Origin of the sequence: Nonomuraea ferruginea, assembly GCF_039540635.1 — a bacterium.
GTDB lineage: Bacteria > Actinomycetota > Actinomycetes > Streptosporangiales > Streptosporangiaceae > Nonomuraea > Nonomuraea ferruginea.
Window position 1 is genome coordinate 1 of sequence record NZ_BAABFD010000008.1, and the last position, 57,521, is coordinate 57,521.

General features: G+C 72.3%; 53 protein-coding genes and 1 riboswitch (1 of these 54 running past the window's edge). Of the genes, 9 read left to right on the top strand and 44 right to left on the bottom strand.

Annotation, left to right across the window (positions count from 1 at the left end; all coding sequences use genetic code 11):
- The 3 genes from ABD999_RS16420 to mraZ all read right to left on the bottom strand — a co-directional run.
- Positions 1 to 229, bottom strand: a 229-nt coding sequence (locus ABD999_RS16420; protein WP_345482783.1) for a hypothetical protein, incomplete at its 3' end; no start/stop codon positions are given.
- Positions 213 to 1,196 carry a 16S rRNA (cytosine(1402)-N(4))-methyltransferase RsmH gene (rsmH, locus tag ABD999_RS16425; protein WP_271279774.1) on the bottom strand — a complete coding sequence of 328 codons (984 nt, stop codon included), beginning with the start codon at positions 1,194 to 1,196 and terminating at the stop codon, positions 213 to 215. The genes ABD999_RS16420 and rsmH, both read right to left, overlap by 17 nt.
- A gap of 217 nt (positions 1,197 to 1,413) precedes the next feature.
- Positions 1,414 to 1,845: a division/cell wall cluster transcriptional repressor MraZ gene (gene mraZ / locus ABD999_RS16430; RefSeq protein ID WP_148032682.1), complete on the bottom strand. Its 432-nt coding sequence runs from the start codon at positions 1,843 to 1,845 to the stop codon at positions 1,414 to 1,416.
- 425 nt (positions 1,846 to 2,270) lie between these two features.
- Between mraZ and ABD999_RS16435 the strand changes: the two genes are divergently transcribed.
- Genes ABD999_RS16435 through ABD999_RS16445 form a run of 3 tightly spaced genes read left to right on the top strand, consistent with a single transcriptional unit; the run spans position 2,271 to position 6,981 of the window.
- Complete coding sequence (locus ABD999_RS16435) at positions 2,271 to 3,296, top strand: AAA family ATPase (RefSeq protein WP_372452399.1); 1,026 nt, start codon at positions 2,271 to 2,273, stop codon at positions 3,294 to 3,296.
- On the top strand, positions 3,293 to 4,546 hold the full coding sequence (locus tag ABD999_RS16440) for a DUF58 domain-containing protein (protein ID WP_148032684.1): 1,254 nt from the start codon (positions 3,293 to 3,295) through the stop codon (positions 4,544 to 4,546). The genes ABD999_RS16435 and ABD999_RS16440 overlap by 4 nt, the downstream gene beginning before the upstream one ends.
- Entirely contained in the window at positions 4,543 to 6,981 is a 2,439-nt protein-coding gene (locus tag ABD999_RS16445; protein ID WP_271279773.1) for a transglutaminase TgpA family protein, read from the top strand. The genes ABD999_RS16440 and ABD999_RS16445 overlap by 4 nt, the downstream gene beginning before the upstream one ends.
- An 84-nt stretch (positions 6,982 to 7,065) precedes the next feature.
- On the opposite strand, the gene ABD999_RS16450 is transcribed toward ABD999_RS16445, so the two are convergent.
- From ABD999_RS16450 to ABD999_RS16495, 10 genes are all read right to left on the bottom strand, one after another.
- Positions 7,066 to 7,461 carry a DUF3040 domain-containing protein gene (locus ABD999_RS16450; RefSeq protein WP_148032686.1) on the bottom strand — a complete coding sequence of 132 codons (396 nt, stop codon included), beginning with the start codon at positions 7,459 to 7,461 and terminating at the stop codon, positions 7,066 to 7,068.
- Between the two features lie 202 nt (positions 7,462 to 7,663).
- Positions 7,664 to 8,905, bottom strand: coding sequence for a DNA polymerase IV (gene dinB / locus ABD999_RS16455; protein ID WP_271279772.1), 1,242 nt, complete (start codon positions 8,903 to 8,905; stop codon positions 7,664 to 7,666).
- Positions 8,906 to 8,932: 27 nt separating this feature from the next.
- Positions 8,933 to 9,658, bottom strand: a complete 726-nt coding sequence (locus tag ABD999_RS16460) for a methyltransferase domain-containing protein (protein ID WP_308248785.1) — start codon at positions 9,656 to 9,658, stop codon at positions 8,933 to 8,935.
- 130 nt (positions 9,659 to 9,788) lie between these two features.
- Positions 9,789 to 10,127: an MmcQ/YjbR family DNA-binding protein gene (locus tag ABD999_RS16465; RefSeq protein ID WP_271279771.1), complete on the bottom strand. Its 339-nt coding sequence runs from the start codon at positions 10,125 to 10,127 to the stop codon at positions 9,789 to 9,791.
- A gap of 40 nt (positions 10,128 to 10,167) precedes the next feature.
- On the bottom strand, positions 10,168 to 11,376 hold the full coding sequence (locus ABD999_RS16470; protein ID WP_271279770.1) for an MFS transporter: 1,209 nt from the start codon (positions 11,374 to 11,376) through the stop codon (positions 10,168 to 10,170).
- 242 nt (positions 11,377 to 11,618) lie between these two features.
- Complete coding sequence (gene nusB / locus ABD999_RS16475; protein WP_271279769.1) at positions 11,619 to 12,029, bottom strand: transcription antitermination factor NusB; 411 nt, start codon at positions 12,027 to 12,029, stop codon at positions 11,619 to 11,621.
- Between the two features lies 1 nt (position 12,030).
- The gene (gene efp, locus ABD999_RS16480; RefSeq protein ID WP_148032692.1) at positions 12,031 to 12,591 is read right to left on the bottom strand and encodes an elongation factor P; all 561 of its coding nucleotides are present in this window, start codon (positions 12,589 to 12,591) and stop codon (positions 12,031 to 12,033) included.
- Positions 12,592 to 12,616: 25 nt separating this feature from the next.
- Positions 12,617 to 13,654, bottom strand: coding sequence for a M24 family metallopeptidase (locus ABD999_RS16485; protein WP_148032693.1), 1,038 nt, complete (start codon positions 13,652 to 13,654; stop codon positions 12,617 to 12,619).
- 40 nt (positions 13,655 to 13,694) lie between these two features.
- The gene (locus ABD999_RS16490) at positions 13,695 to 15,086 is read right to left on the bottom strand and encodes a serine/threonine-protein kinase (RefSeq protein WP_345482785.1); all 1,392 of its coding nucleotides are present in this window, start codon (positions 15,084 to 15,086) and stop codon (positions 13,695 to 13,697) included.
- Positions 15,087 to 15,205: 119 nt separating this feature from the next.
- Positions 15,206 to 16,246, bottom strand: coding sequence for an LLM class F420-dependent oxidoreductase (locus ABD999_RS16495; RefSeq protein WP_148032695.1), 1,041 nt, complete (start codon positions 16,244 to 16,246; stop codon positions 15,206 to 15,208).
- A gap of 90 nt (positions 16,247 to 16,336) precedes the next feature.
- Here ABD999_RS16495 and ABD999_RS16500 point away from each other — a divergent pair, with 90 nt between their 5' ends.
- Positions 16,337 to 17,224, top strand: coding sequence for an endonuclease/exonuclease/phosphatase family protein (locus ABD999_RS16500; RefSeq protein WP_148032696.1), 888 nt, complete (start codon positions 16,337 to 16,339; stop codon positions 17,222 to 17,224).
- A 21-nt stretch (positions 17,225 to 17,245) separates the two neighbouring features.
- On the opposite strand, the gene ABD999_RS16505 is transcribed toward ABD999_RS16500, so the two are convergent.
- The 11 genes from ABD999_RS16505 to ABD999_RS16555 form a co-directional block, all read right to left on the bottom strand.
- Positions 17,246 to 17,821 (bottom strand): nucleotidyltransferase family protein, encoded by a 576-nt coding sequence (locus ABD999_RS16505; protein ID WP_219543402.1) that lies wholly within the window; start codon positions 17,819 to 17,821, stop codon positions 17,246 to 17,248.
- Positions 17,822 to 17,830: 9 nt separating this feature from the next.
- Entirely contained in the window at positions 17,831 to 18,919 is a 1,089-nt protein-coding gene (locus tag ABD999_RS16510) for an XdhC family protein (RefSeq protein ID WP_271275315.1), read from the bottom strand.
- A complete protein-coding gene (locus tag ABD999_RS16515; protein ID WP_271275316.1) occupies positions 18,912 to 19,982 on the bottom strand; it encodes a vWA domain-containing protein in 1,071 nt (356 codons plus the stop codon). Before ABD999_RS16515 ends, ABD999_RS16510 begins: the two co-directional genes overlap by 8 nt.
- Positions 19,975 to 20,841, bottom strand: a complete 867-nt coding sequence (locus ABD999_RS16520) for an AAA family ATPase (protein ID WP_219543399.1) — start codon at positions 20,839 to 20,841, stop codon at positions 19,975 to 19,977. The genes ABD999_RS16515 and ABD999_RS16520 overlap by 8 nt, the downstream gene beginning before the upstream one ends.
- Before the next feature lie 95 nt (positions 20,842 to 20,936).
- Positions 20,937 to 21,389 carry a PH domain-containing protein gene (locus ABD999_RS16525; protein WP_271275317.1) on the bottom strand — a complete coding sequence of 151 codons (453 nt, stop codon included), beginning with the start codon at positions 21,387 to 21,389 and terminating at the stop codon, positions 20,937 to 20,939.
- A 20-nt stretch (positions 21,390 to 21,409) separates the two neighbouring features.
- On the bottom strand, positions 21,410 to 21,880 hold the full coding sequence (ribH, locus tag ABD999_RS16530) for a 6,7-dimethyl-8-ribityllumazine synthase (protein ID WP_219543398.1): 471 nt from the start codon (positions 21,878 to 21,880) through the stop codon (positions 21,410 to 21,412).
- Positions 21,877 to 23,118 carry a bifunctional 3,4-dihydroxy-2-butanone-4-phosphate synthase/GTP cyclohydrolase II gene (locus tag ABD999_RS16535; RefSeq protein WP_271275318.1) on the bottom strand — a complete coding sequence of 414 codons (1,242 nt, stop codon included), beginning with the start codon at positions 23,116 to 23,118 and terminating at the stop codon, positions 21,877 to 21,879. The genes ribH and ABD999_RS16535 overlap by 4 nt, the downstream gene beginning before the upstream one ends.
- Entirely contained in the window at positions 23,115 to 23,759 is a 645-nt protein-coding gene (pnuC, locus tag ABD999_RS16540) for a nicotinamide riboside transporter PnuC (protein ID WP_148032703.1), read from the bottom strand. Before pnuC ends, ABD999_RS16535 begins: the two co-directional genes overlap by 4 nt.
- Positions 23,756 to 24,346 (bottom strand): riboflavin synthase, encoded by a 591-nt coding sequence (locus tag ABD999_RS16545; protein WP_271275319.1) that lies wholly within the window; start codon positions 24,344 to 24,346, stop codon positions 23,756 to 23,758. The genes pnuC and ABD999_RS16545 overlap by 4 nt, the downstream gene beginning before the upstream one ends.
- The gene (gene ribD / locus ABD999_RS16550) at positions 24,347 to 25,441 is read right to left on the bottom strand and encodes a bifunctional diaminohydroxyphosphoribosylaminopyrimidine deaminase/5-amino-6-(5-phosphoribosylamino)uracil reductase RibD (protein WP_261808672.1); all 1,095 of its coding nucleotides are present in this window, start codon (positions 25,439 to 25,441) and stop codon (positions 24,347 to 24,349) included. It abuts the gene before it with no gap.
- Positions 25,442 to 25,544: 103 nt separating this feature from the next.
- Positions 25,545 to 25,675, bottom strand: a riboswitch (FMN riboswitch).
- Between the two features lie 65 nt (positions 25,676 to 25,740).
- The gene (locus tag ABD999_RS16555) at positions 25,741 to 26,550 is read right to left on the bottom strand and encodes an oxygenase MpaB family protein (protein WP_148032705.1); all 810 of its coding nucleotides are present in this window, start codon (positions 26,548 to 26,550) and stop codon (positions 25,741 to 25,743) included.
- Between the two features lie 270 nt (positions 26,551 to 26,820).
- Here ABD999_RS16555 and ABD999_RS16560 point away from each other — a divergent pair, with 270 nt between their 5' ends.
- From ABD999_RS16560 to ABD999_RS16580, 5 genes are read left to right on the top strand one after another with little or no spacing between them, the layout of a single operon-like run.
- A complete protein-coding gene (locus ABD999_RS16560; RefSeq protein WP_271275320.1) occupies positions 26,821 to 27,822 on the top strand; it encodes an ABC transporter permease in 1,002 nt (333 codons plus the stop codon).
- A gap of 9 nt (positions 27,823 to 27,831) precedes the next feature.
- Positions 27,832 to 29,613 carry an ABC transporter substrate-binding protein gene (locus ABD999_RS16565; RefSeq protein WP_271275321.1) on the top strand — a complete coding sequence of 594 codons (1,782 nt, stop codon included), beginning with the start codon at positions 27,832 to 27,834 and terminating at the stop codon, positions 29,611 to 29,613.
- A gap of 54 nt (positions 29,614 to 29,667) precedes the next feature.
- Complete coding sequence (locus ABD999_RS16570; protein WP_148032708.1) at positions 29,668 to 30,648, top strand: ABC transporter permease; 981 nt, start codon at positions 29,668 to 29,670, stop codon at positions 30,646 to 30,648.
- Entirely contained in the window at positions 30,648 to 31,664 is a 1,017-nt protein-coding gene (locus ABD999_RS16575) for an ABC transporter ATP-binding protein (protein WP_271275322.1), read from the top strand. The genes ABD999_RS16570 and ABD999_RS16575 overlap by 1 nt, the downstream gene beginning before the upstream one ends.
- Positions 31,661 to 32,695 carry an ABC transporter ATP-binding protein gene (locus ABD999_RS16580; protein WP_271275323.1) on the top strand — a complete coding sequence of 345 codons (1,035 nt, stop codon included), beginning with the start codon at positions 31,661 to 31,663 and terminating at the stop codon, positions 32,693 to 32,695. Before ABD999_RS16575 ends, ABD999_RS16580 begins: the two co-directional genes overlap by 4 nt.
- Before the next feature lie 31 nt (positions 32,696 to 32,726).
- Here the strand turns inward: ABD999_RS16580 and rpe are convergent, their stop codons facing one another.
- From rpe to ABD999_RS16680, 20 genes are all read right to left on the bottom strand, one after another.
- Complete coding sequence (gene rpe, locus ABD999_RS16585) at positions 32,727 to 33,386, bottom strand: ribulose-phosphate 3-epimerase (protein ID WP_148032711.1); 660 nt, start codon at positions 33,384 to 33,386, stop codon at positions 32,727 to 32,729.
- An 82-nt stretch (positions 33,387 to 33,468) separates the two neighbouring features.
- On the bottom strand, positions 33,469 to 34,929 hold the full coding sequence (locus tag ABD999_RS16590) for an RsmB/NOP family class I SAM-dependent RNA methyltransferase (RefSeq protein WP_271275324.1): 1,461 nt from the start codon (positions 34,927 to 34,929) through the stop codon (positions 33,469 to 33,471).
- 151 nt (positions 34,930 to 35,080) lie between these two features.
- Complete coding sequence (gene fmt / locus ABD999_RS16595) at positions 35,081 to 36,010, bottom strand: methionyl-tRNA formyltransferase (protein ID WP_271275325.1); 930 nt, start codon at positions 36,008 to 36,010, stop codon at positions 35,081 to 35,083.
- Positions 36,011 to 36,012: 2 nt separating this feature from the next.
- Positions 36,013 to 36,561: a peptide deformylase gene (gene def, locus ABD999_RS16600; RefSeq protein ID WP_148032714.1), complete on the bottom strand. Its 549-nt coding sequence runs from the start codon at positions 36,559 to 36,561 to the stop codon at positions 36,013 to 36,015.
- 34 nt (positions 36,562 to 36,595) lie between these two features.
- Entirely contained in the window at positions 36,596 to 37,915 is a 1,320-nt protein-coding gene (locus tag ABD999_RS16605) for a hypothetical protein (protein ID WP_148032715.1), read from the bottom strand.
- A gap of 37 nt (positions 37,916 to 37,952) precedes the next feature.
- Positions 37,953 to 39,446 carry a serine/threonine-protein kinase gene (locus ABD999_RS16610; RefSeq protein WP_345482787.1) on the bottom strand — a complete coding sequence of 498 codons (1,494 nt, stop codon included), beginning with the start codon at positions 39,444 to 39,446 and terminating at the stop codon, positions 37,953 to 37,955.
- Positions 39,447 to 39,495: 49 nt separating this feature from the next.
- A complete protein-coding gene (locus tag ABD999_RS16615; protein WP_271275327.1) occupies positions 39,496 to 41,871 on the bottom strand; it encodes a primosomal protein N' in 2,376 nt (791 codons plus the stop codon).
- A gap of 1,096 nt (positions 41,872 to 42,967) precedes the next feature.
- Complete coding sequence (gene metK / locus ABD999_RS16620) at positions 42,968 to 44,155, bottom strand: methionine adenosyltransferase (protein ID WP_148032718.1); 1,188 nt, start codon at positions 44,153 to 44,155, stop codon at positions 42,968 to 42,970.
- Positions 44,156 to 44,540: 385 nt separating this feature from the next.
- Positions 44,541 to 44,867: a hypothetical protein gene (locus ABD999_RS16625; RefSeq protein ID WP_246639248.1), complete on the bottom strand. Its 327-nt coding sequence runs from the start codon at positions 44,865 to 44,867 to the stop codon at positions 44,541 to 44,543.
- A 184-nt stretch (positions 44,868 to 45,051) separates the two neighbouring features.
- On the bottom strand, positions 45,052 to 46,248 hold the full coding sequence (coaBC, locus tag ABD999_RS16630; protein WP_148032720.1) for a bifunctional phosphopantothenoylcysteine decarboxylase/phosphopantothenate--cysteine ligase CoaBC: 1,197 nt from the start codon (positions 46,246 to 46,248) through the stop codon (positions 45,052 to 45,054).
- Positions 46,249 to 46,256: 8 nt separating this feature from the next.
- Positions 46,257 to 46,526 carry a DNA-directed RNA polymerase subunit omega gene (gene rpoZ / locus ABD999_RS16635; protein ID WP_049577463.1) on the bottom strand — a complete coding sequence of 90 codons (270 nt, stop codon included), beginning with the start codon at positions 46,524 to 46,526 and terminating at the stop codon, positions 46,257 to 46,259.
- Positions 46,527 to 46,532: 6 nt separating this feature from the next.
- Positions 46,533 to 47,174, bottom strand: coding sequence for a guanylate kinase (gmk, locus tag ABD999_RS16640; protein ID WP_148034746.1), 642 nt, complete (start codon positions 47,172 to 47,174; stop codon positions 46,533 to 46,535).
- A 69-nt stretch (positions 47,175 to 47,243) separates the two neighbouring features.
- The gene (mihF, locus tag ABD999_RS16645; protein ID WP_148032721.1) at positions 47,244 to 47,567 is read right to left on the bottom strand and encodes an integration host factor, actinobacterial type; all 324 of its coding nucleotides are present in this window, start codon (positions 47,565 to 47,567) and stop codon (positions 47,244 to 47,246) included.
- Between the two features lie 1,632 nt (positions 47,568 to 49,199).
- On the bottom strand, positions 49,200 to 49,898 hold the full coding sequence (gene pyrF / locus ABD999_RS16650) for an orotidine-5'-phosphate decarboxylase (protein ID WP_148032722.1): 699 nt from the start codon (positions 49,896 to 49,898) through the stop codon (positions 49,200 to 49,202).
- Positions 49,895 to 50,878: a dihydroorotate dehydrogenase gene (locus ABD999_RS16655; RefSeq protein WP_148032723.1), complete on the bottom strand. Its 984-nt coding sequence runs from the start codon at positions 50,876 to 50,878 to the stop codon at positions 49,895 to 49,897. The genes pyrF and ABD999_RS16655 overlap by 4 nt, the downstream gene beginning before the upstream one ends.
- A 6-nt stretch (positions 50,879 to 50,884) precedes the next feature.
- Positions 50,885 to 51,751: a dihydroorotate dehydrogenase electron transfer subunit gene (locus ABD999_RS16660; RefSeq protein WP_148032724.1), complete on the bottom strand. Its 867-nt coding sequence runs from the start codon at positions 51,749 to 51,751 to the stop codon at positions 50,885 to 50,887.
- Between the two features lie 22 nt (positions 51,752 to 51,773).
- A complete protein-coding gene (carB, locus tag ABD999_RS16665; protein ID WP_271275328.1) occupies positions 51,774 to 55,061 on the bottom strand; it encodes a carbamoyl-phosphate synthase large subunit in 3,288 nt (1,095 codons plus the stop codon).
- Positions 55,048 to 56,154: a glutamine-hydrolyzing carbamoyl-phosphate synthase small subunit gene (gene carA / locus ABD999_RS16670; RefSeq protein WP_271275329.1), complete on the bottom strand. Its 1,107-nt coding sequence runs from the start codon at positions 56,152 to 56,154 to the stop codon at positions 55,048 to 55,050. Before carA ends, carB begins: the two co-directional genes overlap by 14 nt.
- Positions 56,151 to 57,443, bottom strand: coding sequence for a dihydroorotase (locus tag ABD999_RS16675; RefSeq protein WP_271275330.1), 1,293 nt, complete (start codon positions 57,441 to 57,443; stop codon positions 56,151 to 56,153). Before ABD999_RS16675 ends, carA begins: the two co-directional genes overlap by 4 nt.
- 64 nt (positions 57,444 to 57,507) lie before the next feature.
- On the bottom strand, positions 57,508 to 57,521 hold the 3' end of the coding sequence (locus ABD999_RS16680) for an aspartate carbamoyltransferase catalytic subunit (RefSeq protein WP_148032728.1). The gene runs 904 nt beyond the window's last position; the window shows 14 of its 918 coding nt (coding positions 905-918); its start codon lies off the right edge, out of view; it ends in the stop codon at positions 57,508 to 57,510.

The window sequence follows — 57,521 nt, forward strand, 5'->3', positions numbered from 1 at the left end:
AGAAGAGCAGCAGCTCGTCCGGGCACCGCTCCGCCGACTCGTACACCTCCGACCACGGCTCGTCGTCGGCGCGCGGGCGGCGCCTGGCCGCGTCGGGCCGCGGCTGCGGGACGGGCTTGGCCGGGTGCGGCGGCTCGGGCCTGCGCTGGCCGGTCTTGGCCCCAGTCGTGGGCACAGCGCCGCGGACGGGCGCGCCCCGCCTGGTCTCCTGCTCAGTCCTGGTCGTCAACACGGATCCTCTCTGCGGCCCTGAGCCGGGCCGAAGCCGCCCGCGGGTTGCGGGCCAGCTCTTCTTCGCTCGGGAGCTCGGCTCCCCTCGTCAGGGTGCGGAACCGCGGCTGGTGGGCCGGCAGCGGGACGGGCAGCCCCGGCGGGCTGGTGTCCCTGGTCCGCGCGGTGAGGACCTGCTTGGTGAGCCGGTCCTCCAGCGAGTGGTAGGAGAGCACGACGACCCTCCCGCCCAGTGCCAGCGCGTCGAGCGCGGCGGGCAGCGCCACCTCCAGGGCGGCGAGCTCCGCGTTGACCTCGATGCGCAGCGCCTGGAAAGTCCTTTTGGCGGGGTTTCCCCCGGTGCGCCGGGTAGCGGCGGGGATCGCGTCCCTCACGAGGTCCGCGAGCCGCTTCGTCGACGTGATGGGGTCCTTGGCGCGTTCCTTGACGATGAGGTGCGCGACCCGTGCCGCGAACCGCTCCTCGCCGTAGTCGCGCAGGATCCGGATCAGCTCGGCCGCGGAGTAGGTGTTGACCACCGTCTCCGCCGTGAGCTCCTGCTCGGTGTCCATCCGCATGTCCAGCGGGGCGTCATAGGAGTAGGCGAACCCGCGCGCCGCCTCGTCGAGCTGCGGCGAGGAGACGCCGAGGTCGAACAGCGCCCCGTCGACAGTGGTGCGCCCCGCCCTGGCCAGCACGGCGTCCAGCTCGTCGGACGAGGCGTGGACCAGTGTGGTGCGCCCGGCGTACGGCGCGAGCCTGCGCGTGGCGTACTCGATCGCGAAAGGGTCGCGGTCGATGCCGATCACGTGGAGTGAGGGGTGTGCGGCGAGCAGGGCCTCGGTGTGGCCGCCGAGCCCCAGATTGGCGTCGACGACGACGGGGGCGGGGCTGGAGGCGGACGCGGTGATCGCGGGCTCCAGCAGCTCCAGAACGCGTTCGAGCATGACCGGAACGTGACCGGTCGTGTCGGCGTCGTCGTGCATCTCCACCCCCCTTTCGCGTCCTGGCTCGCGGATGACGCGGCCGGTCGATGTGTCGGTTGTCCTGGGTCCCCACCCCGGCGCCGCCCGGCCAGGTCCCCATCCGCACCCTCTTCGTGGACGCCTGCCATCTGACACCGGGGAAGGTGCATCAGCTGGCCGGCAGTGGTTGCGGGTGGAGACCTCGCCGAACGACATCTCCGACGGCTCGACCGTTTGTTTACAAGATCCCTGGCAACACCTCCTCGGAGAGGTCGGCGAACGCCTGTTCCTGCTCGTTGAGATAGGTGTCCCAGGCCTGTGCGTCCCAGATCTCCAGACGGGTGTTGGCCCCGATGACGACGCAGTCACGCTCCAGGCCGGCGTACTGGCGCAGGCCCTGCGGAATGGTGACGCGCCCCTGTTTGTCTGGCTTCTCGTCGGACGCGCTGGCGAAGAAGACGCGGCTGTAGTCACGCACCGCTTTGGCGGTAACCGGGGCGGTCCTGAGAGCCTCGGTGATGCGCTGGAACTCCTCCACAGGAAAGACGTAGAGGCATCGCTCCTGGCCTTTGGTGATCACAAGACCCTCCGCCAGCTCCTCACGGTACTTAGCCGGCAGGAACAGCCGTCCCTTGTCGTCCAGACGCGGGTGATGGGTGCCGAGGAACATCGGCGCCACCTCCCGTGCCTCGTGAAGCGCTCGGCGCTGGTGCACCGCGCTCTCCACTGCGCACCACCATACTCCACTTCTCCCCACCGTCAACTGATTCGAACCTTGTCCGCCGCTCAACTGGGAGGCGTTGTCGCAGGTCATAGCGGGTGGTGCGGAGTGGGGCCGGGGAAGCGCCCGCGGACCGGTGGCGGGCGTGTCGGGGCGCGCGAAAGCCGGGCCAATAAGGAGGCCCTGTGACGGGCGGGGCGGAGGTGGGGGAAAGTGGCGCGGCGCGCGGCCCGGTGTGTTACGGCATTCGCACCGCTATGCGACAAGAACGCGAACAGGAGCAGGCTTCTCTGGAATATCCACAAAAGTCGCCCAAGAACGCACAGAGTCGTAGGGTCGTACAGATAATGGAAAACAATGGCATGCCTCCCGCAATGCGAAGCCTCGCGCGAGGTGGCCGTCGCACTTCGCATGGAGGCCTGGTGGCAGTAACCCATGACGTCCCTCACCAGCTCGGGGAGCTGGTCACCACCGCTCACCGCATCCGCGAGGCCATCGAATCGGTGATCGAGGGAAAGGGCGACGCCGTCCGTCTCACACTGACCGTGTTGCTCGCCGAGGGCCATCTGCTGATCGAGGACGTTCCAGGGGTCGGCAAGACGATGCTGGCCAAGGCGCTGGCGCGGTCGATCGACTGCCCGGTGCGCCGCGTGCAGTTCACCCCCGACCTGCTGCCCAGTGACATCACCGGAGTGAGCGCCTACAACCAGCAGACGCGCGAGTTCGAGTTCAAGCCGGGGCCGGTGTTCGCCAACATCGTGGTGGGCGACGAGATCAACCGCGCCTCCCCCAAGACCCAGTCGGCGTTGCTGGAGTGCATGGAGGAGCGGCAGGTCACCGTCGACGGGCACACCTATCAGCTGGACGCGCCGTTCATGGTGATCGCGACGCAGAACCCGATCGAGATGGAAGGCACCTACCCGCTGCCCGAGGCGCAGCGCGACCGGTTCACGGCCAGGGTGGCGATGGGCTACCCGGAGCCGACGGCCGAGCTGGAGATGCTGGACGTGCACGGCGGCACCTCGCCGCTGGACAAGCTGGAGCCGGTGGCCACCACGTCGGAGGTGCGCGCGCTGATCGAGGCGGTGCGCGGCGTGTACGTGTCGCAGCCGGTCAAGAAGTACGCCATCGACCTGGCGGTGGCCACCCGCCACTCGCCCGACCTGCGCCTGGGCGCCTCGCCGCGGTCCACGCTGCAGCTGGTGCGGGCGGCGCGGGCGCACGCGGCGCTGTCGGGCCGCGACTACGTCATCCCTGACGACCTGCAGGACCTCGCGGTCCCCGTGCTGGCGCACCGGCTGCTGCCCAGCGTGGAGGCGCAGGGGCAGCGGCGGCTGCCCGAGCAGGTGGTGATGGAGCTCGTCAGGCGCGTCCCGGTGCCGGAGACCCGGGCGTCGTGAGAGCGGGACTGCGAGCGCTCACCTCCAGGGGACGGTCCTTCCTGGCGTCGGGCGTCGCGGCGCTGCTGATGGCGTTCCTGCTCGGCGAGAACGACCTGTTCAGGATCGGGGTGCTGGTGGCGGCGCTGCCGCTGCTGGCCGCGATGGTGGTGGCGCGCACCCGCTACCGGCTGAGCTGCGCCAGGCGGCTGGACCCGGCCAGGGCCGAGGCGGGCGGCGAGGCCACGGTGACGCTGCGGCTGGAGAACGTGACCAGGCTGCCCACCGGCCTGCTGCTGATCGAGGACACGGTCCCGTACGCGCTGGGCGTGCGGCCGAGGTTCGTGCTGGACCGGGTGGAGGCGCGGGGCATCCGGGAGATCGACTACAAGGTGCGCTCGGATCTGCGCGGCCGGTACCCCATCGGGCCGCTGTCGGTGCGCATCGCGGACCCGTTCGGGCTCGTGGAGCTGACCCGTGCGTTCACGATCACCGACACGCTCGTGGTGACTCCGCAGGTGGTGGCGCTGCCGCACGTGCGGCTGTCGGGCGAGTGGACGGGCGGCGGCGACAGCCGCACCAGGAGCGTGGCGGCGGCCGGCGACGACGACGTGGCCCCACGCGAGTACCGGCAGGGCGACGACCTGCGCCGGGTGCACTGGCGCTCGACGGCCCGGCGCGGCGAGCTGATGGTACGGCGCGAGGAACAGCAGTGGCAGAGCCGCGGCGCCCTCCTGCTCGACACCCGTAAGTACGCGCACCGCGGCGAGGGCCCGCGCTCGTCGTTCGAGGTGGCGGTCTCGGCCGCGGCCTCCATCGGCGTCCACCTCGCCCGCGAGGGCCTGGGCCTGCGGCTGGTGACCGACCAGGGGCCCGAGCACCTGACCGACACCGGGCTGAGCTGGTCGCTGCTGGACACGCTGGCGATGGTGCGCGGCTCGTCGGCGCGCTCGCTGGAGATGGGCGTCTCCGCGCTGCGCGCGGGCGGCGGAGACGGACTGATCGTGGCCGTGCTCGGCTCGCTCGACCCGGAGGAGGCCAGAGACCTGGCCAGGCTGAGACACAGCGGCATCACCGGCGTGGCGGTGCTGCTGGACGTGGAGACGTGGAACGGCCGCGAGGCCGACGAGGACTACCAGGCGGTGCAGACCGTGCTGGCCGGATACGGATGGCGGATCGTCCGGCTGCCCGCCGGGGTGTCGATCGCGTCGGTGTGGCAGGACGCGGGCAGCCGCGGCCGGTTCGCCGTGAGCGGAGGTACGGCTTCATGAGGCTCTCGATCGCCGCCGCGGTGGCGACGTTCACGGCCGCGATCCTGCTCTATCCGCTGTTCGAGGGCGGGGCCTGGTTCTGGGGCTCGCTCGGCGCGGTCCTCTCGGTCATGCTGGCGAGCCTGGTCAGCGGGCGGCTGTCGCTGCCGTCGTGGGCGGCGCCGCTGCTCGGCGTGGGCGTGCTGTTCGTCTATCTGACCGTGTCGTTCGCGGCGGAGGAGGCCTGGGCGCTGTTCGTGCCGACCGAGGACTCCGTGGTGGAGGTGGCGCGCCTGCTGGCCACCGGCTGGGCCGACATCCAGCGGTACGCGGCGCCGGTCCCGGCCAACGAGGCCATCACGCTGCTCACCACGGGCGGCGTGGGCCTGATCGCGATCGTCGTCGACCTGTTCGCGACCAGGCTGCGCAAGGCGGCGCTGGCCGGGCTGCCGCTGCTGGCGCTGGCCACGGTGCCGGCCACGATCCTGTCCGACCCGATCAGCTGGCCGGCGTTCATCGTGGCCGCGTTCGGGTTCACCGGCCTGCTCCTCGCGGACGGCCGCGAGCGGGTCGGCCAGTGGGGCCGGGCGGTGCTGGTGCGCCGGACCCGGACGACGGCGGCGGAGCTGCGGCCGGACAGGCGGGGCCCCGGCGCGTCCGCCGACACGAGCGGGCTGCGCCTGTCGGGCAAGCGCATCGGGTTCGCCGCCATCGCGCTGGCCGTGCTGGTGCCGGCCATGCTGCCGGCCATGGAGCCGGTCTCGTTCTTCACCTTCGGCGTGGGGGGCGGCGGGCCCGGCCGGGGCAACTCGATCAGCATCCCGAACCCGATCGCGAACCTGAAGGGCCAGCTGGAGCTGCCGGAGCAGCGGACCGTGCTGACCTACTCCAACTCCGACAACCAGCCCCGGTACCTGCGCATCTACTCCCTCGACACCTTCGACGGCGACCAGTTCGGCATGACGCAGCCGGAGGGCGCGCCGGAGAACAGGACGGACAACGGCCCGCTCCCGCCGCCGCCCGGCCTGGGCGGGGGCGTGAAGCTGAAGAACGTCACGTCCACGATCACCATCAGCGACGAGATCGCCAAGCTGTCGTTCCTGCCGCTGCCGTACCCGCCGCGGGAGATCCGCGTCGAGGGCGACTGGCGGGCTGACGTCCGCACGCTGATGGTCTTCTCCACCCGCGACGAGGCGGCGGGCCTGGAGTACCAGGTCGCGACCAGCGACCCGGAACCCACGGCCGAGGTGCTGGAGTCGGCGCCGTCGTCCCGGCAGAGCATCGACGAGCGCTACCTGGAACTCCCCGACGACCTGCCGGAGGAGATCAGGGAGCTCGCGCGGGAGCAGGCGGGCGACGCCAAGACCGCCTACCAGGCGGCCGTGCGGCTGCAGAGGTTCTTCACCGACACCGGCGGCTTCGCCTACAGCCTGCGCACCCAGGGGCACGGCAACTCGGCGCTGGCCGACTTCCTGCTGCACAGCCGGGCCGGCTACTGCGAGCAGTTCGCCGCCTCGATGGCGATCCTGGCCAGGGTCGTCGGCATCCCGTCGCGGGTGGCGATCGGCTACACGGGCGGCACGCAGCTCGGCGGCCAGTGGACGGTGGCCACGAACGACTCCCACTCGTGGCCGGAGCTGTACTTCGAGGGCGTGGGCTGGCTGCCGTTCGAGCCGACGCCCTCGGGCACGCTGGGCCAGGGCAGCGCCCGGGTGCCGGAGTACACCCAGCCGCGGCCCGAGGCCACGGCCGACCCCTCCTCCCCGACGCCGGACCGGACCTCCAGCGGCAGCGCGGAGGAGGAGCTGGGCCCGCAGAACCGGGGCAACGTGCGCGAGCTGGACCGGGAGGCGCTGCTGGCCAACGGCGGGCTGCCGCCGGAGGAGTCGACGCCGCTCGCCGCGCAGATCGGCATCGGCGCCGCGGTGCTGCTGCTGGTGCTGCTGATCCCGGCCGCGGCCAGGCTGATCACCAGGAGCAGGCGGGTCCGGGCGCTGGGCTGGAAGGTGTCGGAGCCGTCGGACGAGATGACGGCCAGGGTCGTGGCGGGCCGCCATCCGGCGGTGGCGGCGGCCTGGGCGGAGCTGGACGACGCGCTCTACGACTACGGGATGGCCCGCGAGCCCAGCGAGACGCCGCGCCAGCTGGCGCGGCGGCTGACCGAGCAGTACGAGTTCGGGGCCGAACCGGCGGCGGCCGTCACGGCGATCGCCTCGGCGGTGGAGCGGGTGCTCTACTCGCGGGAGCCCGGCGAGATCCCGCCGATGGGCGGGGACCTGCGCCGGGTGCGCAAGGCCCTGGCGGCGACCGTGTCACGTGCCAGGAGGGTGCGGGCGGTGCTGCTGCCGCCGTCGACGGTGCGGCGGCTGCGGCTCGTGGGCGAGCGGCTGCTGGACGGCTTCGACCGCCTGGAGAACATCAGGCTGCGGAGGACTGCGACGCAGAAGGGGACGTGAGAATCTGACCGAAGGTGCGGTCGTCTCCCGCGAGGGGGACGGCCGCACCTTCGTCTAGGGGACGCCTTGATCGGGGGATGCGTGTCAGCGCTCGTCGTGACGACGACGCCAGCGTTCCTCCATGCGCTCCATGAAGGTGCCCCGGTTGCCCCGGCGGACCTGCTTGCCCTGCGGTGGAGCCCCCTGAGCCGAGGAGTCACCACCGAACCCATTCATTCGTTTCCAGCTGGACAGGCCCCACAGACACGCAGCGAGCATGACCACGAAACCGCCGACGCCGAGCGGGATCAAGTTGATCACCACGCCGACCATCAACAGGACGACGCCGAGGACAAAGCCGATCGTGGCTTTGACCAGGCGCCGCTTGTAATGGCTGCGTGGGTCACTGATCCTTACGGTGTTGGCCCACTTCGGGTCCTCGGCGTAGAGGGCCTGCTCGATCTGGTCGAGCAAGCGCTGCTCGTGCTCAGAGAGCGGCACGGCGCCTCCCAAGGACGGCCCCAGGACGGGGAAGACGGCAACGGACGACACGGGGTGTCCGGACCTCGCGGTCGGTTATCCCCAGAATACGAGGCTGTAGACGTAGGCGAAAGCAAACGTCCAAGGCAGACCAAACCGGAGGTGACGTCATGGCTTCATTCTGGGCCATCTTGGTCTCCTCCCCCGAAGTCGTGACATCGCCTCACGCCTCCATTTCATCAAGTTTGCCCCGAACTAGCGAAGCCGGGAGCACGGCATCGGGACCGAATCTCCGGATCGCCCGGTCCATCGCCTGCTCGGCCTCACGCCAGCCGGTCTCGCGCTCACCGAGAGTGAGCTGACGGGAGGCGGAATCGGCGGGCCGGAGGTTCTCCATCCTGACGCCGACCAGGCGCAGGCGCACCCGTTCGAGCCCGGCGGCGTGGTAGAGCTCGCAGGCTGTGGCGAAAATCTCCTGCGCGACATCGGTGGGCTCCGGAAGGGTCCGGGACCGGGTGATGGTGGAGAAGTCAGCGCGGCGCAGCTTCACACTTACAGTCCTGCCCACGTGACCGCCCTTACGCATCCTCGCGGCGACCCGTTCGGACAGGCGGAGCAGCTCGCGCTTGATGATCTCGGGATCGTCGACGTCGGCGGCGAACGTCTCCTCGTTGCCGATGCTCTTGTCGGGGACGTGCGGGCTCACCTGCCGCTCGTCGCGGCCCCACGCCAGCGCCGCCAGGTGGCCGCCCGCGGACGGGCCCAGCTCGCGCTGGAGCGTGGCGACGGGCACCCGGGCCAGGTCGCCGACGGTGCGGATGCCGAGGCGCACGAGGGCCTGCTCGGTGCGCTCGCCGACGCCCCACAGGGCGGAGACGGGCAGCGGGTGGAGGAACGCCACCACCTCCTCCTGCGGCACCACCAGCAGGCCGTCGGGCTTGCACTGCTTGGAGGCGAGCTTGGCGACGAACTTGCTGCCGGCCACGCCCACCGAGCACGTGATGCCGAAGCGCTCCAGCACCTCCGCCCTGATCGCGGCGGCGATCGCGGCGGGCGGCCCCAGCCGGCGCAGGGCGCCGCCGACGTCGAGGAACGCCTCGTCGGACGCGATGGGCTCGACCATCGGGGTGATCGAATGGAAGATCTCCATGACGCCTCTGGAGACCTCGGAGTATTTTCCGTGGCTGGGCGGGATGACCGTCGCCTGAGGGCAGAGCCGGCGGGCCCGGCTCATCGGCATGGCGGAGTGGACACCGAACGCCCTGGCCTCGTAGGTGGCGCTGAGCACGACGCCGCGCCCGGCGGGCGAGCCCACGATCACCGGTCGGCCGCGCAGCTCGGGCCGCTCCAGCAGCTCGACGCTGGCGAAGAAGGCGTCCATGTCGACGTGCAGGATCGGGCAGCCGGTGTCGTCGGCCCCGGTCCGCGGAGCGGGGCCGATGCCCGTGATCTGCTTGCGTGCCACGCCGCCGATTCTATCCGAACAGGCGTTCTAGGCCGATGGCCTGCGGCCGACGACGTGCAGCTGGGTCGCGATGTCGCGCAGCACCGGATGGGCCGAGGCGGCCTTCTCCAGGGCCACCAGCGCCTCCGCCGCGCCCGGCTCCCCGTCGACGAGCCGGCTGGGCACCAGGTCGGCGAAGACCCGCACGCCGTGGACCGGCCCGGCCCCGAGCCCGGCCGCCGACAGCAGGCCGGTGAGGGTCTCTCCGGTGAAGCGGCGGGGCGTGGGGTCGCGGTCGCCCCAGCTGCCGAGCGGGTCGGCGAGCGCGGCCCTGGACTCGTCGAACTGCCCGGCCAGCGCGCGGTGGATGGCGGCGGCCACCGGGTTGGCAGCCAGCACGCTGACCGCACCGCCGGGACGCAGCAGCCCGGCCATCTCGGTCAGGGCGCCGACGGGATCCTCCACGTACTCCAGCACGCTGTGGCAGAGCACCAGGTCGGCGCAGCCCGGGCTGAGCAGCTCGCCCAGGTCGGCGGTGTCGCCCTGGAGGCCGCGCACCTCCACGCCCGCCTCCTTGGCCCGGCGTTCGAGCGCGGCCAGCGAGTCGGGGCTGGGATCGACCACGGTCACGGTGTGGCCCAGCGCCGCGAGCGGCACGGCGAACCCTCCGGTGCCGCCGCCCGCGTCGACGATGTCGAGCGCGTCGCGCCCGGTGGCGCCGGCCAGCTCCGCCAGCACCTCGCGCAGCGCGTCCCAGACGACGGCGGTCCGCACCGCCGGGGTCCTCGTGACGCCTTCAGCTCGCAACGTCGGCTCGCCTCCCTCTCCTCGTGGGTCCGCCCCAGCCTACGCCGTACGGGTGCCGCCCGCTCCCCTGCGATCTGGACCGCTCCCGTACGGGTCGTCAGGCGTCGAAGGCGGCCACCAGCCGCTTGGGGGCGCGCAGCCGCCACGCGTCGGTGAGCAGTTCGCCCAGCTCCTCCTCGTCCACCTCCGGCAGCCGGACCAGCACGGCGGCGTACCCGTCGAAGTGCGGCGTGGTGAAGAACGCCCCGGGCCGGGCGGCGGTGAGCTCCAGCTTCTCCTCCTCGCTGGGCACCGGCACCGCGAGCACGTCCCGTTCCTCCCGCATCCTGGCGAACCACTTGCCGCGGACGTAGAACGCGGGCGTGCCGTACATGGTCTTCTCGCCGGTCCCGGGCAGCGCGAGCGCCAGCCTGCGGACGTCGTCTTCGGTGGCCATGTCCCGATCCTCGCCCCGCCCGTCCCGCCGGGGCAACCGGTCACGGCGGGTCCCGGAATCGCGGCATGCCCCTGACCAGGAGCAGCGCCGGCGGCACGAGGAGGATGACGGCCGCCGCCGACGCGAGCACCGCCGCCGGCCCGGCGAGGGCGGCCAGCGGCCCGGTCAGCGCCTGCCCGAACGGCATCAGGCCGAAGCCGCACAGCCAGGCGAACGAGCTGATCCGCCCGATCAGGTGCTCGGGGATCTCGCGCTGCAGGGCGACCTCCCAGTGGATCGCGTACGTCTCCACCCCCGCCCCGGCGATCGCGAACGCCAGGAAGATCACGGCCGGCGAGGGAGCGAGGACCAGAGAGAGGGGCGCCGCGGCGTAGAGGGCGATCGCGGTCAGCGCCACGGCCCCGGGGGCGCGCGGCCGCCACGCCATCGTGACCAGGCCGCCTGCCAGGCCGCCGGCCCCGTAGCAGGTGAGCGCCAGCCCGTACACGGCGGGCGAGCCGAACGCGGCGGTGGTCACGACCGGCAGCAGGACCTGCGTCGGCGCGATGACGAACATGAGGTTGACCGCGGAGAAGATCAGAATGGCGCGCACCCACGGGAGCCGCCGCGCCTCGGCGACGCCGGCGCGGACGTCCTGGACGAACGAGGCCCTGCGGGCGGGCTCCCGCCGGGGTTCCCCGGCCCGCCAGAGGGTCAGGACCGCGACAGCGAAGGTCATCGCGGTGATCCCGTACGCGGCCCCGGTGCCGGACAGGGTGATCACCCCGGCGCCCGCCGCTGGCCCGGCCATGACGCCGGTACGGATCGCGACGCTGACCAGCGACCTGCCGGAGACGCGCTCGTGGTCGCCGAGCACGCCCTGCAGCAGAGCGTTGAAGGCGGGGCGGACGAACGCCTCGGCCAGCCCCGACAGCAGCACGGCCCCGGCCGCCGCCCAGATCGGGAACGTGCCGGTCACGGCGAGAGCCGCCGCCAGGAGGGCCTGGAGTCCGTAGGCGGCCATCAGGACCCGTTGCCGCGGCAGCCGGTCGGCCCACACGCCGCCGACCGGCAGGAACACCACGAGCGTGACCCCGCGCGCGGCGAGGACCAGGCCGAGCGCGACCGCGTCACCACCCACCTGGAGTACGGAGACGGTGATCGCGACGGCGAACATCTGCTCGCCCGCGACCGCGGCCACCTGGCCGGGCAGCAGCAGGCGGAACCGGGGGTTGCCGAGCGCGGCTGGACGGAACACCCGATCAGCCACGTGGCTCTGGCACGGGAGGCACGCCGCCCATGCTGGCACCGGCGGGGCCCGCGCGGGGCCGGGCGGGTTACGCCCAGCGCGTGACCGGCGCGGCGGCCGGCTCACACCCAGCGCGAGCACGGCGCTAACACGGCGCGGACGCCGCGGTGCGGGTTACGCCCGGTGTGAAACGTGGATGTGGCGGCGGGCTCGCCGTGCGGAGGAGCCGGTCAGGGGGACGCCGTGACCGGCCCGTACGGGAGCTAGAGCGTCAGGCTGGGCTTGAGCTGCTTGAAACGCGCCAGCAGCCCGTTGACGAACTGGGGGGACTCGTCCGTGGACAGCTCGCCGGCCAGGTGGACCCACTCGCTGATGACCACGCCCTCGGGGACGTCGGGCATCCACAGCAGCTCGTAGGTGCCGCCGCGCAGGAGGTTGCGGTCGACGGCGGGCATGCGTTCGAGGGTCCAGCCCTCGGAGTAGGTGGTGATCAGCTCGTCGATGCGGGCGAGATGGCGGGTGACCCCCTCGACGAGGGTGGAGGTGTACTCGTTGACCGGGGGCTCCTGGCGCTCGACCCGCTCGGCCAGGATCTTCAGCGGATCCTCACTGCGGAGTTCGGCCTCGAAGAGGATGTCGAGCGCACGCCGGCGTGCTTTGCCCCGTGCCGACACCTCAGGCCCGGCCGAGGTATTCGCCGGTGCGGGTGTCGACCTTGACCCGCTCGCCGGTGGTGATGAAGAGCGGCACCTTGATCTCGGCGTCGGTCTCCAGCGTGGCGGGCTTGGTGCCGCCGGTGGAGCGGTCGCCCTGCAGGCCGGGCTCGGTGCTGGCGATGGTGAGCTCGACCGCGGCGGGCAGGTCGACGTAGAGCGCGGAGCCCTCGTGGAAGGCCACGGTGGCCAGGGTGTTCTCCAGCATGTAGTTGGCGGCGTCGCCGACGGTGGAGGAGGGCACGTTGACCATGTCGTAGGTCTCGGTGTCCATGAACACGAAGTCGTCGCCGTCGCGGTAGGAGTATTGCATCTCGCGCTTGTCGACGTTGGCCACCTCGACCTTGACGCCGGCGTTGAAGGTCTTGTCGAGGACCTTGCCGGAGAGCACGTTCTTGAGCTTGGTGCGCACGAACGCGCCGCCCTTGCCCGGCTTGACGTGCTGGAACTCGACAACGGACCACAGCTCGCCACCGTCGAGCTTCAGCACCATGCCGTTCTTGAGGTCGTTGGTTGTCGCCACTCGTTCTCTCCCGCGTGTGGCCGCTCTAAAGGACGAGCAGCTCCTTGGTCGTCTTGGTGAAAAGTTCCGGCTCGCCCTGTCGTGTGACGAGGGTGTCCTCGATGCGAACACCGCCCCGGCCCGGGAGGTAGATCCCCGGCTCCACGGTGATCGGAACTCGATCCTCAAGTCTACCGGTACGTGCGGGGCCCAGGAACGGCTCCTCATGGATCTCGAGCCCGACGCCGTGGCCGAGGCCGTGCCGGAAATGGTCGCCGTGGCCGGCGGCGGCGATGAGGGAGCGGGCGGCGGCGTCGACCTCCTTGGCGGTGGCGCCGGGGGTGACGGCGTGCCGGCCGGCCCGCTGGGCCTCGGCGACCAGGTCGTAGACCTCGCTCTGCCAGTCGGCGGGCGGGCCCAGGCAGACGGTGCGGGTCATGTCGGCGTGGTACCCCTGGTAGGCGGCGCCGAAGTCGATGGTGACCAGCTCGCCGGAGCGCAGCTCGCGGTCGGTGGGGGCGTGGTGCGGGATGGCGCCGTTCGGGCCCGCGGCGACGATGGTGTCGAAGGCGGGCTTGGCGGCGCCGAGCTCGATCATGCGGGCTTCGAGGAGCCGGGCCACGTCGCGCTCGGTGACGCCGGGGCGGATGGTGTGCAGCACGTCGGCGAAGGCCTGGTCGGTGATGGCGCAGGCGGTACGGAGGAGCTCCAGCTCGTCGTCGTCCTTGACCGCGCGCAGCCCTTCGACGAGGGGCCCGAGCGGCACGAGCCCGGGCCCGAGCCGCTCGTAGGTGGCCACGCTCATGTGGGCGGCCTCGATGCCGACGCCGGGGGCGGCGAGCTCCCCGGCCACGTCGGCGGCCTCGACCGCCTGCACGTCGAGGCCGTGCGTCTTCTCGATGTAGCGGTTGTCCGTCACCAGCAGCGCCGAGCCGTCGGCCTTGATCAGGGCGGCGGCGTTGGAACTGACGAGCCCCGTGAGATAGCGGACGTTGACGGTCGAGGTGACCAGCATGGCGTCGACCTCGTGGGCGGGCAGCAGGGCCGCGAGCCGAGCTCGCCGCTGTGCGTAGTTGACGGTCACGCGCTTAATGTACGCGGATCTCCGGTTGGTCCACTATCCGCTAGATCTGCCAGTCGTTGAGCCAGTCGGACAGCGGGCCGGCCGGGGCGATCTCGCCCTTGTCCCTGGCCTTGCGCAGATCGCGGATGACGTGGGAGACCTCCCTGACGCCGGCCCGCTCGTCGCCCTCGGCGAACTTCCGCCCGGCCTTCCTGAGCTTGTCCTGGGCCTTCTCGGCCACCTTCGGGTGCATCCCGTTCACGGCCATCTGGCTGGTGACCGCCTCGTCGAACCTCCTCACCCAGGTCTCCCAGCCGCCCGGCGGGACCGACTGGCCGACGGTGCCCTTGGGGATGGGCAGGGCGTCGGTGCCGCGGAGCTCGGTGGGCTCCGGCTCGGCCGTGAAAGTGGGCGTGGGGGTCGGGGTCGGCGTGGGGGTCGGTGAGGGCGGCGCCTCGCCGGTGACCTGCGTGGTGGGGGCGGCCTCGGGCGGGTCCTCGTCACCGCTCGCCAGGAAGATCATGACTACGGTGACCGCCACGATGGCCGCGAGGGCCACGCCGGCCTGGACGAACAGGCGGCGGTTCTCGCGGCCGGACGGCGGAGGCGGCGCCAGCTCGGACGCGTCGTAGATCGCGGTGTCCCCGGCCCGCGCGGCCGGGGTCGCGGCGGGGGCAGGCTGCGCGGGCGCGGCGGCCCGTGGCCTGGCGATGGCGGCCAGCGCGCGGCGCACCGCCTCGCCGCTGGCGGGCCGCTTGGCGGGCTCGGGGTCGAGCATGGCGAGCAGTAACCGGTCCAGCTCGGCGGGCACGCCCTGGCGCAGGGTACTGGGCGGCGCGATCGCGCCCTCCCTGGCGGGCGCCTGGCCGGTGAGCAGCTCGTAGCAGACCGCGCCGAGCCCGTACAGGTCGGCCGACGCCTGCCCGTCGCCTCCGGCGAGCCGCTCGGGCGCCTGGTAGCGGGGGTCGCCGCCGGGCCGGCCCGTCAGGCCGAACCCGACGACCTTGAGCACGCCGCTGCCGGCCATCCGGAAGCTGTCGGGCCCGACCTTGCCGTGCACCAGGCCCGCGCGGTGCGCCGCGTCCAGGCCGGCCGCGGCCTGCCCGGCCAGGTCGCACACCTCCACCACCTTGAGCGGCCCGCGCCCGGCGAGCTCCTCGCCGAGGCTCGGCCCGGTGAGGAACTCCGTCACCAGGAACGGGGACCCTTCGTGCTCCCCCACGTCCAGCACCATGGCGACGTTGGGATGGATCACCCGGGCCACGGCCTGGGCGTGCTGGCGCAGCACCTCCCTGGTGGCCGCCCCCACCGCCTTGGCTCCCAGCATCTTCACGGCCACGGTCCAGTCGGCGCGGGTGTCGTACCCCCGCCACACCTCGCCCATCGAACCGCTGCCGATGCGCTCATCAAGCCGGTACCGCCCGGCGACCAGGGACGGCGTCGCGTCGGACATATCTCCGCCAATGCTCAAACTTCAGTTTTCGACCAACCTTAGGCCCCAACGGAAACGCCCGCCTCCTCCAGCACGGGGAAGGCGGGCGTTTCGACGGGTGTGTACCGGTGCGGCGGTGATCAGGAGGCGATGTCCTTGATGGTCTCGATCAGGCGGACGCGCTCCTCGTGGGTGCGGCCGAGCGGGGTGACGTTCAGCGTGGTGACGCCGGACTCCTTCATCGCCCGCATCCGGTCGCGGACGTAGGCCTCGTCGCCGATCAGCGACATCTTCTCCAGCAGCTCGCGCGGCACCAGCGCCGCCGCCTCGTCCTTCTTGCCGTCGAGGTAGAGCTCCTGGATCTGCTCGGCCTCCTTCTCGTAGCCGTAGCGCCTGGCGAGGTTGTTGTAGAAGTTCTTGCCCTTGGCGCCCATGCCGCCGATGTAGAGGGCGGCCATCGGCCGGCCGAGGTCCAGCAGGCCGTCTGCGTCGTCGCCGATGTAGAGGGACGCCTGGGCGACCACGTCCAGCTCGCCCAGCTCGGGGTCGCGTTTGGCCTTGCCGGCGGCCAGGGCGGCGCCCCACACGTCGGCGGCCTTCTCCGGCACGTAGAAGATCGGCTCCCAGCCTTCGGCCAGCTCGGCGGCCAGCTCGACGTTCTTGGGGCCGATGGCGGCGAGCACGATCGGGATGCGGGAACGTACCGGGTGGTTGATGATCTTGAGGGGCTTGCCCAGGCCGGTGCCCTGGTCGGGCGGCAGCGGCAGGGTGTAGTGGCGGCCGTCGTACTGCAGGCGCTCGCGCCGCCACACCTTGCGGCAGATCTCGATGACCTCGCGGGTGCGGCCGATCGGGGCGGTGTAGGGCACGCCGTGGAAGCCCTCGATGACCTGCGGGCCGGAGGAGCCGAGGCCGAGGGTGAAGCGGCCGTCGGAGATGTAGTCGAGGCCCGCGGCCGTCATGGCCATCAGGGCGGGCGTGCGCGAGTAGATCGGCAGGATGCCTGAGGCGATCTGCAGCCGCTCGGTGACGGCCGCGATGTATCCCATCTGGCTGACCGCGTCGAAGCTGTAGGCCTCCGCGACGAAGACGATGTCGAGCCCGGCCTTCTCGTAGTCGGCGAGCTCTCCCACCGTCTCCTTGAATCCCCCGGAGTAGCCCAGTGTCATTCCGATCCGCATGCCCGCTCCCACCACAGAATGATGTTCCGTTCCGATGCCGTCAGGTTAGCGTGTCCGCGCTGGAGCCAGCGAGGGGCTACCTTGGTCAGAGTGCTGAAGCGCGTCGTCGTCGTCGTGTCCGCCGTCCTCGCCGTGGTCCTGGCCGGACACCGCTACGTGCCGGCCCTGGGCGGTTTCACGACGGTCATGGAGAGCCTGCTGCCGTGGCTGGGCCTGGCCGTGCCGGTCCTGCTGCTGGGCGCGGCCCTGGCCCGCTCCACCGCGGCCGTCGGCGCCGTGCTGGCTCCGGCGGCCGTGTGGGGCGTCATGTTCGGTCCCGCGCTGCTGCGCACCCCGCCAGGCGGGCCGAGTGACCTGGCGGTCGGCACGGTGAACGTGGGCGTGCGCAACGACGCCTCGGGCGAGGCCGTACGCGCCGTCGCCGAGGACCTCGACCTGCTGGCGGCGCAGGAGCTCACCCCGGGCGGCCCGGCGGCCAAGCAGCTCAACCGGATGTTCGAGCACCGTTACGCGGTGAGCACCGTCGGCCTGTGGAGCCGCTACCCGATCAGCCGCGAGCGCCCGCTGGACGTCGGCATGGGCTGGGTGCGCGCCCTGCGTGCGACCGTGCGGACCCCCAAGGGCGACGTGACCGTGTACGTGATGCACCTCGCCTCGGCGCGGCCGGGCGAGACCACCTCCAGGGACGCCTCGCTGGCGCAGGCGCGCAAGCTGATCGACCGCGACGGCAGCAAGCGGATCCTGCTGCTGGGCGACCTCAACACGGCCACCACCGACCGGGGCATGCGCGGGCTGACGCCGCCGCTGACCGACGCGCAGGAGGTCGCGGGCGACGGGTTCGGGTTCACCTGGCCGGCCGGGTTCCCCGTGACGCGGCCGGACCACATCCTGTTCCGCGGGATGACCGCCACGCGGGCCGAGGTGGCCCCGGCCACCGGCAGCGACCACCGGGCCGCCGTCGCCTCGTTCCGTCTCTGACGACGACGCGACCGCGGCCGCTCACTCAGGTTCCAGCAGCCGAGGCTCCAGCCTGGCCAGATCGCCGGGGGTGTCGATGTCGGCGGGGTCGCCGGCGCACGGCACCTCGGTCACCAGCTCCGGATGGGCGGCCAGGAAGGGGCGGGCGCCCACGTCGCCGCGGGCCAGGGCGGCGACCTCGGCGAAGTGGCGGCGCTCGATCAGCACCGGGTTCCTGCGCCGGCCGCCGTACGTGGCGACGGCCACCCCGGCGCCGGAGGCGATCAGCGCGCGCACCGCCTCGGCCCGCACCAGCGGCTGGTCCACCAGCGCGATCACCACGGCCCGCGACTCGGCGGGCAGCGCCGCCAGCCCGGCCCGCAGGGAGGACCCCATGCCGGACCGCCAGTCCGGGTTGCGCACGGCCACCGCCCCCCGCACCTGCACGGTCGCCGCCCCGAGCACCACCACGACCGGGTGGCAGCCGCCCTCCTCCAGCAGCCGCACCCCCCGGTCGACCAGCCGCTCCCCGGCCAGCTCCAGCAGCGCCTTCGGCCTGCCCAGCCGGGAGCCCTCGCCGGCCGCGAGCAGCAGCCCCGCCACCCCGCTCCCCTTCATGGCCGTCCCCTACCCGTCGTGGTGGATGCGGCCCCGGGTGGTCGACAGCGGCCGGCCGGACCCGCCCCAGCGGAGCTGGATCAGCTCGGCGGCGATGGACACGGCCGTCTCCTCCGGAGTGCGCGCCCCCAGGTCCAGCCCGATGGGCGAGCGCAGCCGGGCCAGCTCCTCCTCGGTCAGCCCGGCCTCGCGCAGCCGGTCCATCCGGTCCTCGTGGGTGCGCCGCGAACCCATGGCGCCCACGTACCCGGCGGGGGTGCGCAGCGCCACCTCCAGCAGCGGCACGTCGAACTTGGGATCGTGGGTGAGCACGCAGATCACGGTGCGCTCGTCCACCGAGACGGAGGCCAGATAGTCGTGCGGCCACTTGACCACGACCTCGTCGGCGTCGGGGAAGCGCTTGGGGGTGGCGAAGACGGGCCGGGCGTCGCACACGGTGACGTGGTAGCCGAGGAACTTGCCGACCCGGGCGACGGCCGCGGCGAAGTCGATCGCGCCGAACACCAGCATGCGCGGCGGCGGCGCGAACGAGTGCACGAACACGGCCAGGTCGTCCAGCCGCCGCTCGCCCTCGCCGCCGTAGTGGCGGATGCCGGTCAGCCCCTGGGCGAGCATGCCGCGGGCGTCGTCGTCCACCGCGTCGTCGAGGCGGCCGGGGCCGAGCGAGCCGGAGGAGCGGCCGGGCCAGATGATCCGGCGGGCGCCGACCTCGCCGGGGCCGGAGAGGACGGTGGCGACGGCGACCGGCTCGTGCTCCTCGATCGAGGCGGCCACGTCGCCCAGCTCGGGGAAGGTGTCGCGGGAGATCGGCTCGACGAAGATGTCGATGATGCCGCCGCAGGTGAGCCCGACGGCGAACGCGTCGTCGTCGCTGACCCCGTACCGCTGCAGCACCGGGCGGCGGGTCTCGGTGGCGAGCTCGAACACGGCGCCCTCGACGCATCCGCCGGACACGCTGCCGACCACCTCGTCGCCGCGCACGGCCATGGCGGCGCCCGGTGGCCTGGGCGCGCTGTTGAACGTGCCGACCACCGTCGCGAGCCCGAACTCGAGCCCCGACCTCCACCAGCGCATGATCTCCGGGAGCACGTCACGCATGGGCGAGCCTTTCGGTGAGTTCCTCGTAGGCGGCCAGGCTGTGCCCGGCCACCAGGGCGTCGAGGTAGGGCAGGGCGGCCCGCATGCCGCCGGTGAGCGGCTGGTAGTCCTCGTACCCCTTGTGCGGGTTGACCCAGATCACCCGGTGCGCCTGCCGGGCCAGCCGGGCCATCTGGGCGCGCAGCAGTTCGGGGTCGCCCCGTTCCCAGCCGTCGGAGGCGATGACCACGGTCGCGCCGCGCGCGCTGTGCTGGGACAGGAACTGCTTCAGCTCCTCCCCCAGCCGGGTGCCGCCGCTCCAGTCGGGGATGGCCCGCGACACCGCGTCGAGCGCGGTGCCGGGGTCGCGGTGGCGCAGCTCGGCGGTGACGGCGGTGAGCCGGGTGCCGACCGAGAACACGCGGGTGGCCCGCGGCTCGCTGCGCACCAGCGCGTGCGCGAACCGCAGCAGCGTCTCGGCGTACGGCGACATGGAGCCGCTCACGTCGACGAAGAGCACGACGCGGCGCGGCCTGGTGGTGTGCCGCCGGCGCCGCAGCCTGGCCACCTCGCCCTTCCTGAGCGCGTCGCGGATGGTGCGGCGCTGGTCGAGCACGCCCCGGTGGGCGCTCTCGTACCGGCGCGAGCGGCGTGTGGCCCGCCTGGCCCTGAGCATGGTCAGCATCCGGTGCACCTCGGCGCGCTCGGCCTCGGTGAGCCTGGCGACGTCCCGGTGGCGCAGGACCTCGGTGCTGCTGGCGGTGGCGGGCGCGGCCTCGCCCTCGCGCCCGCCCTCCGCGCTCTCGCCCGCCGCGGTGTAGCGGGTGACGGAGGTGACGGCGGCCGGGGCGGTGGTGGCCTTGGCGCCGCCGAAGTACGCGTGGAAGCAGCGGTCGTAGCGGGGCAGGTCGTCGGGGCCGGCGCAGAGCGTGAGGCGGCCCGCCCAGTAGACGTCGCCGGGGACGGCGACGTCCAGCTGCTCCAGCGCGCGCAGGAAGCCCTGGGTGCGCTCGTGGTCGGCCGCGACCCCGGCCGCCCTGAGGGTACGGGCGAACCCGGTCATCGTGGCGGCCAAATCAGTCATGGCGGAGCAGCCCGTTGCCCAGGACGCGTTCGACGTCCTCCCGGTACTTGAGCGCGGCGCCCAGCGTGGCGGCCGCCCGGCCCGGGTCGAGCTCGTCGGCGCCGAGCGTCAGCAGCGCCTCGGTCCAGTCGAGGGTCTCGGCGATGCCCGGCGGCTTGACCAGGTCGGCCCCGCGCAGCCGCTCGGCGGCCCCGGCGACCTGGCGGGCCAGCGTCTCGGTGCAGGCGGGCAGGCGGCGCAGCAGGATCGCCACCTCCCGCTCGAAGCTCGGATGCTCAAGCCAGTGGTAGAGGCAGCGCCGCTTGAGCGCGTCGTGCACCTCCCGCGTGCGGTTGGAGGTCACCACCACGACCGGCGGCGACTCCGCCCTGATCGTGCCGAGCTCCGGGACGGAGATGGTGAAGTCGGAGAGCACCTCCAGCAGGAACGCCTCGAACTCGTCGTCGGCCCGGTCGATCTCGTCGACCAGCAGCACGCTCGGCTGCGTCTCCAGCGCCTTGAGCAGCGGCCGCGCGATGAGGAAGCGCCGCTCGTAGATCTCCCCTTCGAGCCGCCGCACGTCGGTCACGCCGGCGACCTCTGCCGCCTTCAGGTGCAGCAGCTGCCGGGCGAAGTCCCAGTCGTACAGGGCCTGCGCGGCGTCCAGCCCTTCGTAGCACTGCAGCCGGATCAGCGGCGCCCCGAGCAGTCCGGCCAGGGTCTTGGCCAGCTCGGTCTTCCCGACGCCCGCCTCCCCTTCCAGGAACAGCGGCCGCCGCATCCGCAGCGCCAGGAACGCGGCCGTGGCCAGACCTTCGTCGGCCAGATACGCATGCCGGTCGAGCAGCTCGATGAGCTTTTCCGGCGACTCGATGTCCATCGCCCTCATTGTCCGCCGACGCACGCTTTCAGGCTACGGGTCACGCCGTTTTCCTGATAATCGACGCCCTCTATGACGTGAAGTGAGGTCTCACGTCAGTCTTCGCGGGCCTCGCCGCGGTCGTGGATGAGGGCGGTGAGCTCGGCGATGGCGCGGCGGGCCGCGGGCTTCTCCGAGCCCTGGATGCCCATCGCGCCGATCGTCCGGCCGTCGGAGAAGTCGACGCGGGGCCATGGGTCGCCCTGCACGAAGGTCACGTCGAGGACCTCGGGCCAGGTGTAGCGGTGGGTGCGGGCCGCGTTGACCAGGGTGACGCCCTCGTCGTCGGCCTCCACCCGCACCCGGCCGAGCAGGTGGAGCACGAACGCCACCGCGCAGCCGAACGCGACGATCGCGATGCGGTCGGCCAGCTGGAACGGCGGGGCGATGAGGATCGCCATCACCACCGCGCCGAGCACGATCAGGGTGGCGAAGGTGTAGGCGACGAACCTCCCCCGGCGCGGGCGCCAGACGACGGGCAGCGGGGGAGGTGGCACGAGCTCAGGCACGGTCGAGAATGTACCGCAGGTCAGCCGAGGGTCCGCAGGAGGAGTGCGGTCTCCAGCGCGGCGATCGCGGACTCGTAGCCTTTGTCCTCCTTGCTGTCCGGCAGCCCCGATCGGTCCAGCGCCTGGCCGAGGTTCTCGCAGGTGAGCACGCCGTTGCCGACCGGGGTGCGCTCGTCGAGCGAGACCCTGGTCAGCCCGGCCGTGACCGAGTCGCACACGTAGTCGAAGTGGGCCGTCTCGCCGCGGATGACCGCGCCCAGCGCCACCACCGCGTCGCAGCGGCGGGCCAGCGCCTGGGCGACCACCGGGAGTTCGAGCGAGCCGGGCACCCGCACCACGGTGGCGGTGGCGCCGGCGTCCTCGCAGGCCCGCACCGCCCGGTCCACCAGCCGGTCGGTGATGTCGGCGTGCCAGCTGGCGGCCACCACCCCGACGGTCAGCCCGGACGCGTCGGGCGCCGTGGTGATCGCGGGACGTCCTTCGCCGCTCATGAGGCCTCCTGGGTGCCGTCGATGTCCGTGTGTTCGATGGAATGGCCCAGCCGGTCGCGCTTGGCCTGCAGGTAGCGGGCGTTGTACGGGTTCACCGCGACCGGCATCGGCTCGCGGCCGAGCACCTTGATGCCGTAGCCGTCCATGCCCGTGACCTTGACCGGGTTGTTGGTGAGCAGCCGCACCCCCTTGACCCCCAGGTCGGCGAGGATCTGGGCGGCGTTGGAGAACTCGCGGGCGTCGATCGGCAGACCCAGCTCGACGTTGGCGTCGACGGTGTCGACCCCGGCGTCCTGGAGGCTGTAGGCGCGCAGCTTGGCCAGCAGCCCGATGCCGCGGCCCTCGTGGCCGCGCAGGTAGACGACCACGCCGCGGCCCTCGGCCGCGATGGCCGCCATGGCGTGGTCGAGCTGCACCCCGCAGTCGCAGCGCAGCGAGCCGAACACGTCGCCGGTCAGGCACTCGGAGTGGGCGCGGACCAGGACGTTCTCGCCGTCGCCGAGGTCGCCGAAGACCAGCGCGACGTGCTCGCCGCCGTCGATGGAGCTGGAGTAGCCGTACGCCCGCCACATCCCGTACGCGTTGGGCAGGTTGGTCTCGGCGACCCGGGTGACCATGCTCTCGGTGCGCCGCCGGTAGTCGGCGAGCTGCTCGATGGAGATGAGCGCGAGGTCGTGCTCGTCGGCGAAGACGCGCAGCTCGGGCAGCCTGGCCATGGTGCCGTCGTCGTTGACCACCTCGGCCAGCACGCCCGCGGGGCTGAGCCCGGCGAGCTTGGCCAGGTCGACGGCCGCCTCGGTGTGGCCGCGCCTGACCAGCACGCCGCCCTCGTGGTAGCGCAGCGGGAAGACGTGGCCGGGCCGTACCAGCTCGTACGGCTCGGTCGCGGAGTCGGCGAGCGCCCGGATCGTCCTGGCCCGGTCGGCGGCCGAGATGCCGGTCGTGACGCCGTCGCGGGCGTCCACGCTGATCGTGTACGCGGTGCGCAGCCGCTCGCGGTTCTGGTGGACCATGAGCGGCAGGCCGAGCCGGTCGAGCTCGCGGCCCTCCATCGGCACGCAGATGACGCCGCTGGTGTGCCTGATGGTGAAGGTGAGCAGCTCGGGCGTGGCCCTGGCCGCGGCGAAGATGATGTCGCCCTCGTTCTCGCGGTTCTCGTCGTCGACGACCACGACGGGCCGGCCCGCCCTGATGTCCTCGATCGCCCGCTCGACCGGGTCGAGGATGCCCCCGGTCATGACGCCACCGCCACGGCCGGTGCGGAGGCGCGGTACTCGCGCAGCCACTTGACGAACCCGACCAGCACCATCACGAAGAAGATCGCGTACACCGCGCCCGAGACGTACAGCCCGGAGTTGAACGCGACCGGCACGCCGACGAGGTCGACGGCCACCCAGACGATCCAGAAGTCGACCAGCGCCCGGCCCTGCGCCCAGGTCGCGACCGCGCCGCCGACGAAGATGTAGGCGTCCGCGGCCACCACGGCCAGCGGGGCGTCCGGGTACCACGACAGGTTGAACGTCTTGAACAGCGCCGCCACCACGATCGTGCCGAGCACGGCCGCGGTGATCAGCACGAGCCGCTCGCGCCCGGTCGCGGGCCGCACGGCCAGCTCGTGCTGCTGGGTGCCCTGGCGCCACTTCCACCAGCCGTAGATCGCCAGCAGGCCGAACAGGGCCTGCTTGAGCGCGTTGCCGGTGACGTGCGCGCTGATGGAGGCGGCGAAGAGCAGGACGGCGCCGGTGAACTGCACCGGCCAGGTCCAGATGGACTTGCGCATGGCGAACACCACGGTCGCCAGCGCGCAGATGTTGCCGATCAGGTCGGTCCACCTCACGGGCAGGCCGAAGATGTCGATCGATGCGTCCGCCCAGCTCATCGGGCGCCCACCAGCCTCTCCACGTACTTCGCGATCACGTCGACCTCGAGGTTCACCAGGTCGCCCACCTGGCGCTCGCCCAGGGTGGTCAGCTTGAGCGTGGTCGGGATGAGGCTCACGCCGAAGCTTCCGTCGTCAACAGTCGTCACCGTCAAGCTGATTCCGTCGACGGCGATCGAACCCTTCTCCGCGACGTACCTGCTCAGGGACGCGGGCAGGCCGAAGCGCAGGTCGTCCCAGTTGTCGCCGGGCTCCCTGGACAGCAGTGCGGCGGTGCCGTCGACGTGGCCCTGCACGATGTGGCCGCCGAGCCGCTGGTCGGCCCGGACCGCGCGCTCCAGGTTGACCGCCCCGCCCTCCGACAGCGCGCCGAGCGAGCTGCGGTCGAGCGACTCCTTCATCACGTCCACGGTGAAGACGTCGCCACGCACGTCCACGACCGTGAGGCAGACGCCGTTGACGGCGATCGAGTCGCCGTGGCGGGCGTCGGAGGTGACCACGGGGCCGCGTACGGACATCCTGGCGCCGCCGCCGGCCGCCTCGACGGCGACGACCTCGCCCTTCTCCTCGATGATTCCGGTGAACATTCACTTCTCCCTGCGGGGGTGCGGGGGCGCGGGGCGTGCGACGAGGCGCACGTCCGGCCCGATGGGGGAAACCTCGTCGAAGATCAGGCGGTGCGCCTCGCCGATGGTGCGCACTCCGGCCTCGCCCAGCGCGGCGGCGCCGGCGCCGAGGAGGGCGGGCGCGACGTAGGCGACGACCCGGTCGACCAGCCCGCGGGCCAGGAACGCCCCGGCCAGCGTGGGGCCGCCCTCCAGGAACACGCTGACCACCTCGCGGGCGGCGAGCTCCTTGAGCAGGGCGTGCAGGTCGAGGCCGCGGCCGTCGCGGGGCACGCGCAGCAGGTCGGCGCCGAGGGTCGTGACGGTGTCGGCGGCCACGGCGACGAGCGTGGGGGCCGCGCCGTCGAGCACCCGCGCGGTGGCCGGCGTCCTGGCGTCCGGGTCGACGACCACGCGCAGCGGGCGGCCCTCGGCCAGGGCCGGCCTGGCGGTGAGCCGGGAGTCGTCGGCCAGCACGGTGCCGATGCCGGCCACGATCGCGTCGCTGCGGGCGCGCAGCCGGTGCACGTCGGCCCTGGCCTCGGGAGAGGTGATCCACTGGCTGGTGCCGTCGGCGGCGGCCGAGCGGCCGTCGAGAGTGGCGGCGAACTTCCACGTCACGTGCGGGCGGCCGAGCCTGGCCCAGGTCAGCCACTCGGCGTTGACCCGCTCCGCCTCCTCGGCCAGCACCCCGGCCGTCACGGCGACTCCGGCCGCGCGCAGCCGCCCGGCGCCGCCGGCGGCCTTCGGGTTGGGGTCGGCGACCGCGTGGACGACGCGGGCCACGCCCGCCTCCAGCAGCGCGCCGCTGCACGGGCCCGTCCGGCCGGTGTGGTCGCAGGGTTCGAGGGTGACGTAAGCGGTGCCGCCCCTGGCCCGCTCCCCCGCCTCGCGCAGGGCGGCGACCTCGGCGTGCGGCCCTCCCGCGTACGCGTGGAACCCCTCACCCGCGACCCGGCCGGCGGCGTCGAGCACGACGCAGCCCACGACGGGGTTGGGGCTGGTGTGACCGTGACCGCGGGCGGCCAGCTCGACGGCGCGCGCCATGTGGACCGCGTCCTGCGGGGATCCCGCCACCGGGGGCCTCCTACTCGCCAGTAGCTCCAAGCCGTGGCGGGCCCCGGGGGGTCGAACACGGTACGCGAACGCACCGTGGGGCACCCGGCGCAATGCCGGGCACCCGCGTGCTGCCTCCCATCCGGACTTTCACCGTCGGTCCCGGAATTTCACCGGGTCAACCGGCCGATGGCATCGGCCGGGTCGCGGACTGTCACCGCCGGTTCGGATTTTCACCGACCCCGGAGCACGCTAGCTCTGTCCATCCCAGTGTGCCATGTCCGAATTCATGCGCGCGACCGGGGCTCCCCGTGATCGGCTCAGGCGGCCATGAGCTTGCGGGCGCGGCGGGCGTCGGGGCTGTAGCGGACGTTCGCGGGCACCAGGCCGATGCCGGCGTGCAGGGCCCGCAGCGTGGCGGTCGCCCACAGGTCGCCGACCGGCGTGGCGGGCAGCCCGTACATCCGCCTGGCCCAGCGCGGCAGCGTGGCGAAGGCGAGCACGGTCAGGGCCGGCACCACCGGCCGCAGCGTGGCGAGCAGGCCGGGCAGCGGCGTGTGCAGGGACGCCAGGAGCGGGTTCGCGGCCTCGGGGACGAGCCGCAGCCCCGGGCGGGCGGCCTCGATGTAGGCGCGCAGCCCGCCGACCGAGCCGGGCACGCTCAGCGGGTCCAGGCCGACGACCTCGGCGGCGCGCCGCCACTCGGCGACGAACGCGTCGGCGTCGGCGTCGCTGAGCCGCACGCCCGCCCGGCGGGCCACCGTCAGGTAGGAGTCGACCTCACCGACGTGCACCCAGCGCAGCGACGCGGGCTCGTCGAGCCGGAACCGCTCGCCGGTGTCGGGGTCACAGCCTGTGAGCGTGGCGTGGATCTTGCGTACGCGGCGGCCGGCCTGCTCGACTTCGGCTCGTGTCCCGTACGTGCGCACGCGGACGAATTCTGTGGTCCGGACGAAACGCGACCACGCCTCGTCGGGATTCATGAAGGCGGAGTTCTGTATGACGCCGCGCATCGCGCGCGGGTGAAGGCTCTGCATGAGAAGCGCGCGGAACCCGCCGACCAGCAGAATCGGCTCACCCATCACCCGCCACGTCACGGACTCCGGCCCGAACAGCCCGTGGTCTTCCATGAGTAAGGGCCTACCCGCCAGGGCCGGGGGCTATGTCACAGGACTGTCGTGGTTGTGCCGCGATTCCGTGATTACTGAGCGTATAAACGGTTCTGATTCTTGCATCCGGTGATATGGCAGGTCAATGACTTTGCGAATACGACAAAGTCTATTTTTTACAACAAACTTACGAAAAACCGTGGAGGCATTGTCACAGAGTGAGATGACCTGAGAACGTCGCCTGTGGCCCGGAATTTCCGGATTTCGTACGTGCTGAGGGACCCCGACCACATGACGACACCGACGTCCACCGCGATCACCACCGACGCGACGTCCGTGACCGAAACCCAGGACACCGCCGGCCGGTCACCCGGCCGGCTGATGTGGACGCGCTTCCGCCGCGACCGCGTCGGCGTCACCTCCGCGGTGATCGTCATCTTCTTCTTCCTGGTGGCGATCTTCGCGCCCGTGATCTCGTGGCTGTACGGCAAGGACCCGTACACCCTGTACGGGCAGGACATCCCAGGACTGCTGAACGACTACGGCTACCCGATCCTGCCCAACGGCGGCATCAGCTCCGAGTACTGGTTCGGGCTGGAGCCGAGCCTCGGCCGGGACGTGTTCATGCAACTGGTGTACGGCATCAGGACGTCGCTCGGCATCGCCCTGGCCGCGACCCTGATCATCACCGCGCTCGGCATCGTGATCGGCATCGTGGCCGGCTACCTCGGCGGCAGGACCGACTACTTCATCGGCCGGATCATCGACCTGACGCTGTCCTTCCCGTCGACGATCTTCATCATCGCGTTCACCCCGGTGGTGGAAAGCCTGCTGGTGCCGCCGGACGAGGAGACGCCGATCTGGCTGCGCGCCGTCTCGCTCACGATCATGCTCAGCGCCTTCGGCTGGGCGGGGCTGGCCCGGCTGCTGCGCGGTTACGTGCTGTCGCTGCGCGAGCGCGAGTTCGTCGAGGCCGCCAAGGTCACCGGCGCCTCGCCGGCCCGGATCGTGTTCAAGGAGCTGCTGCCCAACCTGTGGACGCCGATCCTCATCCAGTCGACGCTGCTGCTGCCCGCCATGGTGACGGCCGAGGCGGGGCTGTCGTTCCTCGGCGTCGGGATGGGTGAGCTGGTGCCCGACTGGGGGCGCATGTTCCTGCGGGCGACCCAGGTCTACCAGAACGACATCACGTACCTCATCTTCCCCGGCGTCGCGTTGTTGATCTTCGTGATCGCCTTCAACCTGCTCGGCGATTCCGTGCGTGACGCCTTCGACCCCAAGATCAAGCGCTAGAGGAGAGAGATGAACCACCGTACGAGGTCGGTGCTCGCGGTGCTCGCCGCGGCGTCGCTGACCCTGGTCGGCGCCTGCGCGCCGGGCAACCAGGGCGCGCCGTCGGCCGCCCCCAGCTCCGGAGAGTCGGCGCCGCCGCAGGCGGAGTACAAGCCGGCCGTGATCACCCTGGGCACGGCCGAGGACTCGAAGGGCCCGGCCATCGAGCCTGAGGGCGTGGTCAAGGGCGGCACGGTCACCATGATCGACCGTGACGACTTCGCCCACCTGGACCCGGCGCAGAGCTACGTCAACACAGCGACGAACTTCCAGCTGCTCATCCACCGCGGCCTGACCGGCTACAAGCGGGTCGCCAAGGGCGAGTACAAGCTCGTGGGCGACCTGGCCACCGACGCCGGCCAGGTGTCCGACGGCGGCAAGACCTGGACCTTCACCCTCAAGGACGGGGTGAAGTGGCAGGACGGCACGCCGATCACGTCCGAGGACGTGAAGTGGACGATCGAGCGGATGTTCGCCCCGTTCATCACCCAGGGTCCCGCGTACATCCAGCAGTGGCTGACCGAGGAGGACTACAAGAAGGCGTACGAGGGTCCGTACGACGGCAAGCGGCTCGACGCGATCGAGACGCCGGACGAGAAGACGATCGTCTTCACCTTCAAGGCGCCGCACGCCGACGCCAACTACGCCTTCGCCATGGGCGGCTACGCCATCGTGCCCAAGGCCAAGGACACCAAGGAGAAGTACGACAAGGAGCCCTTCTCCTCCGGCCCGTACATCATCAAGTCCCACACCGTCGACAAGTCGATGGAGCTGGAGCGCAACCCGCACTGGGACGCGAGCACCGACCCGGTCCGCGGCGCGTACCCGGACGTCTGGAAGCTGGAGTTCGGCCAGGAGAACCTGCAGATCACGGACCGGCTCGTCGCGGACAACGGCCCTGACCAGCAGGCGTTCACCTTCTACGCGGCGGTGCCGCCTGAGCGGCTGCAGCAGGTGCTCGCCGACGAGAGCCTGGCCGACCGTCGCATGGTCAGCCCCTCGCCCTACGGCAACTACTACTACTTCAACCTCGACCGGGTGAAGGACATCAAGATCCGCCAGGCGATCAACTACGCGTGGCCGTCGAAGCAGATCCAGCAGACGATGGGCGGCCCGGCCGCCGCGGCGCTGCCGACGACGATCCTGAACGAGAACACCACGGTCGGGTACGAGTCCTACGACCTGTACGGCAAGGCGGCCAAGCCCGAGGGCGACATCGAGAAGGCAAAGCAACTGCTGGCCGAGTCGAGCGACCCGAACCCGACCATCGTCTACGCGCACAACCAGACGCCGGTCCAGGAGCAGATCACGGTCGTGATCAAGAACGCCCTGGAGAAGGCCGGCATCAAGGTCGTGACCAAGCCGCTGGACCGCAAGACGTACTACGACTCGATCAGCCAGACCAAGAACGAGTTCGACCTGTACTGGGGCGGCTGGGGCTCCGACTGGCCGTCCGGCTCGACGGTCATGCCGATCATCTTCGGCCCGGTCAGCGACGGCGGCCAGAACATGACGCACCTGCGCGACCCGGAGCTGGACGCGAAGATGAAGGAGATCTCCGAGAACCCGGACATCGACGCGGCCAACGCCGCCTGGATGGCGCTGGACAAGGAGATCCAGGAGAAGCACGCGCCGCTGGTCGTGGCCGAGAACCGGATCGGGACCTGGCTGCACGGTTCCAAGGTCGGTGGTGCGGAGATCGACCCGCAGATGTGGATCGTCTCCCCGAACACCATCTTCGTGAAGCCGTAGTGCCACCGCCCCGGGCGTCCGTGCGGGCGCCCGGGGCACCCTCTTGGAGATCTCGTGCTTCGATTCCTCATCCGCCGCGTGCTGGGAGCGGCGGTCATCCTGCTGGTCATCTCGGCGGTGACCTTCTTCCTGTTCTACGCGATTCCCGCGGACCCGGCCCGGCTGGCCTGCGGCAAGGTGTGCCCGCCGGAGACGCTGGAGCAGGCCCGCCGCAACCTGGGCATCGACCAGCCGCTCCTGGTGCAGTTCGTGTCATGGCTGTCCGGGATCTTCGTCGGCCGTGACTACGAGGGCCTCGGCCACTGCCCGGCGCCCTGTCTCGGCTTCTCGTTCGTCAACAAGGCCCCGGTGTTCGAGACGATCATGGACCGGATGCCGGTCACGATCGCGCTCACGCTCGGCGCCGCGGTGATCTTCCTGATCTTCGGCGTGGCCACCGGCATCGTCGCCGCGCTGCGTCAGGGCAAGCCGCTCGACAAGGTCGCCAGCGTGGCGTCGCTGATCGGCGCGTCGGTGCAGATCTACTTCGTCGGCACCCTGGCCATGTACCTGTTCGTCTACCAGACACAGGTCTTCTCCCAGCCCAAGTACGTGCCCATCACCGAGGATCCGCTCGGCTGGTTCAACGGGCTGCTGCTGCCCTGGCTGGTGCTGGCGCTCATCTTCACCGCGAACTACACCCGCATCACCCGCTCCACCATGGTGGAGAACCTCAACGAGGACTACGTCCGCACGGCCAGGGCCAAGGGCATGTCGGGGCGGAGCGTGGTGCTGCGGTTCGCGCTGCGCGGAACGCTCACCCCGGTCATCACGATCTTCGGTGTCGACCTGGGCACGCTCATCGGCGGCGCGATCATCACCGAGACCACGTTCGGCCTGCAGGGCATCGGGCGGCTGGCGGTGCGCGCGGTCGACTACTCCGACCTGCCGACGCTGATGGCCACGGTGGTGCTCGCGGCCGGCGCGATCGTGCTGATGAACGTGGTCGTCGACTCCCTGTACGCCGTCATCGACCCCCGCGTGAGGCTGAGCTGATGTATCTCGAAGTCAACGACCTCACCGTCGACTTCCACACCGAGGACGGCGTCGTGCACGCCGTGGGCGGGCTCTCCTTCGAGGTCGAACGGGGCAGCACGCTGGGCATCGTGGGCGAGTCCGGCTCCGGCAAGTCGGTGACCAACCTGGCCGTGCTCGGCCTGCACAACCCGGAGACCGCGCAGATCTCCGGCAGCATCACGCTCGACGGCCAGGAGCTGCTGACGGCGTCCCGGTCCACGATGGAGCGGCTGCGCGGCAACAAGATCGCGATGATCTTCCAGGATCCGCTGACCTCGCTGTCCCCGTTCCACACGGTCGGCGCGCAGATCGCCGAGGTGTACCGCAAGCACAAGGGCGTCTCCAAGTCGGTGGCGCGGGACCGGGCCATCGAGATGCTCGACCGGGTCGGCATCCCGCAGCCGAAGCTCCGCGTCGACGAGTACCCCCACCAGTTCTCCGGCGGCATGCGGCAGCGGGCGATGATCGCGATGGCCCTGGTCTGCGACCCCGGCCTGCTCATCGCCGACGAGCCGACGACCGCGCTGGACGTCACCGTACAGGCGCAGATCCTCGACCTGCTGCGCGAGCTGCAGGAGCAGACCGGCACCGCGATCATCCTGGTCACGCACGACCTGGGCGTGGTGGCCAGCACGGCGCACGAGGTGCTGGTCATGTACGCGGGCCGCGCCGTGGAACGGGGCACGATGCGCGAGGTGCTGCGCGAGCCCCGCCACCCGTACACGTGGGGCCTGCTCGGGTCCATGCCGAGCCTGCGCCAGGCGGTGGACGAGCCGCTGCGCCCGGTGCGCGGCACGCCGCCCAGCCTGATCAACGTCCCGCGCGGCTGCCCGTTCCACCCCCGCTGCGACTTCATGGAGCTGCTGGGGCGCGAGGTGTGCACGGGTGAGCGGCCGGAGCTGTCGCCGCACCGCGGCCATGGCGACGCCTGCTACCTGCCGCTGAAGCAGAAGACGGAGATCCGCGAACGAGCGGCCGGTAAGGAGAAGACGTGACGGAGAAGCTGCTGGAGCTGTCCGGCCTGGAGAAGCACTTCCCCGTCAGAGGCGGCGCGTTCATCAAGCGCCAGGTCGGCGCCGTGCACGCGGTGGACGGCATCGACCTGACCGTGCACAGCGGCGAGACGCTCGGCCTGGTCGGCGAGTCGGGTTGCGGCAAGTCCACCACCGGCCGGCTGGCCGCCCGGCTGCTGGAACCGACCAAGGGCACGGTCAGCTATCAGGGCCGCGACATCAGCCACGCCTCCCGGCGTGACCTGAAGCCGATCCGCTCCCAGATCCAGATGATCTTCCAGGACCCGTACTCGTCGCTCAACCCGCGCCACACGGTCGGGTCGATCATCAAGGGGCCGATGGAGGTCAACGGCATCGACCCGCCGGGCGGCCGGGAGGCCAGGGTCCGCGAGCTGCTGGAGATCGTCGGGCTCAACCCGGAGCACTACAACCGCTTCCCCCACGAGTTCTCCGGCGGCCAGCGCCAGCGCATCGGCGTCGCCCGCGCGCTGTCGGTGAACCCCAGGCTGATCATCGCGGACGAGCCGGTGTCGGCGCTGGACGTGTCGATCCAGGCCCAGGTGATCAACCTGCTCCAGCGGGTGCAGCAGGAGCTGGGCATCGCGTTTCTGTTCATCGCGCACGACCTGGCCGTGGTGCGGCACTTCTCGCAGCGGGTCGCGGTGATGTATCTCGGCAAGGTGGTGGAGATCGCCGACCGGGAGTCGTTGTACGAGCGGCCCCGGCACCCCTACACGCACGCCCTGCTGTCGGCCGTGCCCGACGCCGACCTGGACGCCCCGCCCCGCGAGCGCATCCGCCTGGCGGGCGACGTGCCCTCCCCGGTCGACCCGCCGTCCGGCTGCCGCTTCCGCACCCGCTGCTGGAAGGCGCAGGACAAGTGCGCGACCGAGGAGCCGCCGCTGCTGCGGCTGTCGGGCAACCGCGACGGCCACCTGACCGCCTGTCACTTCCCCGAGGAGCCGACGACGGAGGGCGAGGACATCGTCCTCGACCCCGCGCTCCAGGACTGACCCGAAGCCCCCGCCTCGTGGCGGGGGCCGGTCAGGACGCCCCGTCGGCCAGGGCGCGCAGCGAGTCGATCGCCGCGGCCGGGTCGTCGGCGCCGTAGACGGCGTTGCCCGCCACGAACACGTCGGCTCCCGCCACCGCGCACCGCTCGATGGTGTCGCCGGCGATGCCGCCGTCGACCTGGAGCCACACCTGGCCGCCGTGCCGCTCGATGAGGTCCCGGGCCCGCCGGATCTTCGGCAGCACCATGTCGAGGAACGACTGCCCGCCGAACCCGGGCTCCACCGTCATCAGCAGCAGCATGTCGATCTCGCGGAGGAGATCCTCGTACGGCTCCACGGCGGTGGCCGGGTTGAGCGCGAGCCCCGCCCTGGCGCCCAGCGACCGGATCTCCCGCAGGGTGCGCACGGGGGCCGAGGACGCCTCCGCGTGGATGGTCACGCTCCCCGCCCCCGCTTCCGCGTACGAGGGCGCCCACCGGTCGGGGTCGTCGATCATGAGGTGGCAGTCGAGCGGCAGCGAGGTCGCCTTGCGCAGCGCCTCGACCACGGGCAGCCCGAGGGTCAGGTTGGGGACGAAGTGGTAGTCCATGACATCCACGTGCAGCCAGTCGGCGTTCGGCACCGCGGCGGCCTCGTCGGCGAGCCGCGCGAAGTCGGCGGAGAGGATGCTGGGAGAGATCTGTACGGCCATGATGCCCCGAGTCTATTGGGTGCCGGTGTCCCTGCCCCGCCCAGCGGGCAGTCTCACTTCCTCGTCGAGAGGATCTCGCCGGTCACGGGCGCTTGCGGAGCAGGGCCAGGAACATCGCGTCGGTGCCGTGCCGGTGCGGCCAGAACTGCGCGTGCGGCCCCTCGCCGAGCCCGTCGATCCCCGGCAGGTAGTCGCGTGCGTCGAGCTGCTCCACGTCGTCCCTGCGGGCCAGCACGTCGCCCACCACCACCCGGGTCTCGGCCAGGTGCGGCGAGCAGGTGACGTAGGCGACGACCCCGCCGGGCCTGACCGAGTCCAGCGCGGTGCCGAGCAGCTCCCGCTGGAGCCGGCTCAGCTCGGCGACGCTCGAAGGCTCGCGCCGCCACCGCGCCTCCGGCCGGCGCCGCAGCGCCCCCAGCCCGGTGCAGGGAGCGTCGAGCATGACCCGGTCGAACGCCCCCGGCCGCCACGCCGGCGCGGTGCCGTCAGCGGTGATCACCAGCGCGTCGTCCGTGGTCTGCAACACCAGCCGCGCCCGATGATGCTGCACGTCACTGGCCATCACCCACGCCCCACCGGGGAACGCGCGGGGCGCTCCGCCACCCGGCCCCTCCTCGCCTCGCTGGGCCGACGGGGCCGCGAGTCCTTCGAGGTCGCCGTGGGTCGCGATGGCGTCGAGAAGGCCAGCCTTGCCGCCCGGGCCCGCGCACAGGTCGAGCCAGCGCTCGTCGCGGCCGTCGAGCGGGACGCGGGTGAGGGCGAGCGCCACGAGCTGGCTGGCCTCGTCCTGCACCGCGGCCCGGGTCTCGGCCACCGCCGCGATCTGGCCGGGGTCGCCTTCGGGCAGGTAGGCCCCGTACGGGGAGTAGCGGGCGGGCTCGGCCCCCGCGTCGCGCAGCTCCTTCGCCGAGGAGCGCCCGGGACGAGCCACCAGCGTCACCAGCGGACGGTCGTTGTCGGCGGCCAGCAGATCCGCGGTCTCCGCGGCGTCCTCGCCCAGCGCGTCGCGGAAGGCGGTCACCACCCAGCGCGGGTGGCTGTGGGCGACGGCCAGGTGACCCGCCGGGTCATGCTCGGGGTCGGGCGCGACGATCGCCACCCACTCCTCCAGCGTCCGCCCGGCGATCTTGCGCAGCACCGCGTTGACGAACTTGGCCGCCCCCTGCCCGACGCGCAGCCGTACCAGGTCGACGCTGGTGCCGACGGCGGCGTGCGGCGGGACGCGCATCTTCAGCAGCTGGTGGGCGCCCAGCCGCAGCGCGTCGCGCACCGCCGGGTCGGGCGCGCGGTCGCCGCACACCTCGATGATCGCGTCGTAGGTGCCGAGCCCGCGCAGCGTCCCGTAGGTCAGCTCCGTGGCGAGCGCCGCGTCGCGCCCCCCGATGCCGCGCTCCCGCAGGAGACGCGGCAGGAGCAGGTTGGCGTACGCGTCGCGCTCCGCCACGGCGCGCATGACGTCGAAGGCGGTGTTGCGCGCCTGGTCGCGCACCGGCCTGCGCGGCCTTCCCGCACCGCCCCTGGCCGCGGCACCCCGTGGTCTCATGCCCTCCGACTTTCCGTCACGCCTCGGCCGGCGACGCCCGCGCATCGACGAGGCCGGGCTTCCTTCGCTCCGAGTTCCGCGAGCCCGGCGGCCATGCCCCGCGGGGCGTCCGCCTCGCGGCCGGGCGCACCGTCTCGATTCACCTGGTCGCTCACCGGAGGCACTCCCGGGCCTCCGGGCGAACGCCGCGGGCCCACTCGACCGCGCTCATCAGGCGCTTGCCCTGGGGCTGGACCTCGCCCAGCTCGACCGGGTCGGTGGCGGTGCCGGCCAGGACGCGGTGCTTGCCGGCCGCCAGCTCGCCGGGGGCGAGGCGCTCCTCACCGGCGGCGACGCGCACCGGGCCGAGCTTGACCCGCTGGCCGCGGAACTCGGCCCACGCCCCCGGGCCGGGGGTGCAGGCGCGGATGAGCCGGTCGATCCCCATGGCCGGGGCGGACCAGTCGACGCGGGCGTCCTCAACGCTGATCTTGGGAGCGAGGCTCACCCCTTCGGACGGCTGCGGGCGTGCCTCCAGCTTGCCGTCCTCGATCCCGTCAAGGGTGGCGGCGAGCAGCCCTGCGCCGGAGACCGACAGCCGTTCGAGCAGGGCGCCGCTGGTGTCGCCGGGCCTGACCTCCTCGGTGACGACGCCGAAGACCGGACCGGCGTCGAGCTCCTTGACGATGCGGAACGTGGTCGCGCCGGTGATCTCGTCGCCGTGGAGCACGGCGTGCTGCACGGGGGCGGCGCCGCGCCAGGCGGGCAGGATCGAGAAGTGGAGGTTGACCCAGCCGTGCCGGGGGATGTCGAGCGCGGCCTGCGGCAGCAGCGCGCCGTACGCGACGACGGGGCAGCAGTCGGGCTCCAGGGCGCGCAGCCGGTCGAGGAAGGCGGGGTCGCCTGCCTTGACCGGGCGCAGCACCTCGATGCCGCTCTCCTCGGCCAGCTCGGCCACCGGCGACGGGTGCACCTTGCGGCCGCGCCCCGACTGGGCGTCGGGGCGGGTGACGACCGCGACGACCTCGTGACGCGGCGAGTCGAGCAGGGCGCGCAACGACGGCAGCGCCGTCTCCGGGGTGCCGGCGAAGACCAGCCGCATCGTCAGAGAGCCTTTCCGCCGGTCGGGTGGGGCGAGAACTTGACCGCGGGCGCCTGCAGCCCGCTCCACTCGGCCTCGCGCACGGCCTTCATCGCGAGCTTGCGCTGCTTGGGGTCCATCCGGTCGATGAACAGGATGCCGTCGAGGTGGTCGGTCTCGTGCTGGAAGCAGCGCGCCATCAGGTCGGTGCCCTCCAGCACGACCGGCTCCCCGTGCATGTCGAAGCCCTTGGCGACGGCGCGGATCGCGCGGGGCGTCGGGAAGGACAGGCCGGGGAAGGACAGGCAGCCCTCCTCGCCCTCCTCGTCGAGCTCGCTGGACAGGTCGAGGTCGGGGTTGATGAGGTGGCCCAGCTGGTCGTCCACGTAGTAGGTGAACACCCGCAGCCCGACGCCGATCTGCGGGGCGGCGAGGCCGGCGCCCGGCGCGTCCATCATCGTGTCGGTGAGGTCTTTGACGAGCTTGCGGAGCTCCTTGTCGAAGTCGACCACCGGAGCCGCCGGGGTGCGCAGCACCGGGTCTCCGAACAGCCGGATCGCCTGGATCGCCAAGGGTCACTCCGTTTCTTCGAGGGATCAGCTCAGTTTAGTGGGCGAACGAGCGAGCCTTCATCGCCGCTTTGCGCGCGGCCTTGACGACGGCCTCGTCGCCGTGGGCGCGGGCGAGCATGTCGAGCACGGCGACGGTGTCGGGGTGGCCGACGGAGGGCATCTCGGCGACGAGGCGGATGAGGTCCTCGCGGGGTTCGGGCGTGTCGAGCCGGTCGGCGGCGTGACCGGACAGATGCATGAGGGCGGCCAGCGAGTCGACGGCGATCCAGGTGTGGTCCTCGGGGCTGAGCGGGGGCGCGTCGAGGTCGCGGATGTGCAGCCAGGAGGCGGCGTAGCGGCGCATGAGCGGCAGATCGAGCGCCTCGCGCAGGGGCGACTCGGCCTCGGGGCCGAGCTCCTCCAGGACGGCTCCCACCGCGCCGCGCCGGCCGGCGGTGCCCTCGGCGGCGATGGCGATCAGCTCGCGAGCGGCCTCCTCGGGCGGGCGGCGCTCCAGCCACCCCGCCACCGCGCTCTGCGTGGCGGACCCGCTGACCAGGGCGTCGACCAGCTCGGCCGCGGTCAGGTCGGCGAACACCTCGACCTCCGCGGAGGTGGGCGCGTCGTGGCCCTCGCGCAGCAGATCGCGCCTGATGGCCCAGACGCCGAGCGGGGTGAGCGCGGTGCGGCCGGCGGCGGTCTGCTCGACCACGCCGCAGTAGGCCAGCAGCGACAGCGCCTGCAGCAGCTCGCCGGGCAGGTCGGCGGCCATGCGGCGCATCCCGGTCTCGCCGGGGGCGCAGGCGACCTCGTGGGACTGCAGGATGCCGCGGGCCAGGTTGGCGACCGCGACGCCGGACCGTACGGAGTAGATCGTGGCGAGCATCTCGGCCAGGTGGCCGTCGACGACGGCGGAGCCGGTCAGGCCCTCGTCCGCGCGGTCGAGGACGTCCATGACCACGCCGTCCCAGAACTCGAGCGTGGCCTCGACGGTCAGCCGCTGCGGCAGCGGACCGCGGGAGGCGCGTCCGCCGAGGATCTGGAGCAGGCCGGTGTTGACGGCGACGATCCAGACGAGGCGCAGGCGGGAGGGGTCGAGCCCGAGCTCGGCGGCGGCGGCCGCGGCGTCGGCCTCGGTCGGCAGGCCCTCGGGGGTGACGGGGCGGGTGCCCGTCCAGCCGGCCAGGCGCACCGCGTCGGCGACGAGCGGCACCTGGGGAACCGCCCTCGCCAGCTCGGCGTCGTCGGCGAGGGTGACGGGTGGGAAGGTGAGCGCCTCGTGCTCCACGGGCGTCTCCTCAGGCGGCCCCGGCGGAGCGGCCTGCTCATCGATCAGCTTGCGCAGCTCGGCGAGGTCGAAGACGTTGTTTGCCACCCACGAAACTTACTGCACGTGAGTCACAGAGGCGTACTCAACGGATGGCCCGCGAGCGTGCCTTGCGCGCGGCCTTGGCCGTGGTGGTGTCGGGCAGCGAGCGCCCGAGCAGCTCCAGGACCTCGACCACGTCGGGATGGTCCACCTGCCACATCTCCTCGATCAGGTGGGCGGGCGGGCCCGAGGCGCCCATGTTCTCGGCGAAGATCTCGGGAGCCTCCTGGGCGTGGGGCATCGCCAGCGCGAGCATGTCGACGCTGACCCAGAGAAGCTCGTCGTGGGTGAGATGCGGGGCGGGCAGGCCGCGCGAGATGAGCCAGTGGATGGCGTGCGGCCGGAGCTCGGGGTCGTCGAGGCCGCCGCGCACCGCGGGCTCGGCCCCGGCGCCGAGCCGGTCGACGATGGTGACGGCGATCCCACGGGCGACGGCGGGCGCTCCCGAGGCGGCGTCGAACAGCTGGGCCGCGGCCTCCTCGGGGCTCCTGGCGGCGAGCCAGCGGTCGATGTCGGACTCCGCCAGCTCGGCAGGCACGCCGTCGAGCAGCCCTTCGATGAGCCCGCGAGCGTCGGCCTCGGCCAGGTCGGGCGCCTGCGGCGCGTCGAGTCCGAGCGCGAGGTAGTGCTCGCGCAGCGCCCACACGGCGGCGGGGGTGAGCCCGGCCGCGGGGTGGGCGCCGTCTCCGGTGAGGCGTACGAGGCCGCACCAGGCGAGGCGGGCGAGCACGGCGGGCACGTCCACCTCGTCCTCGACGAGCTCCTCCAGGTATTCGCCGATCACCTCGGCGGGCACCGGGGCCTGCACCCGGTAGAGCATGTCGAACAGGTCGTAGAGCTCCTCGTCGACGCCCGCCGAGCCGGTGACCCCGCCGCCCGTGTCGCCCTCCATCAGGTGGGCCACGACGGCCGCCCACCTGCCCAGCGGGTCGCCGGGCGCGCGCAGCCCTTCCAGGTAGGGGACCGCGCCGCGGTCGAGCGCGGCCAGGAGCGGGACGCCGCGCAGCTCCGCCTCCAGCTCCTCGGGCGCGGCCGGCCGGACGGCGGGACGCGGGGTGCAGCCGGGGCAGTCGCAGGGCGCCTCCCCCAGATCGGGCACCTCACCGGACGGGATGGCGATGGACTGCTCCAGGGATTCGGGCCCGATGGAGCTGAACAGGCTCTTGGCCATGCCGAAGTTGGCCGTGTCGGCCAGGGCGTCGGGCATGCGGGTCTCGATGTCGGCCAGCCGCTCGCGCATGGCGGCGGCGGTCTCGTCGCCGACCTCGCCCGACTCCTGCAGGTAGCGGACGAGCGTGCGCCCGGCGGCCACGGTCTCCTCGGCGCTCTCCGGGGGCGCGATGACCTTGCGCGGATAGATGGACAGCAGCAGCTCGTCGAACGTGGCGGGCGTGAAGTCGGCGAGCTTGTTGACGTTCAGGTAGTCGCTGGCGTAGTCGCAGAGCAAGCGGACCTCGTCCGCGTCCACCTCGACGCCCCGGGCGCGCCCCCAGGCGCGCAGGTCGTCGATGGCCGAGTTCACCCATTCGATCGACACACAGGCACGCTAACGGCTGGCTTACGGATGAGCGAATCGGGGAAACGGTCTAAATCAGGTCGAGGGGGTCGACACACACCTTCACCACCTCTGCTGCCTTTCTCGCGGCACGCACCCCGCTGGCCCCTTTGAGCGCGGCGGCCAGAGCGGCACCTCCGCCGCGCGGCACCCGTACCATGGCGCGTTCCCGGCCCGCGTCGTCGACCGGCACCGGGCCGAGGACCTGCGCGCCCCCCGGCAGCCGGGACTCCTCCAGCATCTGCCGCACGGCCGAGGCGGCGCCGGTGAGCGTGGCCATCCGCACCGCGGGCGGGAAGCCCAGCTCGGCGCGGTCGGCGAGTTCGCGTTCTGCGTGCGTGACCGGGTCCCAGCGCACCAGCGCCTGCACGGCGGGCAGCGCGGCGTCGGCGAGCACCACGAGCTCGGCGGCCGGGCGGAGCAGGGCGGCGGCGTTCATCCACCGGCGCACCGCCTCCTCCCCCGCCCGCAGGTCGGCCCGGCCCAGCAGCGCCCACCCGTCGAGCAGCACGGCCGCCGCGTACCCGCCCTCGGCCACCGGCTCCGCCCCCGGCGTGGCCACCACCAGCGCGGGACCGGCGGGCAGCCGGGCCAGCACCCCGTCCCGCCCCGACGTCCGCACCGGCACCGACGGGAACGCCCTGCCCAGCTCCTCCGCGGTGCGCCGGGCTCCCACCACCACGGCACGCAGCCGGTGGCTCCCGCAGGCCGGGCACTTCCAGGCGGCGTCGACCCGCCCGCACCAGCGGCAGTAGGGCGCCGCATGGCCGGTGCGCAGCGCCAGAGGCCCGTGACAGAACTCCTCGGCCCCCCGGCTCCCCTCCCCAGGCCCCGCTTCCCCGCCGTCGGGCCCGCCGCGACGCGCCCCGTCCGGAGCCGGTGCTTCCCCGCCATGACGTGAGCCACCCGGAACCGCGTCCCGCGACCCGCCGCCCGCTTCTCCGCCGTCGGGCACGCCACGGCGTGACCCACCCGGAGCCGCGTCCCGCGACCCGCGCCCCGCCTCGCCGTACGTGTCCTGACGCGATCCGGCCGTGCCCTCCCCGGTCTCCTCGTACGGGAGCTGTCCCTCACCGGAGGGCGGGCCGGCCCATTCCAGGGCGCTCATGCGGGTCGGCGGGTGGGCGCACCGGGCGGGGGCGCGGCAGTGCGCGCACGCCAGCGCGGGCAGGTATCCCCGTCTGGGGACCTGCACCAGGACGGGCCCGTGGTCCAGGCCCTGACGCAGCGCCCGCCACGCCACGCTGGGCAGCCTCGCCGCCCGCGCCGCCTGGTCCCTGGCCAGCTCGGCGTCCTCCCCCGCGGCGCGCACGCGCGGCGCCCTGCGCCTGATCTCCTGCCTCGCGGCCACGATCGGCCGCGCCCACCGGGCCGCGATGAGCTGCGTGGCCTCGGCCGTACGCGCGTACCCGCCGATCAGCATGGCCGCGCCGGTCCGGTGCGCGCGCAGCCCGAGCACCTCACGGGCGTGCGGGTACGGGGCCAGGCGTTCGGCGTGCAGGTCGTCCCCGTCGTCCCAGACGGCCACCAGCCCGAGCCGTTCGACGGGCGCGAACATCGCCGCCCGCGTGCCCACCACCGCCCGAGCCTGCCCGCGCAGCACGCTCAGCCACCGCCGATACCGCTCGGCCGGGCCCAGGTCCGAGGTGAGCGCCACGTGCCGTCCGGGCCCCAGCGCCCGGCTGAGCTCCTCGTCGAGCAGCGCTACGTCCTTGCCGTCGGGCACCACGGCCAGCGCGCCCCTGCCCCCTTCCAGAGTCGCCCGCACGGCTTCGGCGAACCCCGTCGCCCATCCGCCCCCGCCGGGCAGCGCCGTCCACACCGCACGCGGCGCCCTCCCGTTGCGCAGCGCGTCGATGAACGACGGGCCCATCGGATAGTCCGCCCACGTCCCCGCATCGGGAGCATCCTGAGGTTCGGGCTCCCGCTCGGACGCGGCCTGCTCGCCGGAGGTCTCGGGAACGGGGCGGGTGGCGGCCTCCGTCCTGGCGTGGCGGGGCGGGATCGCGAGGCGGAGGACGTCGCCCAGCGTGCCCGCGTAGCGGTCGGCCACCGCCCTGGCCAGCCCCGCGACCTCGGGCGTCAGCACCTGCTCAGGTGAGACGACGCGTTCGAGCGGCGTCAGCTTGCCCGCGTGGTCGCTCTGCCCGGCCCGCTCCAGCAGGAACCCGTCGACCAGCTTGCCCGCGAACCGCACCCGCACCCGCACCCCCGGCCGCGCCGTGTCGTGCATGGCGGCGGGCACCAGGTAGTCGAACGGCCGGTCCAGGTGAGGCAGCGGGTTGTCCACGGCCACCCGGGCGACGGGCAGCTCGGCGGCGGGGACGACGGCTCCCTTGGCCCCCTTCGGCGATGCAGCGGGCCGCACGGCGTCGAGCGGCAGGAGCGCGTCGTCGGAGTCGGTCACGCACTACGTCTACCAGACGCGACGGCCGGGAACGCCCGTCCCTTCCCCCAGACCTGCCTGCCCCGACCAGCCCTCGCCCAAGGACCCACTCGGGAGCGGGCGCCGAACCTGGCCGTGGCCCAACGGCGAGGACGAAGCAAGCCGAGCAGCCGCAGCCTCGCGGTCAGCCGCTCATGACAGGGTGGCCGCGCTGAGGCATTCAGGGGAAGGACTTCCTTCTACGGCGCGGACCCTGCACGAACGGTCGTGCACATCACATGATCGGCCCGCCGCCACATCGCGGGACAGACCACGGAGACGGCGGCATCGAACCCCACGCCAGAACCTCAGAGGCGCCGAGCCCCGAAGGCGCTTCCCTCAGTCCCACCAAGCACCGAAGGCGCGACGAACCTGGCGAAAACGCCCCTACGCCGAAAACACGACAACCTCTCGTGGCACCGAGCGCGGAAGGCCCGGCATCCTTTCGGGAGCGCCGGGCGCAGGCCGGAAGCGACCTTCCCGAAGCGCCGAGTGCGGGAGGGGAGACAGCCCTCCCAGAGCGCCGAGTGCAGGACGGCAACACCCGTCACGGCGCGCCAGGCACAGGACAACAACAACCCTTCGAGAGCGCCAGGCACAAGAGGGAAAGCAGCCCCCCGACGCACCACGGCACGGACGGAAACAACCTTCCCGACGCACCACGGCACAGAACCGAAGCAACCCTCCCGGCGCGCCCGGCGCGGGAGGAGGCAGCTCTACGGGAGCACTTGCGCCAAGGGGCGGGGGAGCTTCCAGGGGCGGGGAGCTCCCGAGGGTGCCGGATGTCAGAGGCCGGCGGCGGTGCGGAGGATTTCGGCGCGGGTCGGTGGACTCGCAGAAGGAGCCCTCGCGGCCGAAGCGGCCGTAGGCGGCGAGCAGGGACGGCGGCCCTCCCGCCACACACGCACAGGAGGGAAAGAACCCTCCCGCCGCACGACGCACAGGACGGAAGCAACCTTCCCGGAGCGCCAGGCACAGGACCGGAGCAACCCTTACAGAACGCCGGGCGCGGGGAAGGAGGCAGCCCTGCGGGAGCGCCTGCGCCGGGAGGGCGCGGGAGCTCCCGAGGTGCCGGGTGTCAGAGGCCGGCGGCCGTGCGGAGGGTCTCGGCGCGGTCGGTGGACTCCCAGGAGAAGCCCTCGCGGCCGAAGTGGCCGTAGGCGGCGGTCTCGGAGTAGATCGGCCGCAGCAGGTCGAGGTCGCGGATGATCGCCGCGGGACGCAGGTCGAACACGTCGAGGACGGCCGTCTGGATCTTCTCCACCGGCAGCTTCTCGGTGCCGAAGCACTCGACGAACAGGCCGACGGGCTCGGCCTTGCCGATCGCGTACGCGACCTGGACCTCGCAGCGGTCGGCGAGCCCGGCGGCCACGACGTTCTTGGCGACCCAGCGCATGGCGTAGGCGGCCGAGCGGTCGACCTTGGACGGGTCCTTGCCCGAGAACGCGCCGCCGCCGTGACGGGCCGCGCCGCCGTAGGTGTCGATGATGATCTTGCGACCGGTGAGGCCGGCGTCGCCCATCGGGCCGCCGATCTCGAAGCGGCCGGTCGGGTTGACCAGCAGGCGGTAGCCGTCGGTCTCGATGTCGAGCCCCGCGAGCACGACGTCGACGACGTGCTCCTTGATGTCGGGGGTCAGCATCTCCTTGAGGTCGATCTCGGCGGCGTGCTGTGTGGAGACCACCACGGTGTCGAGCCGGACCGGCCGGTCGCCGTCGTACTCGACCGTGACCTGGGTCTTGCCGTCGGGGCGGAGGTAGGGCACGGTGCCGGACTTGCGGACCTCGGACAGGCGCAGGGCCAGGCGGTGGGCGAGCATGATCGGCAGCGGCATCAGCTCGGGCGTCTCGCGGCAGGCGTAGCCGAACATCAGACCCTGGTCGCCCGCGCCCTGCCGGTCGAGCTCGTCGACGTCACCCTCGACGCGGTGCTCGTAGGCGTCGTCGACACCCTGGGCGATGTCGGGCGACTGCGCTCCGATGGACACCGACACGCCGCAGGAGGCGCCGTCGAAGCCCTTGTAGGAGGCGTCGTAGCCGATCTCCAGGATCTTCTCCCGGATGACGCCGGGAATGTCGACATAGGTCTCGGTCGTCACCTCGCCCGCGACGTGGACCTGGCCGGTGGTGATCATCGTCTCGACGGCGACCCGGCTCTTGTGGTCGTCCTTGAGCATGGCGTCCAGGATCGCGTCACTGATCTGGTCGGCGATCTTGTCCGGATGGCCCTCGGTGACCGACTCGGAGGTGAACAGGCGACGTGACAACTCAGTGGCTCCTCATGCAGCGGCTGCTGACGGATTTAAGGGCTCAAGACGGGTTGGCACGCCAGAGCCTCGCAGAAGTCTAGCCGTACCCGGCGCCTCGCCGCGAAACCGTCCACGATCGTTACGCCGGGGATCCCTCCTGCGCGGCCCATGCCACGCTCCAGCGGTTCCGCCCCATCGGGCGTGTCACCGCGGGCGGTGGTCCCGCAGTCACTCCGCGAGCGCTCGGCCCGCCCGGCGGCGATGGCTGCCGACCGCGTACGAACGAAGGAGCCCGCGTACGAACGAAGGAGCCCGCGTACGAACGAAGGAGCCCGCGTACGGACGAGGGAGCCCGCGTACGGACGAGGGAGCCAGCGTACGGACGAAAAGGAGCCCGCCCCGGTCAGAGGTGGGGAAGGGGATCCGGGGGAAGCGTCTCGGGCGCGAACACCTCCGCGTCGGCGGCGGCGACCACGGCGGCGTATTCGTCGTCGAACTCGAAGGTCATCTCCCCCAGTTCGATGACGGGCCCCGGCGCCAGCGTGATCGGCCCGAGCCGCGTGTCGCGCGGGTACATCGCGTACACCGAGATCGGCCGGTCGCCGCGGAACATCCGCGTGGACAGCACCGCCACGGCCAGGTCCGTGACCACGATCAGGAAGTTGGCCGAGCCGCCCGGCCCGACGGACAGCGCGGGGAACACGTAGCGGATCGCGCCTTTGTGTCCCATAACCGTCCTGCAGCGGTCTCTGACAGCAGAATTCACCGGCATGCCGCCCCCCTTCGCCCCAGTATCAGCAGGCATTCCGGAAAGCTGCAACAGGTGATAGGGCAATCGTTCTAACCCATTTGTCCCGTACGTCCCGCGAGGAGGAACGGTCACCTTCCCCGGCGCCGCACGGGCGGAAAAGAGATCAGCGCAGCCGGGGGGCGACGGCGTCCCAGACGGCGTCGGCGATGTCGTCCTTGGGACCGCGCGGGACCTCGACCGGCTCGCCCCCCGCCACCAGGATGGTGGCCGCGTTGTCGGGGGTGCCGAAGGCGAGACTCTCTCCGACCTCGTTGACGACGAGCAGGTCGCAGCCCTTGCGGGCGAGCTTGGCCTGGCCGTTGGCGAGCACGTCGTGGGTCTCGGCGGCGAACCCGACGAGCACCCGGGGCGAATCCCCGCCCCGCTCCTTGCGACGGCTGCCCAGCTCGGCCAGGATGTCGGGGTTCTTGGCCAGGTGGATGGGGGCGGGCTCGCCGTCCGTCTTCTTGATCTTGGCGTCGTGGCGCTCGGCGGGCCGGAAGTCGGCGACCGCGGCGGCCATCACCACCACGTCGGCGTCGTCGGCCGCGGCGAGCACCGCCTCCCGCAGCTCGGCGGCCGACCCGACGCGCACGACCGCGGCGCCGGCCGGGTCGGGCAGCGTCACGTTGGCGGCCACCAGCGTCACCTCGGCGCCCCTGGCCACGGCGGTGCGCGCGAGCGCGTACCCCTGAAGGCCGGAGGAGCGGTTGCCGATGTAGCGGACCGGGTCGATGGCCTCGCGGGTGCCGCCGGCGGAGACGACGACCCTGTGGCCGGCGAGGTCGAGCGGGCGGCCGCGCAGCGCGCGCACGCAGACCTGGAAGATCTCGGCGGGGTCGGGCAGCCGCCCGGGGCCCGTGTCGGCGCCGGTGAGCCGGCCGACGGCCGGGTCGATCACGACCGATCCGCGCTCGCGCAAGGTGGCGACGTTGGCGCGGGTGGCCGGATGCTGCCACATCTCGGTGTGCATCGCGGGCGCGAACACCACCGGGCAGCGCGCGGTCAGCAACGTGTTGGTGAGCAGGTCACCGGCGAGCCCGTGGGCCGCCTTGGCCAGCACGTCGGCCGTGGCGGGCGCGACCACGACGAGGTCGGCCGCCTGGCCGATGCGCACGTGGGGCACCTCGTGGACGGACTCCCAGACGTCGGTCGTCACCGGGTTGCCCGACAGGGCGGCCCAGGTGGGCTCTCCGACGAACCTCAGGGCGTCGCGGGTGGGGACCACCCGCACCTCGTGCCCGGATTCGGTGAACAGGCGCAGCAGCTCGCACGCCTTGTAGGCGGCGATGCCGCCGCTGACACCAAGGACGACCTTCATCGAAAGGGTCAGGCCGCGCCTTCGATGGGCTCGGCGTTGAGCAGGCCTTCGGAGACCTCGCGCAGCGCGATCGACAGCGGCTTCTCCTGCGCGTGGGTCTCGACCAGCGGACCGACGTATTCGAGGAGGCCCTCGCCGAGCTGCGAGTAGTAGGCGTTGATCTGGCGGGCGCGCTTGGCACCCATGATCACCAGGGAGTACTTGCTGTCGACGATGTCGAGCAGCGCGTCGATCGGCGGGTTGGTGATGCCCTCAGCGACCGGGGCAATTCCTGCCACGATTGATCAGACCTCTCGGTTGGTGGTTGCGGTGACCCCCTGAGGGTCAGTCATCAAGGCTATCAGCCGGTGGCACACGAGTTTGACGTCCGTGTTAACCAGTGAGAGGTCGAACTCCTTCTCGGCCGCCATCTCGATCCGCCCGGCGTCCAGGCGGCGGGCGATGACGTCCTCGGGCTCGGTGCCGCGGCCCCGCAGCCGCTTCTCCAGCTCGGCCCAGCTGGGCGGGGCCAGGAAGATCAGCAGCGCCTCCGGCATGCTGCGCCGCACCTGCCGGGCGCCTTCGAGGTCGATCTCCAGCAGGGTCGGCACGCCGGCGGCCAGCTTGTCGAGCACGGGCCGGCGCGGCGTGCCGTAGCGGTTGCCCGCGAACTCCGCCCACTCGAGCAGCTCGCCCCGCTCCACGAGCCGGTCGAACTCCTCGCCGTCGACGAAGAAGTAGTGGACCCCGTCCACCTCGCCCGGACGGGGTCGCCTGGTGGTCACCGAGACCGACAGCCACACCTCGGGGTGCGCCCGCCGGAGCTCGGCTACGACCGTTGACTTGCCCACGCCCGACGGTCCCGACAGGACCGTCAGCCGCCTCTCGCTCGAGGGGAGGAAGTCTCCGACTCCACTTCCGGCTCCGGCCGCCTCGTGGGCCGTCACACCGCCGGACCAGGACCTGTCGGCCACTTCCTACCCCCCGTCGAACCAGCGCTTCTTGTGGAATCGAGATTAGCTCTCGTTGCCACCGAACTCGCGCTCGAGGGAGGCCCTCTGGTTCGCGCCGAGGCCCCGCACGCGGCGGGACTCGGCGATGGCAAGCTTCTCCATCAGCTGCTTGGCGCGGACCTTGCCCACGCCGGGAAGCGATTCCAACAATGCCGACACCTTCATCTTGCCGATGACGTCGTCGGTCTGCCCATCCTTGAGCACCTCGGCCAGAGAAACCGCGCCATGCTTGAGCCGGTTCTTGACCTCGGCACGCTCTTTACGGGCCTTTGCAGCCTTCTCCAGGGCTGCGGCGCGCTGCTCGGGGGTCAGGGGAGGAAGAGCCACGCCGGGTCACCTCGAATTTCTGTCGATGTACTCGGACGGGAAGGGAAACTAGCTGGTCATCGCCCCCTTAGCAACGCCAAGAGCGGTTTCTCTCGCTACAAAATCCACTTCATCACTTTGGGTGACCGTAAAATCACACAGTGCTGATCAAATCGCCTCCACTTCCCTGTTCTCGACCGCGCCCCCGGAGGTCGCGAGGGGCGCTACGATGATCACGTACGGACCCGCCGGCCATGTCCGAAAGCGGGGCTGACCTGTGTCCGAAACCTGGACCGTGCCATGCCCGGCGGGGTCCGGCGACGGTCCGGCACGGCGTTGACGATCTCGGCTCCCGAGGCTGTCGCGCCGCGCCCCCTCACGCCCCTCCCCCGCCATCCGGAGCTCCCTTGTGGAATCGCGTGTCAAGACCGCCCGCAGCGCGCCACCGCACGCCTCCGGTACGCCGCATCAACCCGTCCCCCCTACGAGAACCTCCGGCGCCCCGCCTTCTACGCGAGCCCGCGCGTGCCTTCAGACAAGACGCTCCCGCACCCCAACAGAATCGCCCGCCCATGTGGGAAGCCACAGGGCATCAGGTCCTACGGCCCTTCGACGCGCGGGCCCTCAAACAAGAGACCTCCCAGTCACCCGGAGATCGGGGGGCCACCTGCTCACGCAGCCTTAAGCACTCACCACCGATGGTGTCCGCCCCACCGTGAAAGGGCGGCGGCGGTGCTCATACGGGCGCTACCGGCCGCCGTACGCCCGTCAGCATGCGGCGTGGCTTGCGCAGCGGAGAGAGGCGGCCCTCATTCCGTGAAGAACGCCGCAAGGGCGCCCGGCTTCAGGCCCGTACGGGCAGCACCGGCCGTCAGGCGTGGCTGGTGCAGCGAAGGGAGGCGACCTCCGGGCGCCCCGCCATCAACGCGAACCCCCGCGAGCCTTCAGACAAGACACCTCCCGCACCCCCACAGAATCGCCCGCCATGCGGGAGCACCCGGTCTTCCGAAGCGCGGGCCTCAGACCAGTCACCCAGCTCGCAAACCCGCATGCGGGGACCGCGGGGCCGCCCGCTCACACAGCCTTAGGCGCTCAACGCCGGTGGGGTCCGCCCTTCGGTGAAGGACACGGCGGCCGTGCCGTCCGGGGCGCCACCGGCCGCCGTACGCCCCTCAGCATCAGGCCTGGCTGGCACGGTGGAAAGAGGCAGCCCCCTCCTTCCGTGACGGATACGGCACAGGGCCGCCCAACGGCAGTCAGGCGCGGCGGAGAGGCCGCCCGCCATCCCGTGAAGGACACGGCAGGGCCGCCCGACTGACCCGAGCCGTCGGCGGTGGCCCTGCGCGAGCGGCGGCTGGTCTGGCTGGCTGACCAGGAGGAGCTGGCCCGTGACTACCCGGTGCGGCGCTGTCCCTGCCGTACGACTTCTCGATGGCCGCCGCTCCCATCTGCGCCGGCGACACCGTCTGGGGGTCGCTGCTGCTGGCCTGGCCGCCGGGCCAGACCGAACGGGCCCGTACGAGCAACACCGGCCGACAGCCGCCCACCGGCCGTCAGGCGTGGCTGGCGCAGCGGAGAGAGGCGGCCCCTCCTTCCGTGACGGACACGGCACAGGGCCGCCCGCCTGACGGCCCGTACGAGCGGCGCCGGATGTCAGGCGTGGCTGGTGCGGCGGAGGGAGGCGGCGATGGCGGCGGCCGCGGCGCCGGGGTCCGGGGAGCCGGTGATGGGCCGTCCGATCACCAGGAGGTCGGCACCGTCGGCGAGGGCGCGTTCGGGGGTGGCGACCCGGGCCTGGTCCTGGGTGGCCGCGCCGGCCGGCCGGACGCCTGGGGTGATGAGGGTGATGTCGTCGCCCACCTCGGCGCGGACCGCGCGCAGCTCGTGCGGCGAGCAGACCAGGGCGGTGGCACCGGCCGCCACGGACAGGGCGGCCAGGCGGCGGACCGCGTCGGACGCCGGCCCGGCGAGGCCGATGCGTTCCAGGTCTTCCTCGGCGAGCGAGGTGAGCACGGTGACGGCGGCGATCTGGGTGTGCGGGGCCGCCTCCACCGCCGCACGGATCATGGCGGGGCCGCCGGCGGCGTGCACGGTCAGGATGGAGGGCCGCAGCCGGGCGACGGCCCCGGCGGCCCCCGCGACGGTGTTGGGGATGTCGTGCAGCTTGAGGTCGAGGAAGACCCTGACCCCGCTGGCCCCGCGCACGGAGGCGATCACGTCGGGCCCGTAGCGCAGGTAGAGCTCCAGGCCCACCTTCACCGTGGTGACGTGCGGGGTCACCAGCCCGGCCCACCGGGCGGCGGTCTCCAGGTCGGGGGCGTCGAGGGCGACGGCGATGGGTGCGGGAGTCAAGAGGTGCTCTCCTCGGTGTCGACGAGCAGGTGCCGGGCGGCGCCGCCCGGCGGGCGGTGGGCCAGGCCGACCGCGTCGGCCAGCCGCTGGAAGCCGCGCGCCTGCAGCAGGTCTTCGAGCTCGCGCTCGATGCGCAGGCAAGCGTACGGGTCGTTGAACAGCGCCGTGCCCACCCCGACCGCGCAGGCGCCGGCCAGGACGAGCTGGAAGGCGTCCCTGCCCGTCATGACGCCGCCGACGCCGATGAGCGGGACGCCGGGCAGCGCGGCGTGCACCTGCCAGACGCAGCGCACGGCGAGCGGCAGGATGGCGGGGCCGGACAGCCCGCCGGTGACGGCGGCCAGCGACGGCCGCAGCGTCTCGGTGTCGATGGCCATCCCGAGCGGGTTGTTGATCATGCAGAGGGCGTCGGCGCCGGCGTCGACGCAGGAGCGGGCGACGGCCACGATGTCGGCCACGTCGGGGGCCAGCTTGGCGACGACCGGGACGTCGTAGCGCATGATCGACCGGACGGAGGCGATCACCTCGGCGGCGGTGCCGCCCTCGCGGGCGAAGACGCGGCCGCGGTCTTCCATGTTGGGGCACGACAGGTTGACCTCGAGCGCGGTCACGCCGGGCGCGTCGGCCAGCCTGCGGGCCAGCTCGGAGTATTCGGCGACCGAGCCGCCGCCGATCGACACGATGGTCCTGATGCCGCGCTGGGCCAGCCAGGGCAGCTCGCGTTCGAGGAAGACGTCGATGCCCGGCCCCTGCAGGCCGACGGCGTTGAGCATGCCGGAGGGCGTCTCGGCCATCCGGGGCGTCGGCCGCCCGGCGCGCGGCGCCATGGTGACCGAGCGCGTGGTGAGCGCGCCCAGCCGGTGCAGGTCGAAGAACTGGGCCAGCTCACGGCCCGCTGAGGCGCAGCCCGCCGCCGTGGTGACCGGGTTGGCCAGCTCCACGTGGGCGAGGAAGGTGCGCATGTCGACGGCCACGGCCATCACCCGCTATCCGGCATGGCGGGCACCGCCTCCGGGGGCGCCGAGCGCGTCGAACGGGATGGTCCCGACGTCCTCGAAGCGCACCCGCTCACCGCGGAACACCGGGCCCTCGGCGCAGGCGCGGACCATCCGGGTGGCGCCGTCGTCGCCGATGACCGGCAGCACGCACGTCATGCAGACGCCGATGCCGCACGCCATGGACTCCTCCACCGCCACCTGGACGGGGATGTCGAACTCCATCGCGACGGCCGTGACGGCGCGCAGCGACTCCATCGGCCCGCACGCGTAGACGGCGTCGGCCCGCGTGTCGGCGATCACCGACGGGAGCGCGTCGGTGACCCTGCCGCGCAGCCCGAGCGAGCCGTCCTCGGTGGTCAGCGTGGTGGTCTCGGCCATGCGCCGGGCCCGCATGGCCCCGAACACCCGGTCGGCGCTGGCCGCGCCGAGCACGAAGTCGACCCGGCAGCCTCGCTCCAGCAGCATGTCGGCCAGCGGGAACAGCACGGCCGAGCCGTACTCGGCGCCGACCAGCACGCAGTGGACCGGGTCACGGGGCAGCGGGAACGGCCGTCCGAGCGGCCCGACCAGGTCGAGCGTGTCGCGGGCGCGGCGCTCGGCCAGCCACGCGGTGCCCGGGCCGCGCACGGTGAAGACCAGTTCGACCGTGCCGCCGTAGTCGGCCTTGACGTCGTGGACGGTCAGGGCGCGCCGCGTCACCATGGACGAGTGCGCGCCCCCGACCGCGACGGAGACGAAGTGGCCGGGGCGGTGACGCTCGGCGATGCCGGGCGCCACCACGGTCAGCGCATGGTAGGCGTCGACCCGGCGCGTCGTCAGCACCGTGCCCGTCACCTGCACCGGAGTGCCGGCCAGTCTGCTTCACCTCCCGGGGGTGTCAGCCCCGTAGTGCCTTCGCGTGCTCCTGGAGGGACCGTACGCCGACGTCGCCCCGCACGATGGCCTGGATGCCGGCCGCGGCGGCGGCGAGCCCCGCCACCGTGGTGATGCACGGGATGCCGCGCAGCACGGCGGCCGTGCGGATCTCGTAGCCGTCGAGCCGCGACCCGGCCTGGCCGGGACTGTCGAACGGGGTGTTGACGATCAGGTCGATCTCCCCGTCGAGGATGGCCTGCACGCTGGTGGGTTCACCTCCTGGACCGGTCCCCTCGCCGTGCTTGCGCACGATCTTGGCATGGACGCCGTTGCGGCGCAGCACCTCGGCGGTGCCCTCGGTGGCGAGGATCTCGAAACCGAGGTCGGCCAGCGCCCTCACAGGGAAGATCATGGCACGCTTGTCCCTGTTGGCCACGGATACGAACGCGCGTCCCTTCGTCGGGAGTTCGCCGTAGGCGGCCGCCTGGGACTTGGCGAAGGCCACGCCGAAGAACGCGTCGATGCCCATGACCTCGCCGGTGGAGCGCATCTCGGGCCCGAGCACGATGTCGACGCCGTGGAACCGGTTGAACGGCAGCACCGCCTCCTTGACCGCGATGGACGCGTCCAGGGGGAGCGTGCCGCCGTCGCCCCCGGCCGGGAGCATGCCCTCGGCGCGCAGCTCGCGCAGCGTGGCGCCGAGCATGATCCGGGCCGCCGCCTTGGCCAGCGGCACCGCGGTCGCCTTCGACACGAACGGGACGGTGCGGCTGGCGCGCGGGTTGGCCTCCAGCACGTACAGCACCCCGGCCGAGATCGCGTACTGGACGTTGAGCAGGCCCCGCACGCCGACGCCGCGGGCGATGGACTCGGTGGCGGTGCGGATGCGCTTGATGTCGGCGCTGCCCAGCGTGATGGGCGGCAGCGCGCACGCCGAGTCGCCGGAGTGGATGCCGGCCTCCTCGATGTGCTCCATCACGCCGCCGAGGTAGAGCTCCTCGCCGTCGTAGAGGGCGTCGACGTCGATCTCGACGGCCTCGTCCAGGAACTTGTCGACGAGCACCGGGTGGCCGCCCTCCTGGGCGGCCATGTAGCGGGTGAGCGTCTCGTCGTCGTACACGATGGCCATGCCGGCGCCGCCGAGCACGTACGAGGGACGCACGAGCACCGGGTAGCCGATGTCGGCGGCGACCTCGACGGCCCCGGCGACGGTGGTGGCGACGCCGTGCCTGGGCGCGGGCAGCCCGGCCTCGGCCAGCACCCGCCCGAACGCGCCGCGCTCCTCGGCCAGGTGGATGGACTCGGGCGAGGTGCCGACGACGGGCACGCCGGCGTCCTTGAGCGCCTGGGCCAGGCCGAGCGGCGTCTGCCCGCCGAGCTGCACGATGACGCCGGCGACGGGGCCGGTCTGCTGCTCGGCGTGCACCACCTCCAGGACGTCCTCCAGGGTGAGCGGCTCGAAGTAGAGCCGGTCGGAGGTGTCGTAGTCGGTGGAGACGGTCTCCGGGTTGCAGTTGACCATGACGGTCTCGAACCCGGCCCTGGACAGCTCGAAGGAGGCGTGCACGCACGCGTAGTCGAACTCGATGCCCTGGCCGATGCGGTTGGGCCCGGAGCCGAGGATGATCACCTTCTGCCGGGTGCCGGTCGGGACCTCGCTCTCCTCGTCGTAGGTGGAGTAGAGGTAGGGCGTCTTGGCGGCGAACTCGGCGGCGCAGGTGTCGACGGTGTTGTAGACGGGCCGCAGGCCGAGCGCGTGGCGCAGGTCGCGGACGCGGGCCTCGTCGATGCCCCGGATCTCGGCGATCTGGGCGTCGCTGAAGCCGTGGCTCTTGGCCGTGGCCAGCACGTCGGCGGTCAGCTCGGGCGCGCCGGCGACGGCGCGGGCCTGCTCGTCGAGCTGGTAGAGCTGGTCGAGGAACCACGGGTCGATGCCGGTGGACTCGTAGAGCTCCTCCGCCGTGGCGCCGGCCCGGATGGCCTGCTGCACGGTGCGCAGCCGGCCGTCGTGCGGGGTGCCGGCGGCGGCCAGCAGCTCGTCCTTGGCGCCGGGGTCGCCGGTCCAGGAGAAGGAGGAGTCCTTCTTCTCCAGCGAGCGCAGCGCCTTCTGCAGCGCCTCGGTGAAGGAGCGGCCGATGGCCATGGCCTCGCCCACCGACTTCATGTGGGTGGTGAGGGTGCGGTCGGCGCCGCTGAACTTCTCGAACGCGAACCGGGGGACCTTGACCACGATGTAGTCGAGGGTGGGCTCGAAGGAGGCCGGGGTCTCCTTGGTGATGTCGTTGGGGATCTCGTCGAGCGTGTAGCCGATGGCCAGCTTGGCGGCGATCTTCGCGATCGGGAAGCCGGTCGCCTTGGAGGCCAGCGCCGAGGAGCGCGACACGCGCGGGTTCATCTCGATGACGATCATCCGGCCGGTGCGCGGGTCGACCGCGAACTGGATGTTGCAGCCGCCGGTGTCGACGCCGACCTCGCGGATGACCGCGATGGCCACGTCGCGCATGTTCTGGTATTCGCGGTCGGTGAGGGTGAGCGCGGGCGCGACGGTGACGCTGTCTCCGGTGTGGACGCCCATCGGGTCGATGTTCTCGATGGAGCACACGATGACCACGTTGTCGTTCTTGTCGCGCATCACCTCCAGTTCGTACTCCTTCCAGCCGAGGATGGACTCCTCCAGGAGCACCTCGGTGGTCGGGGAGGCGTCGAGCCCGGCCCCGGCGATGCGCCGCAGGCCGGCCTCGTCGTAGGCGAACCCGGACCCGGCGCCGCCCATGGTGAACGACGGCCGCACGACCAGCGGGTAGCCCAGCTCTCCGGCTCCGGCCAGCACCTCGTCCATGGTGTGGCAGATGACCGAGCGGGCCGACTCGGCGTTCAGGCCGCGCTCGGCGGCGACCTTGGCGACGATCTTCTTGAACCGCTCGCGGTTCTCGCCCGCCTGGATGGCGTCGAAGTCGGCGCCGATCAGCTCGACCCCGTAGCGCTCCAGGACGCCCGCCTCGTGCAGCGCGACCGCGGTGTTGAGCGCGGTCTGGCCGCCGAGGGTGGGCAGCAGCGCGTCGGGCCGCTCCTTGGCGATGATCTTCTCGACGAACTCGGGGGTGATCGGCTCGACGTAGGTGGCGTCGGCGAACTCGGGGTCGGTCATGATCGTGGCCGGGTTGCTGTTGACCAGGATCACCCGGAAGCCCTCGGCCCGCAGCACGCGGCAGGCCTGGGTGCCCGAGTAGTCGAACTCGCACGCCTGCCCGATCACGATCGGCCCGGAGCCGATCACCAGCACGGACCTGATGTCGTCACGCTTGGGCACGGTTCATGACCTCGCAGAACTCGTCGAACAGGTAAGCGGCGTCGTGGGGCCCGGCGGCGGCCTCGGGGTGGTACTGGACGCTGAAGGCGCGCCCGTCGAGCAGGCGCAGTCCTTCCACGCAGCGGTCGTTGAGGTTGACGTGGCTGACCTCGGCGAGCCCGTAGGGGGTCTCGAACGGCCCGCCGAGCGGCGCCTCGACGGCGAACCCGTGGTTGTGGGAGGAGATCTCCACCTTGCCGGTGCGGACGTCCTGGACCGGCTGGTTGACGCCGCGGTGGCCGTAGCGCAGCTTGTAGGTGGACAGGCCGAGCGCCCGGCCGAAGAGCTGGTTGCCGAAGCAGATGCCGAAGAACGGGACCTTCGCCTCCAGCACCTTCCGCAGCGCGCTCACGTCGGCGGTCGCCGGGTCGCCTGGGCCGTTGGAGAAGAACACGCCGTCGGGGCGGACGGCCATCATGTCGTCGAAAGTGGCGGTGGCGGGCAGCACGTGCACCTCGCAGCCGCGCTCGGCCATCCGCTGCGGGGTCATGGCCTTCATGCCGAGGTCGATCGCTGCCACGGTGTAGAGCTTCGGCCCGATCGCGGGCACGACGTACGGCTCGGTGGTGGCGACCTCGCCGGTCAGGTCGGCGCCCACCATCGAAGGCGCCGTGCGCACCCGCTCGACCAGTTCCTCGACCGGCCTCGCCGGGCGGGAGAAGATGCCGGCCCGCATGGCGCCGCGCTCGCGCAGGTGGCGGGTGAGCGCGCGGGTGCCGGGGATGGCGATGCCGACGACGCCCTGGTCCTTCAGGTAGTCGCCGAGCGAACGGGTGGCCCGCCAGTTGGACACCACCCGGGACGGCTCGCGCACGACGTAACCGGCGACCCAGACGCGGCCGGACTCCGGGTCCTCGTCGTTGACGCCGGTGTTGCCGATGTGCGGGGCGGTCATGGCGACGATCTGGCGGTGGTAGGACGGGTCGGTGAGCGTCTCCTGGTAGCCGGTCATGCCGGTGTTGAAGACCATCTCGCCGAACGTCTCGCCTTCGGCGCCGTAAGAGGTTCCGTGGAAGACGCGACCGTCCTCCAGTACGAGCACGGCTCTGGTCACACCAGCTTCCCTTCGAGGACGGTGGGCTTGCCGCGCAGGAACGTCGCCACCACCCGCCCGGGCAGGGTCAGCCCGGTGTAGGGGGTGTTGCGGCTCCTGGAGGCGAAGGACGACGGGTCCACCGGGCTGCGGTGGGAGGGGTCGTAGAGGGTGAGGTTGGCGGGGGCGCCGGCCTCGATCGGGTGGCCGTGGCCGGTCAGCCGGCCGATGCGGGCGGGAGCGTACGACATGCGCTCGGCGACGCCGGGCCAGTCGAGCAGGCCGGTGTCGACCATGGTCTCCTGCACCACGCTGAGCGCGGTCTCCAGGCCGATCATGCCCATGGCGGCGGCCGACCACTCGCTCTCCTTGTCCTCCACCGGGTGGGGGGCGTGGTCGGTGGCGACGACGTCGATCGTGCCGTCGGCGAGGGCCTCGCGCAGCGCCTCGACGTCGGCGCGGGTGCGCAGCGGCGGGTTGACCTTGTAGATGGGGTTGTAGGCGCCGACCGGCGAGTCCTCGACCAGCTCGTCGGTGAGCAGGAGGTGGTGGGGGGTCACCTCGGCGGTGACGTCCCAGCCCTTGGACTTGGCCCAGCGCAGGATCTCGACCGACCCGGCGGTGGAGACGTGGCAGACGTGCAGGCGGGAGCCGACGTGCGCGGCCAGCAGGCAGTCGCGGGCGATGATCGCCTCCTCGGCGACGGCGGGCCAGCCGGTGAGGCCGAGCCGGCCGGAGACGACGCCCTCGTTCATCTGCGCGCCCTCGGTGAGCCTGGGCTCCTGGGCGTGCTGGGCGACGACTCCGTCGAACGCCTTGACGTACTCCAGGGCGCGGCGCATGAGCACCGCGTCGGAGACGCACTTGCCGTCGTCGGAGAAGACGCGGACGCGGGCCGCGGAGTCGGCCATCGCGCCCAGCTCGGCGAGCTGGCGGCCCTCCAGCCCGAGGGTGACGGCGCCGACGGGCTGCACGTCGCAGTGGCCGTGCTCGTGGCCGAGCCGCCACACCTGCTCGACCACGCCGGCCGTGTCGGCGACCGGGGAGGTGTTGGCCATGGCGTGCACCGCGGTGTAGCCGCCGCGGGCGGCGGAACGGGTGCCGGTCTCGACGGTCTCGGCGTCCTCGCGGCCGGGCTCGCGCAGGTGGGTGTGCAGGTCGACGAGGCCGGGCAGGGCGATCGCGCCGCCGCCGTCGATCTCCTCTCCCTCGCCGGTCAGGCCCGCGCCGACCTCGGCGATGACGCCGTCGCCGACGCGGACGTCGACCGGCTCACCACCCAGGATGCGTAGGTTTCGGATGATCATCATGCCTCCTTCGTCGGCACGACGATCATGATGATGCTGTGCCTATTTGTTCGCTCGCTTCGCTCACTCACGCTGTGTCTC

Bases quoted from the DNA above. Each gene is read 5' to 3' on its own strand.
- rsmH (WP_271279774.1), bottom strand. From the start codon at position 1,196: ATGCACGACGACGCCGACACGACCGGTCACGTTCCGGTCATGCTCGAA.
- mraZ (WP_148032682.1), bottom strand. From the start codon at position 1,845: ATGTTCCTCGGCACCCATCACCCGCGTCTGGACGACAAGGGACGGCTG.
- ABD999_RS16435 (WP_372452399.1), top strand. From the start codon at position 2,271: ATGCGAAGCCTCGCGCGAGGTGGCCGTCGCACTTCGCATGGAGGCCTG.
- ABD999_RS16445 (WP_271279773.1), top strand. From the start codon at position 4,543: ATGAGGCTCTCGATCGCCGCCGCGGTGGCGACGTTCACGGCCGCGATC.
- ABD999_RS16465 (WP_271279771.1), bottom strand. From the start codon at position 10,127: ATGGCCACCGAAGACGACGTCCGCAGGCTGGCGCTCGCGCTGCCCGGG.
- ABD999_RS16490 (WP_345482785.1), bottom strand. From the start codon at position 15,086: ATGTCCGACGCGACGCCGTCCCTGGTCGCCGGGCGGTACCGGCTTGAT.
- ABD999_RS16495 (WP_148032695.1), bottom strand. From the start codon at position 16,246: ATGCGGATCGGAATGACACTGGGCTACTCCGGGGGATTCAAGGAGACG.
- ABD999_RS16505 (WP_219543402.1), bottom strand. From the start codon at position 17,821: ATGAAGGGGAGCGGGGTGGCGGGGCTGCTGCTCGCGGCCGGCGAGGGC.
- ABD999_RS16510 (WP_271275315.1), bottom strand. From the start codon at position 18,919: ATGCGTGACGTGCTCCCGGAGATCATGCGCTGGTGGAGGTCGGGGCTC.
- ABD999_RS16515 (WP_271275316.1), bottom strand. From the start codon at position 19,982: ATGACTGATTTGGCCGCCACGATGACCGGGTTCGCCCGTACCCTCAGG.
- ABD999_RS16520 (WP_219543399.1), bottom strand. From the start codon at position 20,841: ATGGACATCGAGTCGCCGGAAAAGCTCATCGAGCTGCTCGACCGGCAT.
- ribH (WP_219543398.1), bottom strand. From the start codon at position 21,880: ATGAGCGGCGAAGGACGTCCCGCGATCACCACGGCGCCCGACGCGTCC.
- ABD999_RS16535 (WP_271275318.1), bottom strand. From the start codon at position 23,118: ATGACCGGGGGCATCCTCGACCCGGTCGAGCGGGCGATCGAGGACATC.
- pnuC (WP_148032703.1), bottom strand. From the start codon at position 23,759: ATGAGCTGGGCGGACGCATCGATCGACATCTTCGGCCTGCCCGTGAGG.
- ABD999_RS16545 (WP_271275319.1), bottom strand. From the start codon at position 24,346: ATGTTCACCGGAATCATCGAGGAGAAGGGCGAGGTCGTCGCCGTCGAG.
- ABD999_RS16555 (WP_148032705.1), bottom strand. From the start codon at position 26,550: ATGGAAGACCACGGGCTGTTCGGGCCGGAGTCCGTGACGTGGCGGGTG.
- ABD999_RS16560 (WP_271275320.1), top strand. From the start codon at position 26,821: ATGACGACACCGACGTCCACCGCGATCACCACCGACGCGACGTCCGTG.
- ABD999_RS16565 (WP_271275321.1), top strand. From the start codon at position 27,832: ATGAACCACCGTACGAGGTCGGTGCTCGCGGTGCTCGCCGCGGCGTCG.
- ABD999_RS16575 (WP_271275322.1), top strand. From the start codon at position 30,648: ATGTATCTCGAAGTCAACGACCTCACCGTCGACTTCCACACCGAGGAC.
- rpe (WP_148032711.1), bottom strand. From the start codon at position 33,386: ATGGCCGTACAGATCTCTCCCAGCATCCTCTCCGCCGACTTCGCGCGG.
- ABD999_RS16590 (WP_271275324.1), bottom strand. From the start codon at position 34,929: ATGAGACCACGGGGTGCCGCGGCCAGGGGCGGTGCGGGAAGGCCGCGC.
- fmt (WP_271275325.1), bottom strand. From the start codon at position 36,010: ATGCGGCTGGTCTTCGCCGGCACCCCGGAGACGGCGCTGCCGTCGTTG.
- ABD999_RS16625 (WP_246639248.1), bottom strand. From the start codon at position 44,867: ATGGGACACAAAGGCGCGATCCGCTACGTGTTCCCCGCGCTGTCCGTC.
- coaBC (WP_148032720.1), bottom strand. From the start codon at position 46,248: ATGAAGGTCGTCCTTGGTGTCAGCGGCGGCATCGCCGCCTACAAGGCG.
- ABD999_RS16655 (WP_148032723.1), bottom strand. From the start codon at position 50,878: ATGGCCGTGGCCGTCGACATGCGCACCTTCCTCGCCCACGTGGAGCTG.
- ABD999_RS16675 (WP_271275330.1), bottom strand. From the start codon at position 57,443: ATGATGATCATCCGAAACCTACGCATCCTGGGTGGTGAGCCGGTCGAC.